Raw genomic sequence first — 57,671 nt, 5'->3', positions numbered from 1 at the left:
TTTTTAATACTTTAGGGCAGGACCAGACATTTTCGATTCACCTCGCTGATGTCGTTTAAAGTTTCCCCTATTCAGTTTTCCTGCTGTTGGATTCAGAATATCATGCTGTATAACGGGTAACAATTCATTTATGAGCAAAATTACATTTATGTGACAATTATCACGAAAATTTAGTAACATTATTATCGAAATAATCAACTTGACGGAAAGCAATATCTTTTGATATAAGAGATGGAAATCGGGTAGTTTCATCTAAGCATTATACGGCCATGTATGATTAGGTACGATTCGTAAAGGAGCGGATAAAGATGCTGGCACATGTCATCGTAAGTGGACGTGTTCAGGGAGTCGGTTTCCGATATACGGCACAGCAGCATGCTAACCAATATAATTTAAATGGGTGGGTCCAAAATAAATCAGATGGTACAGTTGAATTGGAATTGGAAGGTGACGACAGTCAGGTGCATACATTTTTGAGTGAACTGGAAAAAGGATTCAGTCCATTTATTCATGTACGGGATATGCAGGTGGATACTCAACGGGAAGAAAAAGGCTACAGCGATTTTTCGATTCGATAATAAACAGCCGCTACCATAAGATAGCGGCTGTCTGTCTAACTTTCTTCAAAAAACTTGCGGTTCATTTCGATATACTTTTCTTCCTGTTCAGGTACTTCATCTTCCATATAAATGGCTTCGACCGGGCAGACAGCTTCACACGCACCACAGTCGATACAGATATCCGGATCAATATAGAACATGTCTTTTCCTTCTTCTATACAGTCGACAGGACAAACTTCTACACATTCTCCTGATTTTTCATTTATGCAAGGTGATGTAATAACAAAAGCCAAGCGAACTCCTCCTTCAAAGAAATAAAGAAAAGACCAAATCATTTCTTATACATATATAGTACAGAATATAGCGGCCTGTTTCAAGCCAGGTAACACATAGACAGCGAAGATACATAGTATTAATTATCCTGTTATGCTCGAGGAGTGATGATGTATGGAAGTTACCACCCGCCCGAATGATTCAATCCGGTTTTATAGTGAATTATTTGATGTTCCACTGGTTCTGATTGAACAATCCAATACGGAAATAAACCTTAATCAGCTAACGATTGGTCAAACTGTGCAAATACCGGGTTATATGGGACGTCCTTACCAGATAACTGGAAGCGATACACTATGGCATATTGCAATCGAGCAAAATGTCCCGTTCGATATGCTGCAATTGGCAAATCCTTCCATTGAACCCGACAATATGCAAATCGGCCAGCAAATTGTCATCCCGGAACGTGTCAACAATCTCATCATATCGGATTTGGATCATTATACATTTGATCAAATGGTACGTGATATTGACCGGTTACGAACGGTTTTCCCATTTATTGTCCAGCAGGCGATCGGCAGTTCAGTCATGGGAAAAGATATCATTGAATTGAGAGTAGGCACTGGCGACAAACAAGTTCATGTGAATGGATCGTTTCATGCCAATGAGTGGATAACAACTTCTGTGATGATGCGTTTTATCAATGAATACGCGCGTTCATTGACAAATAAAAAGCCCATAAGAGATGTGAATGCACATTCCTGTTTTTTGGAGACAACTTTATCAATTGTACCGATGGTTAATCCGGATGGGGTTAATCTGGTACTTGATGGTGCATCTGCAGCGGGTCCTTACCAGGATAACGTATTGGCGCTTAATGATCAGAACCCGGATTTTTCGAACTGGAAAGCAAACATTGCAGGGGTTGATTTGAATAAGCAATATCCAGCATTTTGGGAAGTTGAAGCAGCACGAAAACCTGATTCCCCGGAACCGAGAGATTATCCCGGGCCATACCCGTTATCGGAACCGGAAGCAATCGCAATGGCTGACTTGACAAAAAAGCGAAACTTCCGTCGTGTCCATGCGCTCCATACACAGGGAGAAGAGATTTATTGGGGCTTCAATGGCATGGAACCATCAGTTGCACGAGATATTGTAAATATATACAGTTGTGTAAGCAACTACAGGTCTGTACAGCATCTAGACAACTATGCCGGCTATAAAGATTGGTTTATACAGGAATTCAGACGCCCCGGCTACACGGTTGAACTGGGAACCGGTATAAACCCGCTGCCATTCGGCCAGTTTGAGGAAATATATCAGGAAACGCTGGGGATTATGCTGGCAAACTTATATTTGCAGAAATAACAGGCTGTTCGCCTGTTATTTCACTTCTTTAAAATAATCTTTATAAAATCCGCCAATCCGATTGCTGTTGTCGATAATGAAATAGAACTCATCTGTTTCATTTTTGACTTCATACTGTTTACCTGGGGTTAATTTGCCGTGGACAATAAATTTATCGGCGTCAGCATGCACACATTCAATTTTTTTAATGGTTTCGGTCTCTTCCCAATTTAAGTGAATCACGTTTATCTCCCCCCCCTGTTTAGTTTACATAATAATATTATTGTTAATTTATTCAAAAAGGTGTAAGTAATTTTCGTAGCCCTGTTCTTTCATCTCTTCTTTTGGAATAAATTTCATGGCGGCTGAGTTCATGCAGTAGCGCAATCCGCCTTTATCTTTTGGTCCGTCATTGAATACATGCCCCAAGTGTGAATCGGCTTGTTTGCTTCTCACTTCGGTCCGGATCATGCCATGGCTTGTGTCGGTTTTCTCCTCAACTTGGTATGGATCGACCGGTTTTGTAAAGCTTGGCCAGCCGCAGCCCGCATCAAATTTATCCTGTGAGGAGAACAGTACATCACCCGAAATGAGATCAACATATATTCCTTCTTCTTCATTGTTCCAGTATTCATTATCAAAAGGACGTTCCGTGCCGTTTTCTTGTGTGACACTGTACTGGATTGGGGTGAGTTTTGCTTTTAACTCGGACTTATCGGGATTCTGCTTCCAGTTTTGATGAATAAAGTCTTCTCTTCCTGACCCCTTTTTGTACAGCCGATAATGAAAAGACTGCTTTTTATAGTAGTCCTGATGTTCCTCCTCTGCTCTGTAAAAAGTTTTCGCAGGGAGAATGGGTGTAACAATCGGCTTAGAAAACTTACCGCTCTCCTCCAGCTGTTGTTTGGATTGTTCTGCAATTTGACGCTGTTGTTCATTTTGATAGAAAATAGCTGTCTGGTAAGATTCCCCTCTATCATTAAATTGACCGCCGGCATCGGTCGGGTCAATTTGCTGCCAAAACGTATTGACAAGTTCTTCATAAGGCATGATGTCAGGATTAAATGTGATTTGGACTGCTTCCACATGGCCGGTTGTATCCGAACAAACCTGTTCGTATGTCGGGTTTTCGACGTGTCCGCCTGTATAACCTGAAACGACACTTTCGATCCCCGGACGTTCATCAAACGGCTCCACCATACACCAGAAGCATCCACCTGCAAATGTAGCCAATTCAGTCGTCATAGTATACCTCCATTCACGATTATCCTATCCTTATTTTTTCGTTTTTAACAGAAAAAATCAAATCGTCTGCTTGAATTGGACTTATTAATTTTGCAGGATTTTTTAAATAAATAATTTGGGAGTTGATTCACCCGGTTTTTCCGAATCAATCTCTGTTTCGGCAGATGGGACTTCTTGATATGCATCTGCTGCTTCTTCCTCACTCTCAAGCTTGTTTTCACTTTCCGCATTTTCATCAGCGTCATCTTCATTCAACGCTTTCATTAGTTTAAACAGCATTGGCAGGTTTTTTACCATTGGCCCGTATTGCTGTACAATCGGGGCCGCATGCTGAACCACATTTAATACTTGCTGCACATTCGTAAGTTTTTGTGAAAAACCACTGAGCCGTTCCGGTGATAACAGACTTTGTGAAGCTTGAGGTGATAAAAATTGCTGTAATCCCTTAGATGCCGGTTGTTGGGGCGGCCTTCCCGGAAAAAATTCCTGATGCGGCATTATGCCATTCATAGGACGCTGTTGCTGAATAGGCCATACCATTATGATCCTCTCCTTCCGCTAAATTTACATGCGGGATAAAGTCACTTAGGTTATTGTACGTGGTCAATATGCATTAGTGTAGGCACTTATCCGTGAATTCATTTAAAAATGGTATGATTTAGTATTAACAGCAGATGCATCACCTGAATGATAAAAAACAGGCTGTAAATCACGGTCACTTTTGCTGCAATCTAAAATCCAATAGGTCTCTACAGCACATGATCGGAAACCGTATATCCCATCTTTTATTATGTTGGTCAAAGGTTGTAAATATGCCGATTTCATAAAATGGTGGTTCCCCTCTCATAAGTGAATATTTCCCGGGCAACCGCACGAGTCAACATAATGCTACAATATTAACATGGAATTTTGCCGAAAAATCAGGAATACAGTAATTTTATTTGTGTTTGAATGCAAATGCTGAATATCTCCAGTTAAAAATTGATCAAACGTTTGTTTAATTTTTTTCGCATTGTTATGTCACCGGTCTTCACTGGGAATATTATATGGTGTGACTGCATTTTTAATGGAATACGAACATATGTTTTTATATAATGGTATTTGAGGTGAAGAAAATGCCAAGAGATCGTGGGAGTATCAAATGGTCATCATTAATGCTGCCGGAACATGTGGAGTTGTTAAAAGAAATGTGGCAACATGATGGAAAAACACTCAAACCAACTGTTGATGAGCAGCAGACAGCATTGTTGGATGATCAACTGCTGGAGGCGTTTGAACTGCAATCTCCTGTTTGCCTGCGTATTTATGAAAACGGTGGTATCACTGAGCGAACGGGAATGATAAAAAAGCTTGACAGTCAAACAAACAGCATTCTACTGAAGATATCCGATCAATCCAATAAACGAATCGCGTTTCACGATATATTATCACTCACATTTATATAAAAGGCTCCGGTCATTCCGGAGCCTAATCCATATTATTTAGTTTATAGGCTTCCCATAGCTGGTCAAAGGCAGCTAAAGCATTGGCGAACGGACTGTTCCATTCCAGGTAGCTGCTAATTTCATGATAGTCCGCAGAATGTTTCGGGAAATCATGATCATAAAATATCCAGTCAGCGAGACGGCTTTTATCATCTGGCTCTTTTTTCCCTCTATAAGTCAATGAATAATGATAAAATGAGCGCATGTCACAGAACACCTCACTACTCAGGCATGGTTATTTTCCATGAACTCCTCGTGCTTTTTCAGCTTTTTGCGATAGATGATTTGGGAAAGAAAGATACTGATTTCGTATAAAAGAACTAACGGTATCGCCACAACAATTTGTAAAACAAAATCAGGCGGTGTAATCAGTGCACCGACAATGACAAGTATCAGATAGGCATACTTGCGCATTTTCCGCATGAAGTGCGGTGTGATAATCCCAAGCCGGGTAAGAAACATCGCAATAATTGGTATTTCAAAAAATAAAGCAAACGGTATAACAATTCGGAATAATAATTTAAAATATCGGTCGTATGTAAATATTTCGTTGAACATGCCATCATTTAATGAAAGCAAAAACGGTATAACCAGTTCGACAAAAATCAAATAGCCAAAAACAATACCTGTAACGAACAGAATGAAGATAACCGGTACATACATTAATGTCACTTTCTGTTCTGGCCTGGTTAAACCAGGTTTTATGAATAGCCAGATTTGCAGACATAATATTGGTAACGTACCTGTTATAGCGATCACACCTGCCAGCGTCAAATAAACGGATATAAGATCAGTCAGACCAGTGACACTCAACTTGAATGGCAAATCAGCTTCAATGAAACCATAAATTTCTTCAATATACATAAATCCTGCTGCAAAAAATATAACAAAAACTACTGCTGTCACAATAAGCCGGTTTCTCAATTCAGATAAATGCCCTACCACATTCATCTCTTTTTCATTTTGAAATTGCTCCTCAGACATTTGTCCACGCTCCTATTCCCAGCACAAAAGAAGATGTAAGGTTATTCCCCTACACCTTGTGAATAGCTTATTTCTTTGATGATGGATCATTGCTGGCATCATCCGAACCGATTTCTTTTGTCGCATTCTTGAATTCCTTCAGTGAACTGCCGACAGCCTTACCGATTTCGGGTAATTTGGATGGACCGAAAACGATTAATGCAATGATCAGAATCAAAATTAGACCAGGAATGCCAATATTGCCTAATCCCATCTATTATCACTCCGCATGATTATTTATTTTGATCATCTTTTACGATATCTTTCGTTTCTTTAACCTCATTCGATACATCACCGGTTAAATCCTGTGCCGATTTCTTGAATTCACGCAACGTATTTCCAACAGCTTTTCCAATTTCCGGCAGTTTTTTGGGTCCGAAAATAATCAATGCAATCACTAAAATCAGGATAAGCCCCGGAAAACCAATATTAGCCATAGAAGCACCTTCTTTTTATGTACTTAGTATGATGTTTAATGCAACACTGCATACACATTATCTGTAACTAAAATGACAATCATCAAATTCTGAGAACAATTAATAAACTGTCATAAGTTTAACATGTTCCTCCCTGTTAGACAACTAAAAAATGGCTTTAGGCTACAACTATGTCAACCGTTTGGCTTCTTCGTACTGCTCCGGATCATTCATATTAAAAAAATGCTTGTCGACAATTGTATCCGGAATTCCTGGAAATTCTGTTACATAATTGACATGAATGTGCTCAAACAGCGTCCGGATTTTTCGCTGATTTCTATCCAGCAGTTTCCTGATGTGCGGCAGTACATTTTTCGTATATATGCCTGACAGAGGATGCATTCTTTCATGATACACCGGGATGACTGCATCGGCGTCATATAGTGACTGAAGCAGATACTGATAAACATCCCGATGAATAAATGGCATATCGCACGCAACAAAGAGATAAACATCTGCATCAATGTGCGAAAGCGCTGTTTCTATTCCGGCCAGCGGTCCCTTGTTTTGATATCTGTCCGGATATACTGCCAGTCCAAGAAAACGGTAAGTTTCTGGATCGTTCGCAATGACTGCTGCATGGTGGCTGCATTTTTTTAATTCATCAGCTATATGTGTAATAACAGGTTTTCCGTCCATTTCCAGTAATGATTTGGTTGTTCCCATCCGGGATGATTTGCCGCCCGAAAGAATGACACTACAGATATGCATGCGCATACACCCTATCGATCGTATTGCAGGAAATAATAGTCATAAGGATTTTTACTGTCCTTTTCCCCTTTTTCCTTAGCTGTTAACTGCCATTGACTTTCCGAAAAATCGGGGAAGTATGTATCCCCTCGAAAAACGTCATCAACCAAGGTGACATACATGCGATCTGCATATGGCAGGAATTGCTTGAAAATATCGCCACCGCCGATGACAAAAAATTCATCAGCCGGATGCTGTTTGTTCCATGTTAAAACGGTACTGATGTCATGGATCACGTCTACTCCGCCGGGAAACGGATTGTGCTGTTTTGAAATCACAACATTATTGCGGTTTGGCAACGGTCTCCCGATTGCTTCATACGTTTTCCGTCCCATAATAATCGTATTTTCAGTCGTTTTTTGTTTAAAAAACTTTAAATCATTTGGTAAGTGCCATGGCAAATCATTTCGGTAACCAATGACACGGTTGCGATCCATGGCCACAAGCAATGATATCATCTGGCATCGCCTCCCTTTATCCGTTTAGACTGCGATTGGTGCCTTAATTGAAGGATGCGGGTCATAATCAAGTAATTCAAAATCGGACAATTCGAAGTCGAAAATAGAATCCTTTTCCTCATGAATCTTTAGTGTCGGCAATGGCCTTGTATGACGGCCCAGTTGAGTTTTCACCTGCTCGGCATGATTCGTATAAATATGAGCATCACCTAAAGTATGAACAAATTCCCCTATTTCCAGATCACATTCATGAGCTATTAAGTATGTGAGCAGTGCATAACTTGCTATATTAAATGGAACACCTAAAAAGATGTCGGCACTGCGCTGGTATAGCTGACATGATAGTTTTCCGTCCGCAACATAAAATTGGAATAACGTATGGCAAGGCGGCAAGGCCATATTTGGCACGTCTTCCGGGTTCCATGCTGACACAATATGCCGGCGTGAATCCGGGTTGTGGCGGATTGAGTGAATGACTTCTTTTAACTGATCGATGGTTTCATTTTGCGAGGTCTTCCATGCCCGCCATTGTTTTCCGTATATGTTGCCTAGATAGCCGAACTTTGCCGAGAATGCGTTGTCATTCAAAATATTTCTCTTGAAGATATTCATTTGTTTACGGTAAATTTCAGCAAATTCGGGATCCCGCTGACTGCGATTTCCGAAGTCGCTCATATCTGGCCCATCATATTCATCGCTTTCGACCCATTGTTTGAAAGCCCATTCGTTCCAAATATTATTGTTGTGCTGCAGTAAATACCGGATATTTGTATCACCTTTCATAAACCAGAGCAATTCACTGGCAATTAACCTGAATGGAACTTTTTTAGTCGTTAATAGCGGAAAACCGTCACGTAAATTAAATCGCATTTGCTGACCGAATACGGAATAGGTGCCCGTATTGGTCCGGTCCGTCTTTTTTGTGCCATTTTTGAGTATGTATTGACATAAATTCAAGTAACCTTGTTCACCTGTCATCATATTTCTCACCTCATAGTGCAATCTTAATATAAATCCTTTTTTGTATCACTACAATTTAATCTATTGTAACACAATCGTAAACTGGCTAGCGCATAATCAGGCTAGAAAAGACATAAATCTTAAAAAGCAGTCATACATGAAAGGGGATATTTGCATGCTAAATGGTACTATCGAACATGTAGTGAAACAATCGGTTTTGTATAGCTACGTGTTAAGTCAGCCGTTTGCGGTCTATGTCGATGCATATCCTGTACTTCAAAATGAGCAGCTATTGGAAGCAGAGCAGCAATTACAATACGGACAACACGGGGAAACCGTTAGAATCCTACAGCAAAAGCTGAATAAATTATCGTATTTTGATGATAAAATTGATGGCGATTATGGTGTCCTGACAGAACATGCATTAAAAAAATTCCAGGCAAATCATGAATTGAAAATCACTGGTCAGGTAAATATGAAAACGTTAAATACGGTTATTGACGAAGAAAAGAGACAATACAAAGAACAGTTGGAAGACTTGTCCGGTTCAATCCATCCGGGCATGGAAAGCTCAGATGTTAAAATCGTCCAGCGTGCACTCGAATATTTTGGTTACTATAAAGGGGAAATAGACGGTATTTATGGACCGCTTACCCAGCAGGCTCTTGAAGCAGCCGAAGAGGAACATGACACGGAACTAATTGATCATGATGCACTGAAAGCATTATATGAGGATGATCAGTCTGAACAGCAAAATCAACAGCAAGATGAACAGGAAGGGAAACAGGATGAAAAACAAACAACAAAAGAGGAATCATCACATGAAGCAAAACAAGTTGAGGTAAAAAGCACAAATTATCCGCAGGCAATTGAAGCCGCTCGAAACCAGATCGGCACGCCATACGTATGGGGTGGTGAATCACCAAGCGGGTTTGATTGCAGCGGATTTATTCAGTACATTTTTCAGGTGGAGGGTATCTCCCTGCCACGCACGGTAAGTGATACATGGAATTTTACAACACAGGTTGAGAGCCCATCAGTAGGGGATCTGGTCTTTTTTGAAACATATAAACCGGGACCTTCTCATATGGGGATTTATATTGGTGATGGGCAATTTATACATGCAGGAGAATCCCGCGGTGTTGAAATCAGCAAAATGAATAATTCCTATTGGGAGAAACGGTATTTGGGCGCCGGAAGAGTTCAATAAACAATCACTGGAAGGCTCCGCCCAGGACGTGCCAGTGCAGGACATGAGTGATTGTCACCACATTCTTTGTCTTAGGGAGATGGTTGCACCGGGATAAATATTTCATCTTTTTTGAATAAAATCCGTCTTTGTCACAAAACCTATCCATATAACACGATAAAGGCGGGATATTAATGAGTGGATTAATCGTAAAATTAATCGTATGTCCAATTGCCGTATACATTGCTTCATGGATTTTCCCCAATGTCGACTTTGGATATTGGTACCAGCCGATCATACTTGGTGTTGTGTTAGCTTTTGTAGGTTATTTTATGGAAAGAGCGATGTTACGGGAAGAAACGAATTGGCTTAGTGTCGGCATGGATTTTATAGCCAGTACACTGATTGTCTATTTTGGCGCTATGTTATTTGCTGATACAGCCGTAACTTTTTTTGGAGCCATTTTGACTGGAGCCTTGTTGGCAGTAACGGAGATTTTCCAGCATAACTGGCTGTTGTCTCATGACAGGATTGAAAAAGAGGAAACTGTACGTGAGTAATTGGATCGGGCAGATGGTGTGACACCATCTGCCTGATGTTGTTTGCCACGTTATTGCCATTCCGCGAAGAATTGCTCTAAATACGCTTCCATGAATCGGTGCCGTTTATCAGCCACTTTTTTAGCGGCAGCCGTGTTCATCAAATCTTTAAGAAGTAATAATTTATCATAAAAATGTTGAATGGACGTGTTACGTTGGTTCCCCTCCTGATCATGCCAGAGCAACTGTCCATTGGCAGCACCATATGCAAAAGTCCGTGCAATGCCGATTGCCCCGATTGCATCCAGCCTGTCAGCATCCTGAACAATTTTTCCTTCTAATGTATCTGGAATCCGCCCTCCATTGAATGAGACATCTTGTACAGCTGTTTTGATGGCACTGATTTCTTTATTTGTACAAATGGATTGCAAGAAAGTATCCATTTTATGAATGGCCTGGTTCCTGACGGAGAATAATTTTCGGTCACCTATATCATGGAGCCATGCAGCCGCTTCACAGATGAATGGATCTGCCTGTTCGCGGATTGCTAAATTGTTTGCCATACGAGCGACACGTTCCATATGGAAAAAATCATGACCGGTTACATCGTCGTTAAATATGGTATATACATAATCCTGAATGGCATTTAATTGATCAGCTTGATTCATTAAAACAATCCTATTACCTTTCCGTCCTGATCAACATCCATATTGAGTGCAGCTGGTTTTTCGGGCAATCCCGGCATGGTCATCATGTTTCCGGTCAGCACAACAATAAAACCGGCTCCAATCGATGGTCGCAATTCCCTGATTGTCACCGTGAAATGTTTAGGTCTTCCCAGTAAAGCCGGATCATCCGATAGCGAATATTGTGTTTTCGCCATACAAACCGGCAGTTTCCCCCATCCTTGCTGTTCATAAAATGCAAGCTGTTTTTTTGCTGTTTGTGAGAGCTCAATATCGTCAGCACCATAGACTGCTTGTGCAATTTTCCTGATTTTTGACTCTAGTGAATCATTCAAATCGTATACATAATTCAAATGCCCTTCAGAGGCATCTGCCTTTTCAACAACTTTCTCGGCAAGTTCAGTTCCGCCTTTGCCACCATTTGCCCAAACATCCGTTAAGGCGACATCAATATTTTTCGACTCGCACCATGTCTTAATAAAGTCAGTTTCAGCCTTCGTATCAGTAGGAAATTGATTTATGGCAACGACAAATGGCAATCCGAACATTTCAATTGTTTCAATGTGTTTCTCCAAGTTTCCCATCCCTGATTTCAGCGCTTCCATATTTTCTGATTTGAGGTCATCACGTCCAGCACCCCCGTGCATCTTTAAGGCGCGGACAGTGGCGACGATCACGACTGCATCTGTGTCCACTTTCCCGGCACGTGATTTGATATCCAAAAACTTCTCAGCACCAAGATCAGCTCCAAATCCCGCTTCCGTTACGACATAATCGCTCAGTTTAGCAGCTGTTTTGGTTGCCATTAGACTGTTGCATCCGTGTGCAATATTGGCAAATGGCCCGCCATGAATAATGGCTGGCGTGTTTTCGGTAGTCTGAACCAAGTTTGGCTTCATCGCATCTTTCAACAGGAGTGTAAGTGCGCCTTCTACTTTTAAATCCTTTACTGTAACAGGTTTTTCATTGTATGTATAGCCAATCACAATGTCAGCGATTCTTGCTTTTAAATCCTCAAGACTTGTTGCCAGACATAAAATGGCCATTATTTCCGAAGCAACGGTGATATTAAAGCCGTCTTCTCTTGGTACACCGCGTAAAGGACCGCCCAATCCAACAACAATTTGTCTCAGTGCACGATCGTTTATATCCATCACCCGTTTCCACTCAATACGGCGCAGGTCAATGTTCAATGTATTTCCTCTATAGATATGATTGTCAATCATGGCAGAAAGTGCATTATTAGCAGTTGTGATCGCATGCAGGTCTCCTGTAAAATGAAGATTGATATCCTCCATTGGCAAAACTTGTGAGAATCCACCGCCTGCTGCGCCTCCCTTCATGCCCATAACCGGTCCTAATGATGGTTCACGCAAAGCGATTATTGCTTTCTTATCTATTCTGTGAAGTGCCTGTCCCAACCCGACCGTTACAGTTGATTTACCCTCGCCGGCGGGTGTTGGATTGATCGATGTCACTAAAATAACTTTGCCGTCGGGTTTATCATGAAGTTTGTTCAGTAACGCATCAGAGAGCTTTGCTTTCGTATGTCCATATGGCTCCCAGTCTTCCGATTCCAGATTCAATCTCTCTGCAATATCTGCAATTGGCTTCAGTTCAGTATTCTGTGCTATTTTGATGTCCGTTTTCATTTAAAAGCTCCCTCCCAATCAATTTACTTCCAGTGTAACGTAACAATTGTGTTTTTAACACACTTATTTAATATTTCGTGAAGTGGTTTCATATAATTCTGAAACTTATTGTTATATGCGAAAAAAAATCGAAATTCATAAAGGCATTTTCTTGACTGAAGGACTAAAATGAGCTATATTAGAACACAAGCAAAGAAGATGTATGGAATCATTAATGACAAGCGGCTTCTATGGAAGTGGATGCAATAGTGATCCAGCACTTCTATGAGATGCTGCTTTTTAAATTCTGTTTGTCTGCTTTGTATTAACACGTTTTACGTGAAAGTTTTTAGGAGGCTTATTTACAATGGAAAATGGCGTAGTAAAATGGTTTAATGCGGAAAAGGGCTATGGCTTCATTCAGGTTGAAGAAGGAAACGATGTATTTGTCCATTATTCTGCCATCCAGGAAGAAGGATTCAAAACGCTGGAAGAAGGTCAGAATGTTACTTTTGACATCGTAGAAGGCGAGCGCGGCCCGCAAGCTGCAAACGTTGTTAAACAATAAATTAAATCGAACCATATATACGAGCGGTAATCTGACATGGATTACCGCTTTTTTTGGTTTGGTTTTTCTTGTCTTTCAGGATGTGTCACCGTATAATGGTTTCTGTTATAACATCACCGCGGTTCGCAAACTCCCGCGTTATCAAAACTAAGGAGGTATCCAAAATGCCAAATGAACTTATTTGGGTTTTATTTGCACTTGTTAACTTTACGTTATTATTAATTTTTTATCGGATTTTTGGGAAAATGGGTCTGTATGTGTGGATCGGAATGGCCACTGTAGTTGCCAATATACAAGTCCTGAAAACCGTTGAGTTGTTTGGACTCACTGCAACGCTGGGAAATATTATTTATGGTACAGCATACCTTGCCACAGATATTATGAACGAAAAATATGGAAAGGGTGACGCTAAAAAGGCTGTATGGCTCGGTTTTTCAACGTTAATCGCCATGATTATCATGATGCAGATTGCCCTTCAGTTTCAGCCTGGTCCGGATGATTTTGCACATGAAGCACTCACAACATTGTTTGAAGTAATCCCACAAGTTGCTTTAGGCAGTTTAGCAGCGTATATCGTCAGTCAATATTTTGACGTATGGGTTTACAATCAATTCAGGAAAATATTCCCTTCAGATAAATTCCTATGGCTCCGCAATAATGGCAGTACAGCCATCAGTCAACTCCTGGATTCTGCTATCTTTTGTTCGGTCGCTTTTTTCGGTGAATACCCTTTTTCTGTCTGGCTGGAGATTTTCCTCACAACGTATATCATCAAGTTTATGGTTGCACTTATGGACACACCGTTTATGTACGCGGCAAAACACATGCATAAAAAATAAGATAGCTGCGGCTTGCAGCTATCCTCATGTTTTCTTTTCTAAGTTACTCTGGTTAAAGCTTTTTCCTCACGCGGAATTCTGATCCTTAATAACAGCAGATGAAAAATCGGAAATATAAATGCTGTCAGCTGTGCCCCTACAAGAAGGGGAATGACGAACAGCTCAATCGCTACAATTATATAATTAGGATGTTTGATATATTTGTATGGACCCTTCTTAATAAGTGCTACTCTCGGCAACACAATTACCTTTGTGTTCCAAAATCTCCCTAACGTATGAATACACCAGATTCTTCCTGCCTGTGTTGTCAAAAAAATCACCAGCAGTACATAATTCATGTCGTTGAACAGACGATCTTTGAATGCGGTTTCGACCATGATGGATATAAAAAAACTGCAGTGCAGCAGTATAAACCACTTGTAATGTTTCTCTCCCTTTTCAATGCCTCCGATATGCTTCATCCATTTTTCATTACGTTTAGCAATGAACAGTTCAACAACGCGCTGTAAGATGACGGCCATGATAAAAATCCACATCCAAGTAGTCATGTTTCATTCCACTCCAATAATATTAGTTCTGAGCTGAATCCCGGTCCCAAAGCTGATAAGACACTTAGTGCATTTTCGGTGATATCTTCCTGCATCCATTCATGCAATACGTATAAAACTGTTGCTGAAGAAATATTACCGTGATTTCGCAGCACGTTATGCGAATGTTTAAACTTTGGCTGCGAAACCTGTAAAACGTCTTCCATTGCTTCCAAGACTTTTTTGCCCCCAGGATGGGCGATATAGGAATGGACGGTCTGACTGTTGACATTTATCTTATCCAAAAATGTATCAATGTGCCGTTGCCAAAAGGTGTGCACAAGCGCTGGGATATTTCTGGAAAAGACTACCTCCATTCCGTTATTGGTCATATTCCATCCCATGATATGATTACTTCTTTTCTTCGTGGCAGAGCTGGTGTTTACAATACGCGGTTTCGTATGCTTGCTATATGACAAATATGCAGATTGATCGCCCATGAGAAATGCTGCACCAACGCCATCCCCAAACAGCGCCGTACCAACCAGATTGCTCTTCTGAAGATCATCCTTTTGGAACGTGAGACTGCACAATTCACAACAGACGATTAACACATTTTTATCAGGATGTGCTTTAATCCAATCGTAAGCACGCGAGAGACCGATAGCACCTCCTGCACAACCCAGTCCCCACAATGGCATTCGGGCTGTATCTTCTGTAAAGGGACGTTCATTCATGATGTATGTATCCAATGAAGGTGTTGATATGCCAGTACTGGAAACAAAAATAAACATATCGACTGCTTCGTATGGAATCGCTTTGTTTAAAAATTGTAGATTGGTTAAACAGGAATCGATGGCCTTTAATGCGTATTTGATTGCAAGTCTGTGATAAAGATCATTTTTTTCTTGGAATGTGTGATGTTTTTGGAACCAGTCTGCTTCTACTGCAAGTTGCCTTTTATCGATTTGGGCATGATCGAAAACAGGTAAAAGCCGTTCAATTATTGTTGATTCACGGCTGCCGAAGATTTCCCTGACTAAGGTTTTGACCTTTGTCTGGGATATTTCATATGGAGGAATGCCTAAGCCTACTGAGCTGATCAATCTCACATCCTCCCCTTTCTAAACCTAGACATGCTTCGGACTTTAGTTTGGATGGTTTCATAAAAAATATTCAGGTTTTTGAATCATAACTAAAATAAAAGGGCAATATCATGAATAAAAAAACCAGGGAATTGATCCTCTGGTTTACGACTTAACAAATCCTATTGTTTTCTACCATAATATTGATAATAATTGGTTTGAATGAACCCGTTGAACAGCTTTCGTTTCTTGGCAGCTTTTCGGCCGTAAGCCTGTTCAAATGGTTCAAACGCGGTCAGTATATAGACACTCCATGACGGGTGGTCTTTCATGATTTTTCCCAGTTCCTGATATATTCCCGCAACAGCTTCCCTATCACCGATACGCTGTCCATATGGCGGATTTCCTATTAAATACCCGTTCGTTTTCCTGATAAACAGATCCTTCGCCTGCATTTGCTTCCAGGAAATAAGATCGCCAAGTCCTGCTTCTATCGCATTCTCCTCAGAAATATCAACCATTTTATGGTCAATATCTGATCCGGTTATATCGAGTTTCTGATCATAATTGGCCTTGTCCTCGACTTCTTCAAACGCTTCTTTCCAGTAACGGCTTTTTACCCATTCCCAACCTTCAGAAGCGAATTCCCGATTAAATCCGGGTGCAATATTCTGACCAATTAATGCTGCTTCAATTGGGATTGTTCCGGATCCGCAAAAAGGATCAATGAACGGATAGTCAGGTTTCCAGTTGGTCAACAAGATTAATGCTGCTGCCATCGTTTCCTTTAATGGCGCCTCACCCTGTCCGGTACGATAGCCTCGTTTGTGCAGTCCAGTACCAGATGAATCAATGGTTAAAACCGCATCGTCTTTATGAATCGCCACTTCAACTTTATACAAGGCACCTGTTTCCGGCAGGTTACCCGCTACCCCGTATTTTAACTTTAATCGTTCGGCAATTGCTTTTTTCACGATTGCCTGGCAATCCGGGACACTGTGCAGGGTTGATTTTACGGATTTTCCCGAAACAGGAAATTTACCCTGTTCCGTAATAAAATGTTCCCATGGCAATGCTTTTGTTGCTTCAAATAACGCATCAAATGTAACGGCTTTAAATTGCCCCACCTGCAGTTTGACACGATCAGCACTTCGCAGCCATAAGTTGCAGCGCGGAATTGCTGATACTGGTGCATTGAACATGACTTTTCCGTTTTCAACTGTTACATCATAACCAAGCTGTTTAACTTCTGTCGCCACAACTGATTCAAGTCCCATTGCAGCTGTTGCGATTAACGTAATATCATCAGTCATATGTATTTCCTTTCGTTCTCCGATTTATAATCAGTACCAGTTTACCACACCAGCTGAGCAAATAAAAAACCTTTCTGACAGAATCAGAAAGGTTTCCGATAACAATTTTAAAGACCATTGAATACTTGATAAGCCATGTTCTGTTCCGCTGTACTTGCACGGTGGTCAGCCTTGTACATCGGTCGTAATCATCTATCTACAAGTATTTTCCGGTACTTGTCCCTTTTTCAGTTCATTTTCCCTAATCAAGGGTGCCCCTACCAATATTTGGGTTGCTCACTCGTGGGGTTTACCGCGTTCCATTCGGACTGTTTCCAATCCGACTGCGTCACTGTGGCACTTTCAAGTGTACTCATCCATGTCTTTCGAGTTAGGAATTTTCCACTGCCGTTAGCCATTAAGACTACCTTGACTTATGATTTCGTCAAGCACGAACACTACAGGCGTCACAGCCTGTGTGAGCATGGACTTTCCTCTGTATATGTGGCATATACAGCGATTACGCAAGCATCCAATCATTTTCTATCAACAATTATAGCATATTCAGCCATGATATTCACTGGTAAATTCAAACATCACTCAGAATCATCGTATTTCTTGCCGAATACTGCTTTCTCAAGATTAGATACCCGTTTTAATATATCATAATTGACCTGATGGTTTGGTGCCGATGACCGGCTCCTAGTTTGATCGGATTGTTTTCTGAGCCGTTCATTTTCCTGCCGCAGCTTCTCAATATCCTGCTGGAACGCCTCATAATCCTGAATCACCGTGTCAAGAAATTCATCGACTTCTTCCTGATTATAGCCACGCATTGCAGTTTTAAATTCTTTTTCCAGTATATCTTTTCCTGTCAGCTGAATCCGATTTGCATTCATGTTTCAGTCACCTCAGATTTTTCATTTTTAACCATTTCAAAACGATTCAAAAAGCATGTCCAATTATATCTTTATTTCTGTTCATATGTATATATGCATTTTATTATCTCTTATTTTATAGTATAACATGATTACAATTCATTGTCTTATGAATACGTGCATAAAAAAGAAGCTGATGTTTATCAGCTTCTATCACCCAAGTCATCCGGCTGGAAGGAAAATGGCAATAATTCTTCCATTGTTACCGTTTTGGTATGATGATCTACGTTTGTCAGGTGAATCTTCATGTCACTGTCAAAAAACTCACTCATCACCTGCCGGCAGGATCCGCATGGAGGAACAGGCCGCTCCGTATCAGCTGCAACTGCCATTTCGGTGAAAGCATATTCTCCATCAGCAATGGCTTTAAAGATGGCTACCCGCTCTGCACAGCAACTGACTGGATAGGCTGCGTTTTCTATATTGCAGCCTGTATAGATTTTTCCTGAATGGCTTAACAATGCTGCACCAACAGGGAATTCAGAATACGGTACATATGCTTTATGTTTGATGTCCGTTGCTTTATCGACTAATTCTATGTTGTTCACTCTTTTCCCCCTCGTCTTAAGTAAATGGAAGGAAATTATACTTGAAAGCGCTACTTTTGTAAAGCACTTTAGTTATTGTTGCAATTCAGACAGGAGCTGGTCAAATATATAATGAACGGAGTGGTTTAACTCCATATATCGTTTTCGTTTGACATCAACATAATAACTATTCAGTAAAAGTAACTCCATATTTTCCCGTGTTGATGTTACCTGCTGGGGATGAAGGTTCACTTTCCGTTCTTTGACAGACTGGAGTGTTTTCTCTTCCCATTCGGCCAGCATTGCATAAACCGGCTCTGTGCGTTCCTTGACCATTTGAAAAAATTGCTTATCTTTTTTACTTTCAGGAGGATTATTGTCTTCGTATATAAGCCTTAATTGTTCCAGATCCTGCTTAAGCTGTCTGGTTTGCTGTTCTAAGTTCATACCATATCCTGCTCTCTTCTATTTTTCCTGATAGACTTATTTTATCATTCAGCCGGTTAAAAAGCATCTGTTATGACAGCCTTTTTTTCGAATGATTATAAGTAAACCGACTGGGTACAAGTTTTTTGATCTTTATTTGTTGCTTTCGATGCAGTTTGTTTACTGTATATGTTATGTGATGAAGTTTCTGCTGCTGGGTTTCATAATGATCCTGTATGCGATTGTCAGTTATCATGGTGATTTTTTGTTCCATTAAACGCAGCTGATCAGCCATGTCCGATAATGCATTTGTAAATTCCCGCTTCTGATTTCCATCCACTTTTTGACCTAATGTTGTCACTTTTATCATGCTATACACCCTCACTATATTTATTAATCACTATTTCGGTATAAAATCTGACTTCCCTTCCCTTTCGACAAAACTAGAAGAATAATGGCAAAACTAGTGTAAATTCACTGCAGTTTAGCCAAACTAACCAGTGTAAGGAGGTATCATTATGGTCAAAAGAAAACCATCCGAGCAAAAGACTGCAAAACACCACCAGAAAAAAGAAAATCGAAGCCGAAGCAAGAAATTAGACGGTCCAAATCGTCCATCTACCTAAACATCAATAAAAAAGGATTTGTCTGTCACAAATCCTTTTTTACATAAATAGGTCTTTTATGTGGTAATAAACATACATTAATTTTCGTCTGTTATAAAATGATTGTTTAATGTGCGGATCAGGATTTTCGGGATTATACTTGGTCCAATGATGCTTGATACCCCCTTTTCTATACCAATCTTTTCGAATAATATCTTGATGGGTGATGACCGGATAAACCATACGCAAGAGAGGCGCCTTTTCCGTTTGTATATTGAGGAACTTTTCGTAATCCCATCGTGATCCTGTATGCTCAACAGATCGTGCAAATTTAAGTAATGGATCATATACTCGGGGATGAAACATGATGGATGCAATCTTCTTTCCTAACGCAATGCGTTTGTCAATGTTTGTAAAATCATGTACAAAAGCACCATATAGCCGATTTGATTTGGTTGGTATAATGATGGCATTTAATAATAAAATGTCCTGCAGAAGGTATGGTGGACGCCAAAAAACACGATACTTAAAATAATCCTGGTTAATGACAGGACGTTGGATGACGTTTTGTTCATTGATAATTAACGCAAGCAATAGGCGTTTTTTATCATGATGTTCCCAGAAAAGTTCCCATTCCTGCTGCATGTACCGGGATACGTTGAGTTCAGGAAATAAATGGAAAAGTGGTTTATTGAGATTTAAAGAAAGCTGATAGACCAGTAATTGCGGATAGGCATCTGAGAAAATGAGCCAGTTAGCACGTTCATATGTCATAAACAGTCGCTTCCGCTGGCTGTTGGAGAGCATTTTCCGGAGTGGTGAAAGCCATAAATCGGTCATATTCCAGCCCGCATTACGGGAAACCATACTTGCGACGAATGCCCACTTTATCTCGGGAAAAGCCATATAAAAGTTTTGATAAGCTTTTGTCCGGGAAATGTTATCTAAATTGTGCTCATTTGTTTCAAATATTATATAATGAAGATGGTCAGCTTTTCCCCGGGCAGCAACCATATTACGACCTCATTTCTTAAATAATATAGTCAATTTCCGCGATTTTTGGTATGATACGGTAATACCATTAGGGGGAGAATACTACATGCATTATCCAAACGGAAAGAAAAACAATGGGTTCCACCAGCCTTCCGCAACAAATCGCTCAATGGGGTTCAGTAACCGGGGGATGACGCTGGAGGAGGATATAAATGCGACAAACAAGTTTTACCGGGATACGAATAAAGCTGTTATTCATAAAAAACCGACGCCGGTACAGGTTGTTAACGTCCATTATCCCAAAAGAAGTGCTGCCGTCATAACAGAAGGATATTTTAAGCAGCCTTCCACAACGGACTATAATGGTGTGTATCGAAGCCGGCATATCGATTTCGAGGCAAAGGAAACCAAAAATAAAACCAGATTTCCGCTTGCCAATATACATGCACATCAGATTAATCACATGAAATCCATATTAAATCATGGAGGTATTTGTTTTTTAATTATTCGATTTTCCGTTTATAATGAAACATATTATATACCTGCTGAAACATTTTTCCCATTCTGGGATGGACAATTTAACGACGGGAAAAAATCGATACCGTATGAGACAATACAAAACAAGGGATACAAAATTCCCTTTCATCTTCAGGCAAGGGTTGACTATTTGGCTATGATTGACCAGCTTTATTTTTAGATTGGAGGAGAATGAGTTATGGCAACAAACGGCCAATCTCGTACAGCAAGAAGGAAGCAAAAAAAAGCTGCAAAAAAACCGCTATGGAAAAAAATACTAATGATAACCGGTATCGCCATACTGGCTATTGGAATCGGTGTTGGAGCACTGTTCACCTATTATATTGCCACAGCACCGGAAATTGATGCATCAAAATTGGATACACCGTATTCATCAAAAATATATGATAAGGATGGTGAGTTGTTTGCCGATCTGGGAGCTGGTGAACAACGAACCAAAGTAGAATATGAAGAACTGCCGCAAGTGCTGGTAGATGCTGTACTGTCAACTGAGGATTCGCGATTCTTTGACCATCCCGGCGTTGACATATGGCGGGTTGGTGGTGCTGTGGTTGCGAATGTAACGAATGGATTCGGTTCAGAGGGTGCCAGCACCATTACCCAGCAACTGGTTGAACAGTCCTTCCTGTCGCCGGAAAAGGAAATTAGTATCAAAGTTCAGGAAATGTGGCTTGCCTTAAAACTGGAAAGAGAGTATTCCAAAGAAGAAATACTGGAAATGTATTTAAATAAAATTTATTACGGAAACAGAGCATATGGCGTCGGAAAAGCGTCAGAGCTTTATTTTGGAAAGACTGATCTCGATGAACTGACGCTGCCTGAAGCTGCCATTCTTGCCGGCTTGCCGCAGCGTCCATCCGCATATAATCCGTTTGAAAATCCGGATTTAATGAAAGATCGGATGAACACCGTGCTGAATCTTATGGTAGAAAATGGAAAAATCTCAGAAGATGAAGCTGAAGAAGCCAGACAGGTGGATATCCCTTCCCTGCTGACCGATAATACACCTGATCCAACACCATATCAGGCATTTTTGCAGCAAGTGCGTAAAGAAGTTGAGGAAAAGGTTGATGGGGCCGATATCTATACAGACGGTCTGGAGATCCATACAACGATTGATAAGGATGCGCAGGAACATGTGGAATTTCTGCTGTCAGACGAAGAGGATAACCCGATTAATTATCCGGAACCTGTCACGGACGAGGATGGTAATGAACACGATATGGAGGCAGGTATGACAGTGCTTGATACGGAAACCGGAGCGATCCGTGCCATTGGAGGTGCCCGCGGAGGCGTGGAAAATGACGGGCTGAATTATGCAACAGATATAAGCCGGCAGCCCGGATCTACATTTAAACCGATTATGGACTATGGGCCTGCCATTGAAGATAACCAATGGTCAACGTATCATCAGCTGAATGATGACGGACCATACGACATCGCTGGAAGTGATCAACAGATTAATACGTGGGCCGGTCAATATTATGGATGGGTCTCAATGCGTTATGCACTGCAGCAGTCACTGAACGTGCCAGCTGTCAAAACGTATGAAGAAATCGGCTCCGATAGGGCCAAACAATTTGCAGAAAGTCTAGGCATTGATATCGGTAATACAGACATGATTTTTACTGATGCGATCGGCGGCGGGAAAGTTGGAACAAATCCGCTTGATCTTGCCGGTGCCTATCGAGCTTTTGCCAATGGTGGTATTTATAATGACCCTTATGCGGTTAAAGAAGTTAAATTCCCGGACAATGGCAGAACCGTTGATTTAAAACCGGAACCAGAGGCAGCCATGTCCGAGTCTACGGCATACATGATAACAGATATGCTTAAGACCGCTATTTCAGAAGGAACGGGGGCACAGGCGAATGTTCCCGGACTGCCGGATGCCGGCAAAACAGGTACGACCACACACGATGAAGTAGAAGGTTCTCCGGATTCCTGGTTCAGCGGTTACTCGACAAATTATACGATTTCGATTTGGACCGGTTATAATGATAATAATATAACATTGCCGGATACGAAGATTCCGCATGCCTTATATAAAAACACGATGTCAGAACTATCACAGGACATTGAAACAGAGAACTTTACAAAACCTGACTCTGTCGTGGAAGTGCCGGTAGAAAAAGGATCAAGACCTGCTAAATTACCAAGTGATTATACACCGGAATCCGAAATAGTTACAGAATTGTTCGTTAAGGGAACGGAACCAAATGAAACTTCAGAGCAATTTGATCAGCTGGATCCGGTAGAAGGGCTGGATGCATCATTTGATGAAGATTCAAGAGCGATTCAAGTTGAATGGGATTATGATTCAGAAGAAGATGTGTCCTTCGAAGTAAGCGCCAGTGTCGACGGTGATCAGATGCAAGGTCTATCTTCCACTGGGGATACGTCGATGGAAATTTCCAATGTTGAGCCAGGAACAACATACGAAATTCAAGTTGTTGCTGCTGATAATGATTCAGAAGCAAACACCAGCGAACCTGCGACAACAACCGTTCAGGTGCCTGAAGATGATGCGGAAGAGGAAGAAGAAAATGAGGATGAGAATGAGGATGAGAATGAGGATGAAAACGAAAGAGGCAATATTCCACAGGTTAGCGGCTTAAATGCCAGTCCTTCCGGTTCAAATATAGAGATTTCCTGGCAGTACAATGGTCCGCCGGCACAATTTGAAGTAGCTGTTTCACAAGGTGGCAGCCAAATCCAAACGCAAATGGTCGGTTCAGAGGGAATCGTAATTGAAGGTGAGGGTGTTCAACCAGGGCAAACCTATACGATAACTGTGACGCCTGTTGGCCAAAGAGGTGCTAATCAGGATGTCAGAGGGGAACAGGCAAGAACAGAAGTTACAATGCCTGGCGATGATGATTCGGATAGATCTGAAGATGGTGGTGAGCCTGGAGGAACGTAAAATTTAAAACAAATAAAATAAAGAGGCAGTATCACAGAAAGGATGATACTGCCTCTTTTTTCATATTATTTCTCAGCCATTTCCGCTTTTCTTATTCGTTTTTGTCCTTCCCGGCACAAATCCAGCAGCGGGCATTCCGGACATTGCGGATTACGCGCTTTACAATGATATCGGCCGAAGAAAATCATCCGATGATGTGTATCAGCCCACTCATCTTTCGGCACTTTTTTCATTAAGGTCTGTTCCACTTCCAAAACGGAATCCTTCCAGCGGCAGATTGCCAAACGCTTAGCCACACGCTCCACATGTGTATCAACCGCAATTGCTGGTTCCTTGAATGCGACTGATGCAACCACATTAGCAGTTTTCCGCCCTACTCCAGCAAGCTTCATGAGTTCAGCTTTTGTTTTTGGCACTTCCCCATTATAGTCATCGATCAGCATTTGACAGAGCTTGCGAATGTTTTTCGCTTTATTACGGTACAGACCGATTGATTTGATATCCTGCTGCAACTCTTCCAGCGGTACTGCCAAATAATCCTCTGGCGTTTTATATTTTTTAAATAATGAAGCCGTTACTTTATTGACCAAGTTATCCGTACATTGAGCGGATAATAATACTGCAATGACAAGTTCAAAAGGATTATCATGATTCAGTTCACATTGTGCTTCCGGATACATCTCCTTCATGACATCCAGACAGTGCTGAACCTGTGATTTGTTTAGCATCCCCTTATTCCTCCTCCAGCCAGTTATAATAAATCGACGTATCTCGTTTTTGGGCAGCAGGATCATGTTTAGCAGCCTGATGCTCATGGAAAGCCTTACTTGCGTCACGAGCCTGCTCAACGGAATGGATCCCTTTCTTTTTCCAATCCCTAAGAATTCGATCAATGTATTTAAAATTCAGTTTACTCATCAGTACAGACTCTCTTAAAGCCGCTTTTATAAGGGAAGTTGCAAGCCCATCTTCATCCAGCCATGTATTGATCATTTCAATCTCAAATGGCGAAAGCGGCCTGCCAAATTCCTGTTCAAACAGAATGAATATCGTGCCCTCATTTTGCGTATCTTCCTCTTCTTTTTCCGCAAAAAGTGTTTCCCACAATGGATTAAGTCTATATGCTTCAGTGATTTGATGATGTTCATTTTCCAATTGCTCAATGGATAAAAAGTTTTTCTGAATAAGTTTGCGTAAAATATTGGCACATTCTTTTTCACTGATTGTTAAGTGGCTTGCCAGCTCATTTGGCGTCGGAAAATCATTATTTTCCTGCAAAAAACGGAGCAGCTGTACAATAACCATAACTTCCTGTTCGTTAAGGCCTAACTTTACATATTGATCAAGTAATTGAACAGGAATTTGCACCTGATTTAATAATATATCCTGAAATGAAATGAATTTTGTCATATATGGTACACCTCATTTCTAAGTATAGCACGTTTATGCAGCCGCAGATATAAATGAAACATCCAACAGTGAAGCTTGCTGTTATTCTCACTATTGGAGCGGAACAAAGGCTAAAACCGCTACGTCGTGTTGCAATGCCTTTGTGACCTGCATCGTGCAGTCCCGAACAGAATCGGGCAATTACGCAGTTGCCCCTATCCAAACGGCTTTGTAAACGTGAATGTCGGAGTTGAGGGTCTTACTGCCCGTTAAATGCGGGATAAAAATCCCCTGCTGACCATGCAAGGGATTGTGATTAAAAACATTCAGCTATTAAGGATATAGACGGTTCAGCAACCTTGGGAATGGAATGGTTTCACGGACATGTTCCACACCTGCGATCCAGGCGACTGTTCGCTCCAGACCCAATCCAAAGCCTGAGTGTGGCACACTTCCATATTGCCGTAATTCCAAATACCATTTATAAGCAGGTCCGGTCAGTCCATGTTCTTCATATCGCTGTTCCATCAATTTCAGATCATCAATCCGCTGAGATCCGCCGATAATTTCTCCATATCCTTCCGGGGCAATCAGATCTGCACACAACACAACTTCTGGCCTTTCAGGATCGGGTTTCATATAAAATGCTTTTATATCAGCCGGATAATTAGTGATAAAGACCGGTTTTTCAAAGCTTTCAGCAATTGCTGTTTCATGCGGTGCACCGAAATCCTCTCCCCATTCGATATCGTCAAAACCTTTTTCCATCACCAATTCCATTGCATCATCATAGCTGATTCTTGGAAATGGTGCCTGAACAGCTTCAAGCTTTGATGTATCCCTGCCCAGTGTCTGCAGTTCAAGTTTACAATTTTCCAGAACGGATTGTACGACAAAACTGACGTATTGTTCCTGAATTTCCAGACTATCTTCATGATCGACAAATGCCATTTCCGGTTCGATCATCCAAAATTCAATCAAATGTCTTCTCGTTTTGGACTTTTCTGCACGGAAAGTCGGGCCGAACGAAAATACTTTACCAAACGCCATGGCTGCAGCTTCCATATACAGCTGACCGCTTTGTGACAGGTAGGCATCTTCATCAAAATATTTTGTATGGAAAAGTTCCGTCGTACCTTCCGCTGAAGATCCGGTTAATATTGGCGGATCAATTTTTACATAATCATGATCATTAAAGAACTGATACGTTGCTCTGATAATTTCATTACGGATTTTCATTACCGCATGCTGACGGCTGGAACGGAGCCACAAATGACGGTGATCCATTAAAAATTCAGTTCCATGTTCTTTTGGCGTTATCGGATAATCCACGGCATCCTGGATCAGCTTAATATCACTTACATGCATTTCATAACCAAATGGCGACCGTGAATCTTCGGCAATTGTACCGGTTATGTACATGGATGATTCCTGTGTCATATTTTTAGCTAGCTGAAAAACTTCATCTGTAACATCATTTTTTGCGACGACCCCCTGAATAAAGCCAGTGCCATCCCTCAATTGTAAAAAGGCAATTTTACCGCTTGATCTTTTATTGGCAAGCCAAGCGCCAATCGTTACTTCTTTTCCAGCATATTTCGGTACTTTTGATATCGTTGTTTTCAAAATACTCCCTCCAAGACTATGATTGATGATTCATAACAAATCGTTTTATTCGTTTTGCTGCTTCTTTTAATGCGTCAACTGATATAGCATATGATAATCGGACGTTTTCCGGAGCACCAAATCCGGTTCCTGGAACTAAAGCAACCTTTTCTTCCTCGAGCAGTGCTTTCGCCCATTCGTCAACAGAGTCAAAACCATTTTGTATGACGGCTTCTTGTACATTTGGGAACAAGTAAAATGCCCCTTTAGGTTTAACGCATGAAATCCCTTGTATATCAATTAATAAATCGTATAATATGTCGAGTCGTTCACTGAATATATGCCTCATTTCTTTGGTTGGCTCCTCGTTTGTGCTGTATGCGGCCAATGCTGCATATTGTGCAATCGATGTTGGATTGGAAGTTGAATGCGAAGCCAGACTGGTCATGGGTTTGATAATGTCGGATGGTCCGGCTGCATAACCAATTCTCCAGCCAGTCATGGCATGTGATTTGGAAACACCGTTAATTATAATCGTATGCTTTTTGAATGGTTCCGAAATTTCCGCGATTGATATATGTTTGTCATCGGTATAAATTAATTTTTCATAAATCTCATCCGATACAATTAAAACATTGTGTTCCAGGCAAATGTTCCCTAATTCCTGCAGCTCCTGACGGGTGTACATCATGCCAGTAGGGTTGCTTGGTGAATTAATGATGACTGCTTTTGTTCTGGGTGTAATGGCTGCTTTGAGCTGTTCCGGGGTTAGCTTAAAACCGTTTTGTTCCTTTGCTTCAAGGAATATCGGTTTTCCTTCAGCAAGCTTGACTTGTTCAGGATAACTTACCCAATAAGGTCTAGGCACAATGACCTCATCATCTTTGTTCAATAAAACTTGAAAAAGCGTATATAAAGCGTGCTTGGCACCAGTTGTAACTATGACTTCATCAGTTGTATATTCCAATCCATTATCACGTTTGAATTTATTGACAATTGCCTGTTTCAATTCGGGTATGCCACCGGCCGGTGTATATTTGGTGAATCCATTTCGCATAGCTTTTTCCGCTGCTTCCAGTATGTATTCAGGTGTATTGAAATCGGGCTCGCCGACACCCAGCCCGATTACATCATGACCTTGACTCTTTAGCTCTTTGGCTTTTGCTGTAATGGCCAATGTTGCAGAAGGTGTTAATGTCTTTACACGATTTGCCAGTTCCATTTAATCACGCTCCTCATTGTATAACCGATTAAAACGAAGTACTTCAATTCTTGAACCATCCGAAACAGATAAATATTCCAATACATATCGGCCTGTATTATCTTCATAAGTAAGCTCCCATGCTGGTCGTTCCTCATCCTCTGACATAATGGCTGGTGTTATGTCAATCAATGTACAGGATTGGCATTGACTGTTCCAATTGGCTCTGATCTTTTTTTTAGCTATCATTTCTGATTGATTCAGACTTATGATGTTGGATTGGTTTTGGTCGAACGGATAAAAAACAATTTTGGCTTCAGCATTATCCGTTTGTCCATAAACCGTATAATACGCCTTTTCACCGTGAAACCGTTCGATTTTGTTGATTGCAGTTAATTCGGTTTCCGCCAGCACCTGCTTCTCTATTTGTTCAAATGATCCAGTTCGGTTTTCCTGAACAGTGTAATACAAGTAAATTCCAAAAACCAGGAAAACAAGCAGCAGCAGACCGATTATTCCTAATATCCACTTCAACCAGCCAGGCATAGCGCTCCGTGAAATCTGATTATTCCTCATTGACATCATCCCAAATCAGGCAAAACCCTGATGTTCATATCCATTATTTGTCCTCCAGTAATAAATGCTGTATGTTTTATCATATTTTGTTACTCATAGTGCCTGTGGCGATGCGAACACTATAAGTAACGTTGAAAATAAATAAGCAAGATCATATTATATAGTATAACAAGCATGACGGTAAATTTGTTTCATTTTATTTATTTCAACAAAATTTTTTTCCTGCCCCATACCACTTGGAAACTGATGCAACTGCTGTTGCATCAGTTTTTTTGATTTCAATCCGGTATTCAGACTATTCGCCGATTTTTCTCAATCCCGTTTTTCTCAATAACAAAACAGACGCCGGATTATTAAAACCATTCCTCTGCTTTTTCTAAAATTCGTTGAGTCGAATCATGTGTGATCGGTACAGGGGGAATTGAGTCAGTGAAAAATTTACCATATTTTGCTTTCATGATACGTGCATCACAGACAAAAACAATCCCCCGATCGCTGCTCGAACGAATCAGTCTGCCAAATCCCTGTTTAAAGCGGATAACGGCATTTGGCAAAGCCATTTCAAAGAAAGCATTCTTTCCTTCATGTTTAAACTGATTTGATTTTGCCTCATAAACCGGGTGATCCGGCGGCTGGAACGGAAGCTTTACAATGACTAAACATGACAAGTCCTGTCCCGGAATATCGACACCTTCCCAAAAAGAGCTCGTTCCCAGCAATATGGACTGATCGAACATTTGAAAATTCTTTTTTAATCTGGATCTGCTTCCGCTTGAGATACCCTGGGCGATCAGCATATACTTATTGATATCAATTGTTTCTCTTAACAAGTAATAAGCCTTTCGCAACATATCATAAGACGTAAAAAGTACAAGCATTCGCCCGTCCGTAATTTGTGCCAGTGAAATGATGGCTTCACATGTGGCGTGAATGAAATCATCCGAGTTGCCATACCTGACATCCGGAAAATCGTCCGGAATCATTAATTGAACTTGTTCCTGATAAGGAAACGGTGAATTTATTTTGGCCGTAATCAGGTTTTCTGAAGGCAGACCGAGTCTTGTTTGACTAAATGAAAAAGAATTTCTGATCGATAATGTAGCACTCGTTAAAATAATACTTTCCTTTTGACTAAAAAAATCATTGGCCAGCATTGTTGATATATCTGTTGGTTCGCTGTACAGATATACGGCATTTTTAGCCCCATATGCTTCCAGTTCGATCCACTTTACCGAATCATCATCCATTAAAAATAGCTTCTCCAGGCGATCTATAATGGATTGGAGTGCTTCCATATGTGTCGTCAAATCTTCCAAATCGTAATGATCGGTATGATTAGCTTTTACGAACTGTTGTTTGAATGATGACAGCAAATGAATCAGATCACGTAAATAAAATGTTAGCCTGGTGACCATTTCTTGAATGACAGTCCATTGAGCAGGATCTTCCATGTTTTCGTCAAATCGGTATTGGATTCTGCCAATATCACTTAGAGATTTGCTTTTTTGTTTCTGTTCCACAACATATTGGAACAGTGTTCTGAATAGATCATCCACTTCATTTTTGGTTTTGCTGAAAACATCATTCCATTCTATTCCCGAAAAGGCACCTGTATCATGATTTCCCTGCAGAACATTCAGCAATTCCCCAAGCCATTCACCATCATTTGCTTCACCGATCAGGTTCAGTAAATTCTGTACATAAACATAATGCAGTGTTAAACCATAATGTTTGGACGCCGTCTCTTCCAAATGATGCGCCTCATCGATGATGGCTTTATCATAGGATGGGAGCAATTGAAAATCATTAAACATATCTGTGCATAACAAAGCATGATTGGTAATCAGAATATCTGCCTGTTGTGCTTTTCGGCGGGCCTTCTGGTAAAAGGATCGTGAAAACCAGGGTGACGAAGGGTCAATTGTCCTTTCTGTATCTGTTGAAATTTGCCTGTAAAACAAATATCCGCTCGAGGGAAGCTGGATCTCATCTATATCCCCTGTTTCGGTTTCTGTCAGCCAGACGAGAATCATCGCTTTCGTAAGTGTTATATCATAATTGTCCGTCTGTTCAGAAGCTAATGCCCGCTCAAATTTTTCAAGACTGATATAATGCTGTTTCCCCTTTAGCAAGGCAACCTTAAAAGGAAAAGACACGAGCTTGCGGATAAATGGAATCTCCTCGTCAAGCAGCTGTGATTGAAGCTGCGTTGTATACGTGCTGATCACAACTTTTTTATTCGCTGTTATCGCCTCATAAACGGCTGGGAGCAGATAAGCTAATGACTTCCCTGTCCCCGTTTCTGCCTCAATCAGCGCATGATTTTTCGACTGAAATGCATCAAATACTGTTTCAGACATTTCACGCTGTCCTGGACGTTTTTCATATTGGAACATATGCTTTTCCATCGTTCCATCCGCTTCATAGATGGCATCAAGGAAGTGGCCAAAGGATATCTCGGTGTGCTGTTTTTCAGGATTGTCTTCAGCTGTTTTTTTTACGGCCAAGCCCCTGTAATTGTCCATGTTTTCATGTTTGTCATTTGCAAATGCAAGTGACTGCTGCTGCTCATACAGTAACGCATATAGATCCGATTTCAGGCCCGTCTCCAAATTTAACAAGTGGGTAATGGTTTCATAAGGTAATGACCTGAGTTTTTTCATTAGCTTTAAAAATAATTTGGCAGTCATATGTGCATCCGTTAATGCACGATGTGGTTCATCATGCACAATGTTCAAATAATCCGCCAATTGCTCCAATTTAAAGCCGGGAGCTTGCGGGAAAAGAATACGGGCAAGCTCAACCGTATCCAGTACAGGATTGTGAAGTTCAGAAAAACCGGTTGCAGCAAGTTCTCCATTTAAAAACCCCAAGTCAAACGGCACATTATGGGCAACCAAATAACTGTTATCAAATAAGGCTGATATTTCGGCTGCTTTATCCTGGAAGACGGGCGCTTCATAGACATCCTGATCCGATATGCCTGTTAAATTTGTTATAAAAGGAGGAATTGGTCTATCTGGATTAAGATAAGTGGAAAATTCCCCGGAAATTTCATTATTCTCGATTATTATAATGCCAACTTCAATGATCTTATCCGGGTTTACCGGTGAATGCCCAGTCGTTTCCAAATCAATCACAACATACTTTTCATTCATATTGCCACCTTGCTCTCATTTCTTCGTGTTGCCATAAAACATTATAAAGACCTGGCAAGCCTCAATTTTCAATGAAACCACTCGATTTCTCCGGAGTATATTTTCTGTGTTCCTTCGCGATCCGTCTGTACAAGCAATGCCCCATCTTCGGCGACTCCCGTGCATGTTGCTTTAAGTTCATTGTGGTTTATCCGGATCTTGATGGATTCTCCCATCCTGTAACCATATGATTCCCATTTATTTTTTATATTGGGAAAACCGTTTTGAACGAACATATCGTAGGACCGTTCAAAATATAGCAGTATTTGCTGAATGAGTTGCACAATCTGCTGATCATGGCCGGTTTCTAGTTTAATGGAGGTTGCTTTGTCGTTTATCGTGTCGGGAAAGTCATCATCGGTTTGGTTCACATTCATACCGATCCCTGCAACAATGTATTGTATCTGATCCTGTTCAGCTTGCATTTCGGTCAAAATACCGGCTGCTTTTTTATCATTAATTAAGAGATCATTCGGCCATTTGATTTTTGGATCTGCTGTTGTCTGCTCAGCAATTACGTCAGCCAGGACAGTAGCTGTCAAAAGCGTCAGTTGTGGTGCAAAGGCCGGTGGTATTGAAGGTCGCAAAATAATACTCATCCAAATCCCCTTATGCTTGGATGAATGCCACCTTCGTTCCATTCTCCCTTTCCCTTCTGTTTGTTCGTCAGCAATGATGACAGTGCCGTGTTCGGCATTTTCGCGGGCAGCCTGATGGGCAATCTGCTGTGTCGATGCTGCAGTTGTCTTATGTATGATATTTTTCCCCAGCCAGTTTGTTTTCAGTCCCCAGTGTACAGTATTGCCGCTTACTTTATCGGGGGACTGGACAATCCGGTATCCTTTCCGGCTGATACCTTCGATGATATACCCATCTTTTTCCAATTCCTTCATATGCTTCCATATTGCACTGCGGGAAATATGCAGCTTGTCTGACAGAAACTGTCCTGACACATATTCGTGATTACTTGATTCCAAAAGTTCAATTAATCGGTAACGTGTGGATTCCATTTTATCCATTCCTTTAACACATATTTATTATTGCTCAACTCCCCTAAAACGACCTGTTTTTCAATATGATTCAATGTTTTCCCTATCCACGGTCCTGCATTTGTATCCGGGAAAAGACTATGCAGTTCAGCACCGTTTATCGCCAAATCTTTTTTGGAATGAATTGGAAGAGAGCCTTCAATCTTTTTGACCATATCATCTGATAAAGAACTTTCAAACAATATGTTCACTAATGTAACGAAATTACTATAACCATAAGGACGTAATCGGTAAACAAGCCAACGGTCCAGTTCATGCTGTTTATAGTGAAATAACGCCTCACTCAAGGCTGCAGCTTCATACTTCATTTTATTGGAACATTTCCATTGCCTTGTCCATTCATCAATGCTAATAGCCGGTTCAATAAAATGGAACATGGCGATAACTGCGCCAAACGAATGTAATGGTTTTATTCCCCGAGGCAGCTGTTCAATCATATGGGGATTTTCCCGCAAAATGGGCAGGTGCTCTGCTGCATGAATCAATTTAAAATAATACAAGCCCGTTTCTATATATGCGCCAGCAAAAAATTTGGCAGTTTCCTGAACAATCCGCTCCATGGCAATCGTCTCTATTTCACTTAATACAGATTTCGCTGCATTCAGAACATTTTCGTCAAGGGAAAAACCTAATTGACTGGAAAACCTGAGCGCACGCATGATACGTAAAGGGTCTTCTTTAAATCGCTCATGTCCATTCCCTACCGTCCGAATAACCCCTTTTCTTATATCGTTTTGGCCATCAAACAAATCGATCATTACCCCGTTTTTATCCATTGCCAGGGCATTTATTGTAAAATCACGCCGTTCCAAATCCTGATTAATCGTTTGAATAAATTGGACCGAATCTGGATGGCGCTGGTCTGAATAATCACCGTCCACCCGAAATGTTGTCACTTCATATGATTGATGACGATGTCGCACAATGACGGTTCCGTGTTCCACACCTACTGGAATGACTTTTTCAAAAATCTGCCTGATGATGTCTGGTGATGCAGATGTGGCAATATCAATATCACCAATTTTTCGTCCAAGTAATAAATCTCGGACACATCCTCCTACAAAATACGCATCATAGCCGTATGTTTCAATTTGTTCTAATACCTCAATTGCTTGTCTGAACTGTCCGGTTAATACCACCAGCATCACCATTTTCAGTGTTCATTAATAAGTTCATCATATAAATCAATATACTGCTTGACGATATCCTGTGAATAAAACAGGTTTCTCACGTGCGTTAATGCATTTTCAGAAAACTGCTGTAACAATTGTTCATTTTGCAGTAATTCAACTGCATACGCTGCAGCCTGCTCAGTATCACCCAAGTCGACAATAAACCCGGATTCATGATGTTTGATCACTTCAGGAATACCGCCTATATTTGTCCCGATACACGGAACTTCACAAGACATTGCCTCAAGAAGTACTAGTCCGAAGCTTTCCTTTTCAGACATTAATAATTTCAAATCTGAGATGGATAACAGATCAGTGACATTCTTTTGTTTTCCTAAAAATAATACACTATCCGCAAGTCCTAGCTTTGATACAAGCTGATACATTTCCGAATATTCAGGGCCATCACCGACTAACAGAAGCTTTGCACTGATTTCCTCACGAATTTGCTGAAACGTTGAAATAACATCCTGCACGCACTTTACTTTGCGAAAGTTTGATATATGAATGATGACTTTTTCATCTGGTGTGATACCATATTGTTCCCGGATGGAATGAGCATATTTTTTTGTATATTCTGCTTCATTCACAAAATTATATATAACATGAATAGCTTTATCAACACCAACCATTTCCTTTGTTTGTTCCACAAGACTATAGGAAACCGCTGTAACGGCATCTGATTGTTCGATACCGTGTCTGATCATTTTCTTCAGGGAATGGTCGATCCCGAGAACAGTAATATCGGTGCCATGTAAGGTTGTAACAATTTTCACATCATGTTTGGCAATATCTTTAGCCAGTATAGCACAAATTGCGTGCGGCATGGCATAATGAACATGAAGGATGTCGAGTTTTTCCTGATCGATTACTTCCGCCATCTTATTGGCCAGTGCTAGATCAAATGGTGGATACTGAAAAACCGGATAATGATTGAGTTCCACCTCGTGATAGTAAATATTGGAGTGAACCCGATTTAAACGAAATGGCAGACTGGAGGTTATAAAATGAATTTCATATCCCTTCTCTGCCATCATCATGCCAAGTTCTGTCGCGATGATGCCTGAACCGCCAACCGTCGGGTAGCATGTAATACCAATTTTTTTCATATTTGTTTACCTTCTTGTCCATGCTTTGCATTGTTGCGCCATTCAAAGTCACCTCTTGCCAGTGCTTGAACCATAATCTCAGCTGCCGCAGGATTAGTTGCCAAGGGAATCACGTGAACATCGCATAACCGCATTAGTGCACTGACATCGGGTTCGTGAGGTTGTGCCGTTAAAGGGTCCCTGAAAAAAATAACGGCATCCATTTCATTATTGGCGATCTTAGCGCCGATTTGCTGATCACCGCCAATGGGACCCGACTGAAACCGGTGAATCGGCAGTCCGGTCCCATCCGCGATATTTTTCCCGGTTGTCCCTGTTGCAAATAAATGATGTTCTTTCAGTACATGTTTGTAGGCCATTGTAAAATGAATGATATCTTGCTTCTTTTTATCATGCGCAATCAACGCGATATTCATCGTATCCCCGCCTATTCAAGTATGTTTTCCAATCCATAGACCAGTTTGTTTAGCCCCATCACCTTGTGAACGGAAAGTTTAATTCCCTCCATAAAAGATGCACGGTTATAGGAATCATGGCTGATCGTTAATGTTTGACCGGGACCGCCGAAAAGTATTTCCTGATGCGCGACAAGTCCAGGAAGCCGCACACTGTGAATGTGGATGCCATCTGCTTCAGCCCCCCGTGCACCATCCAGGAGTTCCTTTTCGTTTGGATTTCCTTGCTGTTTGCTTTCCCTGGATTCCTGTATCATGTTTGCTGTCTTTACGGCTGTACCAGAAGGCGCGTCCAGTTTTTGATCATGATGTTTTTCAATGATTTCAACATCGGGCAAATATTTTGCTGCCGTTTTGGCGAATTGCATCATCAGTACAGCGCCGACAGCAAAATTAGGTGCTATGATACATCCGGTACCGTGTGTGATCGACAAATCTTCCAGTGCATCAATTTGTTCTTGTGAGAAGCCTGATGTACCAACAACAGGACGTATATCATACAAAAGAGCCAGCTTTGAGTGATCAAATCCGGCATCAGGTATGGTTAAATCAATTATTACATCTGCATCTGTCTCCTGAAAGCATTGCTCAGGATCGTCAAATACCGGAACATCTAAATCCGGAAGCTGTTCAACATCTTTTAATGTTCTGCCGCCATTTTGCCTGTCAATACATGCAACAAGGTCGAATGAATCTTCATGATTTACCATCTGAACCGCCTCAGATCCCATTTTACCACGCGGACCTGCTATAATGATTTTGATTTGCATGGTTTATCCTCCTGTTACGTTTATTGGTTCGTCATTTCTAATCCCTATGTGTCCAGCGATCTTTGTCACGAGTTTCTATCTTGCTGATAGACGTATGGAATGCTTCTGATAGATCAATATTAAGCGAGTTGGCAAAACAGGTCAAAACAAAGAGGATATCACCGAGTTCCTCTTCTACAGTATTCGATTTTTCAGAAGCTTTTTTTGGCTTTTCACCATAGTAATGGTTGACTTCACGGGCTAACTCACCCGTTTCTTCACTGAGCCTGGCCATTAAGCTTAATGGTGAAAAATAGCCTTCCTTAAACTGGGAAATATAGTTGTCAACTCTTTTCTGAATGTCGTTCGTACTATAATTTGGTTGATCTGCAGTCATATGAATCGCCTCTTTACTATATATCTAATCTCTTTTTATGTTAGCTAAAAGGGATCATTTTGACAAATTATTGGACTTTTTGGCTTTATCCCGCATATAACGGGCAGTAATCCCCCGACAAACGGGGTTTAACTCCCCGTAAATGTCCGATTCTGTTCAACTAACATTCAGTGGTCACTGAATGAAGTTTCACTTTATCCCGCATATAACGGGCAGTAATCCCCCGACAAACGGGGTTTAACTCCCCGTAAATGTCCGATTCTGTTCAACTAACATTCAGTGGTCACTGAATGAAGTTTCATTTTATTGTCCTTTGCAGGCAAATTGTCTATAATAAAAGGTATCTAATTGGGTGGAACGGAGGTTTATTGATGATTTTCGGATTAAAACTGAAAAATATCTTTTTTATATTAGTTGGTTCTGCTATTTTTTCATTTGGCATTGTTCATTTTAATATGCAGAATAACCTTGGCGAAGGTGGTTTTACTGGTATAACATTGCTTTTATATTTTTTATGGCAGTGGGACCCGGCCGTTTCCAATATCGTCCTCAATGTTCCGGTGTTTTTTATCGGATGGAAGTTCCTTGGCCGTAATACCTTCATCTATACAATTATTGGAACGATGGCTGTCTCTTTGTTTCTGGCTATTTTTCAAATCAAGCCATTCCCTATTGACCTTCAGTCTGATATGACGCTTGCAGCTTTGTTTGCTGGTGTGTTTATTGGTGTTGGGCTAGGCATGATTTTCCGCTACGGCGGTACAACAGGCGGTGTGGACATTATTGCAAGGCTTGTCAATAAATACGCCGGATGGAGCATGGGAAAAACTATGTTCCTGTTTGATTTCATTGTGATTGCAACATCCATTGCGGCATATTTGGACATGGTACAAGGGATGTATACCCTGCTGGCTGTATATATAGGCGCACGAGTCATTGACTTCATCCAGGAAGGTGCTTATGCAGCACGTGGGGCAACCATCATATCCGGTCAAAGCGATCGTATTGCAAAAACAATCATTACAGAGATGGATCGGGGTGTTACGGTGTTAGATGGCCGGGGCAGCTTCACCGGCGAAAAACGGGATGTGCTTTATTGTATTGTTGGAAGAAATGAAATTGTCCGGTTAAAAAATATGATTCATAAGATTGACCCTCATGCATTTGTGGCCATGAGTTCAGTTCATGACGTCGCTGGAGAAGGGTTTACCCTGGATGAAAATAAAAACCCGATAGACTGACCGAAATACAATTGAGCTCATTGTACATACACCTATTTGTATAACTACAATCGAATGCCGGAAGCAAAAGTGGCATCATGAATTTTAAAAATATGCCACTTTTCCCTGGCTCTATTTGATTGTAACAGTCAGTAGAGCCCAAATATAAAAGGGATGACATTTGTATTGTCATCCCCTGCGTTTATAATCTCACGTTACATTCCTATTTTAATCACTGCTTGCTGCATAAATCAGGATAAACCGGACCAATTCAGCAACAGCCACCAATGCAGCAGCAACATATGTGAGGGCGGCTGCGTTCAATACCTTCTTCGTTTCCCGTTCTTCGTTATTCCGGATAACGCCTGTTGAAACCAGTTGAGCCATTGCTCTGTTTGAAGCGTCAAATTCAACCGGCAATGTCACTAACTGGAACAACACAGCTGCCGACATGAAAATGATTCCAAGCAAAAGCATTTGGCTCATACCAAAAATAATCCCGGCAAATATGAGGAAGAACGAGAAGTTGGAACCGGTATTGGCGATTGGCACCAATGCATGTCTAAACCGTAAGAACGCGTAATCCTGCGCATCCTGAATCGCGTGCCCCACCTCATGTGCAGCGATAGCAGATGATGCCATAGATTGCCCGTGGAAATTATCCCTTGAAAGATTTACTGTCTTTTTTCTTGGGTTATAATGATCGGACAGCGTTCCTTTAGTTTCCTGAACCTGTACATCATAGATGCCATTATCATTAAGAATTTTTCGTGCCACTTCAGCACCTGTCATTCCTGATGATGTTGCTTTCTTGGAAAATTTATGATACGTTTTTTTCACCTTGGATTGTGCCCATAAGGGAATAATCAACAAAAGCGCAATATAGATTAAATAACCGCCAAGACCACCTAGCATGTTCATTCCTCCATCACTTTTTATATACATTTCTTATCGTCAATTTTAGTCAAAAACGCTTTTATAGTCAATTATTTGAATCGTCCTCCGTCTGTTTCTTTTTTTCTCCTCTGTATTTTCTCCAGCTGACATATGTTAATGTAATGGCTATCGAACCACCAACAATTCCGACCATCCAATAAAAGGGGGTCATATTCACGTTGGCGCTGGATGTTGCTGCAATTGGCAAATACTGCTGAGCTGAGGCGATGATAGGTGCTGACAATTGAAAGGATATGTATACCCCGATGACGGCAATCAGCATATGTTTTGTGCATTTCATGGTGATCACCTCACATAACATCTTCATCACTAAATGTATGTGCGGAATACTTAATATATAACAAGTTAAGTGACTGATTTTTTTTGCTTTATGGTCAGTATATATCCTATCCATATCGATACGATGCTCAGCCAAAACGTAAAATAGCCAATTTCATTCATATGTACTGTTAAAGATGAATATACGGGCATTTGTTCAAATACGTAATCAATCACATCGTTGTGCAGCGTCCAGATGGCAGCGAATACAATATGCCGTAGTTTAATCGCATAAAATGGTGCATACAATAATCCTTGGATTGCCATTGCACCATGGGAAAACATAAGCATGTAACCGGTCCAGTCCAAAGATCCTTCAATCAATAATGTCAGCAGATTCATGACAACTGCCCAAGTACCGTACTTAAATAACGTGATGATGGCAAGTGCTTCAATGTAAGGAACGCTCTTTTTGAGTAGGAAAAACAATAAAAAAACCGTAAAAAATAAACTAGCTGTCGGGCTGTCAGGAACAAACAGCAGGAATATATCAGGTGTACTGGATAGTTGATGCCGGTACCAGTAAAAACCGTAAATCGTGCCTAATAGGTTAATGAGAAACAATAAAACTAAGAACCGTTTATCCAGGAGTATGTATCTGATCATTGCAAAAGTCCCTTCTCATACAATCGTATTAAAAACACCTTTACCAATTTTGTTTGGCAAAGGTGTTTTGAACGACATGATCATTTGAATTATTCTTGTTCATTCACCGAAACAATAAATTCAGCGAGCTGATCCAATTCATCGTCAGAGCCTGTAAACTGATCCGGCGGCATTGAACCAATACCATTCTGGGCAATGTCTTTAATTTCTTCCGCAGAACGGTCGATACCGATTAACGGCGGTCCGGCGGCTCCTCCTTGAAGGTCTTCGCCATGACAGCTCATACAATTATTTTCAAATATGGCATATCCTTCAGATTCCGTATCAATATCCGCTTGTTCTGATGGCGGAACTGGTTTATTAGCTTCTGCACGCTGTTCCCAGTCTACATGTGATGCAGATTCATATGTCAGCCAAACAACAGAAACTAAAGCAATCAGCATCATTCCGACTGCAACCGGACGCTGATGAGGACGTCTTCCTGGTCCCTTGTCAAGAAAAGGTGCCAGCAGCAATCCGCCGAATGCCAAACCAGGGATGATCAGGATACCAAATAAAATATATGGTCCACTGGCAAAATCATATTTTAGCAGCTCATATAAGAATAAGAAGTACCAGTCCGGCAAAGGTATATAACCGGCATCGGTCGGATCAGCCATTCCTTCAAGCGGAGATGGATGGGCAAGTGTCAGGCAAAGAAAGCCTACTAAAAACACAGATCCTGCGAGCCACTCTTTTAATAAGAAATTGGGCCAAAATGCTTCTGTCCTGCCGGGATATTCTGAGTAATCCTTTGGTATGTTCGGTTTGCGTTCTGCGGAGATTCGCGAATCCCCGACAAACTTCATTCCCTTACCCTTATGCACAGCTTAACCTCCTCTTTATTATAATGGTCCGGATATTCCTTGTTTACGAATTAATATAAAGTGTACGCCCAGTAAAGCAAACAATGCAGCAGGCAGGAAGAAAACATGGATTGCAAAGAATCTGGCCAATGTCTGGGCACCGACAATTTCTTCATCACCAGCCAGTAATGTTTTGATATCCTCTCCAATGATTGGAACATCCTCTGCAATGTTCAAACCAACTTCTGTTGCAAAGTATGCTTTATTGTCCCAAGGCAGCAAATAACCTGTGAAACCCAGACCGAGAATGGTGAAAAATAATAGTACACCAACCATCCAGTTGAGCTCACGCGGTTTTTTATATGCGCCCTGAAAAAATACACGTAAAGTATGTAGCAATAGCATTACAATCACGACACTGGCTCCCCAGTGGTGCATACCGCGCACTATCTGACCATGCGCAACTTCAGTCTGCAAATAATAAACAGAACGCCATGCATTTTCAATATCCGGAACATAATACATCGTCAAAAACATACCTGACAGTATTTGAATGACTACCACGAAAAATGTCAATCCGCCAAAACAATAAACAAATGCGGAAAAATGATGGGCCGGATTAACATGTTCAGGAACTTCGTGATCTGCAATATCGCGCCATAAAGGTGTAATATCTACACGCTCGTCAATCCAGTCATAAATTTTTTGCAGCATTACTTGTTACGCCTCCTCTCTCGGTTGTGCTTTACCAAGGAACAACATTCCGTTTTCAATTTTGTGCTCATAAATATCCAGTCCTGCTGTAGGCGGTGTTCCCGGAACATTCTCGCCGTCTTTATAATACAACCCGTCATGGCACGGGCAGTAAAAACGTTCCGGATGTTCTTCGCTGCCTTCCCATGAAACAACACAGCCCAGGTGCTTGCAAATCGGGGAAAGTGCAACGATCTCACCATTGTCATCTTTATAAACCCATGCGGTTTGACTAACGGTGGATTCATACCAGCCATCCTCTTGATCAACTTCCCAGTCTACACGCTGTGGTTCATTTGTAATATCTTCTTCAGCAAGCTGCACATTGGTGAAATCACCTTCAGCTGAATCTTGCTGCAGCACAGGATCAATCGCCATTCTTAACGGTGAAACCATTAAGCCGGCTGCCATAAATCCTCCTACACCGGTAAGTGTATAATTCAAAAATTGTCGACGGGATACTGGTTGTTTGTCTTCACTCATGATTTTCCCCCCTCTATACATTTTTTCACGGACAAGCTTATAAAATCAGATTACTAGGACAATACCATGATAGCGCAATCTGTTGAGCGGGTCAATATAAATCCATTTGCACCTTCCAAGTGCTATCAAGTTGTATCAAAAAAACAATTGTCATTGAAAAAAGTACATGTATATTTTATTTAACCTTTCCAATAGGTCCGTATAAGCTCACTCACTTGTTGTACCTGATTGCGGATAATGGGCTGGATTTCTGTCGGCTGCATTGAATCTGCCGTTGCTGCCGGAAGCCAGATCAGGGTTCCCTTTAATCCTTGTTCAACCTTTTTCCAGCCGGAGTCGGATGACACGAAAAATATATGCTGGAATGGCTGTGATTGTATATCATCGATCCATGCATTCATTCGATTTATTTCTGTTTCTTTATCAACTGATGCTAAATAGTGATAATCCGGCGACAGTAATATACGGCCGCTTAATTCCTTTTCAAGATCACGGGTGAATAAAGATAACACCTCTCGTTGAAAGGCATTTTTCTCAAGGCTCGCATCATTCGATAACTGAAAAGGTATTAAAGGTACAATAATGGTGTCCACATATTCTTTTGCCTGAATATACTGCTGCAAATCCTGTTTTACCCATTTCATAGTATACTACCTGCCTTTTTGTCTATTCTTCACGAAAAGAAAAATTTCATATCAGCTTCCATGTTATCCCAACAGCACAAAAAAAATCAACCTGTTACGTTTATCAGAAAGGTTGATTTGAATTTATGCTATTCAATTTATGCAGTCTTCCGGTTAATTCAATGAAGGATTCCTGATCCCGTTCATCCAGAGCCTGGTCTATTTTTTTACGGATTGATGTTCGCTGATAATCGTAAATGGTCTTCTCTAATAACCATTTTGCCCAATCCTGATCTTTCTTGGTTATGAAATAATCATTGGGAAGGAATGGATTTTCTACGAGTACTGCCGCATAAAAAATATTTCGGTATGATTTTTGAAAATTTAATTGAATATATAATGGGTCGTGCTGGTTCATGCGGATTTCATGAAAAGCCTTTTCAGCATCTGTTGTTACAAGCTGTTTTTTATAGAAGCGGAACGGTACTTCATCTGAACAGTGACTGGTCATGATTAAACCTCTGGGGCAAAATTTAGCTTCCCGGACAAAATGCACATTATCCAGCAATCTTTGGTGGTTAACAATATAATTGAGAATCCATACGCTTTCCCGCTTTTTTAATTGATAGTGATTTAAGAACCATTGAATAAAACTTTTTTTATCTTTGGCAGAAACAGGCGTTTGCATTTTTACAACGAACCTCCCCAAAAATAGTTCGTATGTGCTATATTTCTCTTGAATGCTTTAACCGCTCTACATATTCCTCGATATCCGCATCCAGCGGCTGTATCCTCAAATATGCTTCAAATATTTGAATAGCTGAATCGACCCTCCCCTCTTCTGTCAGAAAATAGCCGTATTCTTTCAGGAAATCACTGTCCTGGTTTAAGCTATTATATGCTTCCTGGTAATGTTTTAATGCATTATTAAGCGATTCTATTTCGTTATACGCGCGGGCTAGCTCCCATTCATAAAGGGGATCACTGGCTCCCATATTTTGAATATCGGCAATCAGATCGATAATATGATCCTGTTTATCCTGCTGTTTAAATAATTCAATCAAAAATAATACAGCTTCTTTATAATCGGGGTCAAGTGTGACTGCTTCCCTCACCCACTTTTCACTTTCATCCTCTTTGCCTAGCTGGTGAGCCATTGATCCTGCAAAAAAGTAAAGTTCTTTATTGAATTCATCCACTTGAATACCCTGTTTGGCCGTATCGTAAGCCTCGTTCATCATGTCTTCATCCTCATAGGCTTTTGCCAATTGATAATACGCTGTATGATAATACATATCTTGCTCAATTACATGCTTCCAGGCTTGGATGGCTATATCTCGGCGGCCTGCATGCATGGCTGTAAAACCATATTTGAACAGGGTGTCCGGATCTTCACTGTCAATGTCCTGATATGTTTCGAGTGCTGTTTCATATTCCCCGGATGCTGCATATGCCTCAGCCAGCCGGTCGTTAATTGATACATTCGCTATTTCTTTTGCAACAGCGAGTATTTTTTCATAGTATGTGATGGCCTCACGGTAGTCCCCATTCGAAAACAGCAGTTCTCCCAGTGCAAAATTGATAATGGGTTCATTTGGCTCATAATGTTTGGCGGCCAATAATTTTTGTTCCGCTACTTCAAATAACCCTTGTACCTGATAAAGATCTGCCAGCTGCATGAGTGCTTGTACATAATCGGGGTCTTCTTCTCCGATTTCATTCAATAAATTAATGGCTTCTTCATCATTGTCCTGTTCAATATACACATCTGCGAGCATAATTTTTATTTCACTTTCATTTGGAAACCGATGTATCAATTCCTGTAAAATATCAGCTGCCTCAGCTAAGAAACCCCATTGAATGAATAATTCTGCAATGGTGAATTTTTCCTCATCATCTGCTTTTGGCAAATAATCTTCAAGCAGTGATATTGCCTTGTCGGATTGCTTTGATTCCATTAGGTGAACAGCTTCCATTATCGTGGTGTCCATGAAGAACATCCTTTCTTAATCTCGAACTATCCCAATCCATTTCATCATACAGAAAACATTTTCTATATTCAAACAGAAAAGAATCTGCCTGAAACAGATTCTTTACCGTTTACTGGATATAGTCTGCAAATCCCGAAAAAACTCAGGATACGAAATGGCAATTGAGGAAATATCGTCAATGATAACGTCTTGTTTTGTAATCAATGATGCTATGGAAAGCATCATGGCTATGCGGTGATCATTATACGCCGCTGTTTTTCCTCCTGTCAACGCAGCGTCACCTTTTATAATCATGCCGTCTTCTGTTGGTTTGATCTGTGCCCCAAGACGGGTTAAGCCATCTGCTGTTGCTTTAATGCGATCTGTTTCCTTCAGTCGCAGTTCTGCTGCATCACGGATAACGGTCTCACCTTCAGCTTGTGTGGCTGCCAGAGCAATAATCGGCAGTTCATCAATCAACCTTGGAATGATGTCACCTTCAATGACAGCTCCTTTAAGCTTCTGGTATGTAACGGTAACATCTCCAAACGTTTCTCCGCCAATCGTCTGTTTGTTTGAAACGTCTACCGATGCCCCCATTTCCGCAAGTACATCCATGATTCCGGTACGAGTATGGTTCAGCCCGACATTTGACAAGGTCAGTTTGCTCCCGGGAACAATTGCCGCAGCTGTCATAAAAAATGCCGCCGATGAAATATCACCAGGAACGTGTACATCAGCAGCCGTGAGAGGCTTTTGACTAGTAATGCGGATACGGTGGTTTGTTTCAGCTATATCTGCTCCGAATGCTCGCAGCATATTTTCGGAATGATTTCTTGAAGGAGATTTTTCGATCACTTCCGTAGGTCCTTCAGCAAATAAGCCGCCAAACAGGATCGCTGATTTGACTTGTGCACTTTTGACAGGCAATATATAGTGGATACCTTTAAGATTTCCTCCTCTCACCGCCAGTGGCAGATAGGTTCCGTCAGAACGTCCGTCAAACCTTGCTCCCATTTTTTTCAGCGGGGTGACCACGCGGTCCATTGGGCGTGATGCCAAGGAAGGATCACCGTATACGGAAGTGAAAAACGGTAATCCGGCCAGTACGCCAACCATTAGTCTGGCAGTCGTTCCTGAATTGCCGTAATATAGCGGTTCTGCAGGTTCTTTAAAGTCATCCGGTCCATTGCTGTTTATTTTTACCGAAGTGTCATTCTGTTCAATTGAAACACCGAACTGTCTGAATGCACCTATTGTCCGCATGCAGTCTTCACCGGTTAAAAAATTGGTGATGTTTGTAGTTCCTCGTGCAAGAGAACCCAATATGACAGCACGATGTGATATTGATTTATCACCGGGCACTTGCAGATTTCCAGTTAACGGACCTGATGCAGGTGTCAATGTGACTTCATTCAACTGGATTCACTTCCTTTCTATTCTTCCAGCATTAATTCATAACCGTTACGCTGTAAAACTTGATAGCTTTTGAATTGTTCGTTTTTTGTGGAAACACTTAACCGCAAAACACCTGTAATGCCTTCACGTATCTCCAGTATTCTTATGTTGGTAATGCTGATTCCTTCTTCTGCCAGCAGATTGGCCACCGAAGCAATGGCGCCGGTCTGATCGCGAATATCGACATATAGATCATAAAAAGCCGGAATGGCTCCTTTGTCTTTGACACCCAACCCGTCACGGTAATCTTTTGCCTCCTTCAAATAGGCTGTCAATTCACTCTTGCTGTCATGCTCTAGCATTTGTTTTAATGATGCCATTTCATCAATCCAATCATCGATCATTTGCACCATTTTCTGCTTATTGTGATAAAAAATATCCTGCCATAATTCTGGATTGCTTGATGCTATTCGTGTTACATCACGAAAACCCCCTGCAGCAAGTTGTGGAATGAATGCATGTGTACCCTCCCATTTTTTCGCCTGCTGGACAAGAGCTGAAGCGATCAGATGGGGAAAATGTGATATAACCCCGGTCATCTCATCATGTTCTTCAGCCTTTAATTTAATCATGCGGCTTTTTGTTCCCTTTAATAGTTTTTCAAGGTTGTTCAGCGCTGCATTCGTACAATTAGAGGATGGAGATAACACATAAATCGCATTCTCAAACAGATGTCCTTTGGCTGCTTTAATCCCCCTTTTATGAGAGCCTGCCATGGGATGGCCGCCAACGAATTGAATGTGCTCATTCTTTAATGTGTTTGCAGTATCAATTACCGGTTTTTTGACAGATGACACATCCGAAACAATCACATCATGGTCGAATGCAATTTGTTCCAATTGATGAAGAAATTCAATTGTTTCAGTGATTGGTGTTCCCAAAATAATGACATCGGCTTTTTGGGCGGCTTCTGTTACATTTGCGCAGGATTCATCGATCATGCTGTTCATCAGTGCAAATTCAAGTGTCTTTTGATCGATATCATAGCCAATAATATGATTTTCTTCTGGTTCACGGAGACTTTTTGCCAAAGAACCGCCGATCAGTCCAAGTCCGATCATTAAAATTGTTTTTTTCACGCTCATGATCCCTCATTTATGTTGTGGTGTAATTGATACAATACTTCCTGCAGCTGCTGCATATCCGTCTCATTGCCAATGGTCACCCGAATTGATTCAGGAACGCCAAGTCCTTCACCCGGGCGAACAATGAATCCTTTCTCAAGCAAATGCTGGAATACTTGTTCACCGCTGATTGGCGTGGAAACGAGCAAAAAGTTTGTATGGGAATCGAAATAGTGCCATCCGATCGAATCCAAAAATTGTTCGAATGACTTTTTAATCATGCTATTCCTGGAAACTGTATCTTCAATAAATTCATCATCCTCCAGTGCGAGCAATGCTGCATGCTGAGCAATTGATGACGTATTAAATGGCCCCCTGACAACATCCATTGCAGTTATTAATTCATGATTTGCTATACCATAGCCAACTCTTAAGCCTGCCAATCCATACGCCTTGGAGAACGTCCGCAGAACCACTAAATTATTGTACTGATTCAAATGTTTCAATACATCCGGGTGCAGTTCACCGTTAATATACTCAAAATAAGCTTCATCCAAAACAACCAGGATATCTTCCGGGCATTTTTCCATAAACGCATAGAGTTGATCACGGGGAATCAGACATCCAGTTGGATTATTCGGAGAACAGAGCCAGACAACGTTTGTTTTGTCGTCAATTGCCTCCAGCATTCCGGTAAGATCGTGATACCCGTTAACCGTGGGCACTTCTTTAACTTCAGCACCTTCGACGAGTGCATTGTGCTTATACTGCGGAAATGTCGGGGCTGCCATGACGGTATTAATCCCCGGGTATAAAAAGGCACGCCCAATGATTTGCACAATCTCATCCGTCCCGCTTCCGAAAATCAGCTGGTTTTCCGAGACATCCAGCTTTGCTGCCAGAGCATGCCTTAAGTCAGTTGTATAGCCATCAGGATAGATGTTCAGAGCTGATGGCTGTCTGGAAAAATGATCAGCCACTTTTCCGGAATAGCCAAATGGATTTTCGTTTGATGCCAGTTTGACAATCCGATTCAATCCATATTCCTTTTTAACTTGTTCGATTCGTTGACCGGGCTGATAAGGTGTCATTTCCTTTAATATATTTTTGCTCTTCATGCCGTATCCCGTCCCATCTATTCGCTTCTTTGTTTCATTTCTATCTGAAAATCGTATAAATAATTCAGTAATTTCTTGTCGCTTATCTCCATTAAAGCCGGTCGGGCAATATCCTGTAAAAGCACCATCTGAATCGTGGTGTTTAATGTTTTCTTATCTTTTTTCATTTTTGCCAATATTTCAGCCGGGTCGATATATGGCAATTGCAGCGGATAATCGTTGTCTTTGAGCCAAGTATATAACTGTTCATACGGAAGCTGAATCGCATAAGTTTTTTCACTTACTCTGATGGCAAATAATAATCCGATAGCAACCAGTTCTCCGTGTGTCCAGGAACCGTATCCGAGGATGGTTTCCAAGGCATGCCCCAATGTATGTCCAAGATTAAGATATTTTCGTACGCCTGATTCGTGTTCATCGATCTCCACAATTTCCGCTTTGATATCAATTCCTCTTGTTAACTGCTCAATTAGTTTGTCACTGGTCAGAAATGAAAGATCTGTTATGATTAATGAATGATACAATTCCTTATCTGCAAGTAAAGATTCTTTTAATAATTCGGCATAACCGGATCTTAGTTCATGGTCATTCAGTGTATGAAGTGTCTGTACATCATAGATGACAGAAGCCGGGGCATAAAAATTGCCGATCAGGTTTTTTCCCTGTGCATGGTTTATGGCTACCTTTCCGCCTACGCTGCTGTCATGTGCAAGAATCGTCGTCGGCATTTGAATAAAATCAATCCCACGCATGAATGTAGCTGCAACAAAACCTGCTACATCACCGACAACACCTCCGCCGAGTGCAATAATAAGCGATTGTCTGTCAAGTCCATATTCGATTGCTTTTGTATGCAGATGGTAAAATGTATCAATATTTTTGGATTGTTCCCCTGCCGGAATTGTACAGGAAAAAATCGTTTCATTTGCCAAACTTTTTTGAACATCCTGTAAATAATGGGCAGCTACTGTCTCGTCAGTGATGATAAAAATGGATGAAAAAGATTTAGGCAAATATTGGTCAGTTTGGTAACGGAGATTTTCACCGATATAAACAGGATATGTGTGTGTCTTAGCCTTTACTCTTGACTCGTTCACTAGAAACACCTGATTTCTTCACGATAGTCATCGATTGCTTGCTTAAGTTTTGGAAATTGATCACTCGGAAATTGGTCGGTAATGGCCTTGGCTAGTTCAAATGCCACAACATGCTCCATTACGACTGATGCTGCAGGAACCGCACAGGAATCTGAGCGTTCAATGCTTGCATTGAACGGTTCTTTCGTTTCAATATCAACACTTTTGAGCGGTTTATAAAGGGTTGGGATAGGCTTCATGACGCCTTTGACAACGATTGGCATGCCGGTTGACATGCCTCCTTCAAAGCCGCCGAGTCGGTTTGTCTTCCGGTGATAACCATTCTTTTCATCCCAGGCAATTTCATCGTGGACTTCACTGCCGTTTTTTCGTGCCGCTTCAAAACCAAGTCCGAATTCGACCCCTTTAAAAGCATTGATACTGACAACACTGCCTGCTATTCTGCTGTCCAGTTTACGATCATACTGTACATAAGAACCTGTACCGGCAGGCATTCCTTCCACATAAACCTCAGCAATACCGCCAATCGAATCACCGTCTTTTTTGGCCTGATCAATCGCATCCATCATGTCCTGTTCCACAGTTTTATCCAACGTACGAACAGGTGATGCCTCGGATATATGCTGCCGTTCATTTATTGTAAGAGATGGATTCTCTTCAGCGACAATACCGGCTATTTCTCTGACATACCCGGACACTTCAATCCCAAGCTGTTTCAGCATTGTTTTGGCAACAGCACCAGCAGCCACCCGAGCGGCTGTCTCTCTTGCAGATGAACGTTCTAGCACATTACGCATGTCACGGTGGCCATATTTTAACGCGCCATTCAGATCGGCATGACCTGGTCTTGGACGTGATACAGTTCGTCTTAATTTTTTGTCCTGTTCGATGGGGTCTTCTCCCATAATGTCAATCCAATGCTTAAAATCATCATTATGTATGACAAGTGAAATAGGCGACCCCAATGTATAACCGTGCCGCACACCGCTTGTGATTTCCGCCGTATCTTTTTCAATTTGCATCCGTTTGCCGCGGCCATGCCCTTTTTGCCTGCGCTGCAATGATTGATTAATATCATCCTGAAGCAATGGCATGTTAGCAGGGACACCTTCAATAATCGTTGTTAATTGCTTGCCGTGTGATTCTCCTGCTGTCAAATAACGCATGGGAGATCCTCCTTCGTGTGAATTTTTTATTACTATATCACAAATTATATATTTTTTGTTAAAATTCCTAAAAACTTGGGCTAATAAAAATACGTTTGTTATCTGAACAAACGTATAACTAATCTTTATAATGCTGATAAAAAAATGTATCCATTAAAGTGAAGCCATATTGCTCAGGACTGAAAATCTGCTCTGTACTCCCGACAAATAATACACCTTTCTGTTTCAAAGATCGGGTAAATTTTTTGTAGATGACTGCTTTTGCTTTATCAGTCAAGTAGATCAGTACATTCCTGCATATGATTAAATCAATATTTGCAGGATATTCATCAACCAATAAATCATGTTTTTTAAACTGAACGTGCTGTTTAATTGCGTCATGAACAGAATAACCATTGTGTTCTTGTTTAAAGTATTTTTGTTTTAAACCTGCCGGCAGTTCTTTTAATGATTGTTCCGGATATACCGCACGTTTCGCTTTTTCAAGCACGCGACTGTCAATATCTGTTGCCAGTACGTAAAAATCAGTGCCTGGAAAATTTTCCTTCAGCATGATTGCGATACTGTACGGCTCTTCCCCGGTTGAACAGGCAGCACTCCATATGTTCAATTTTTGTTTCCTTTTCACCATTTGAGGGAGAATAAATGATTTCAACACTTCCCATCTTTTTGGATTTCTGTAAAATTCGGAAACATTTATCGTGATTCGATCCAGAAATTCTTCCAGGAGTGATTCGTCCTGATAGATTGCAGCTAAATAATGATGAAAGCTCTGGTAGCCGTTTTTATCGCGCAGTGAAGTGAGCCGGCGCTTCATTTGTGCTTCTTTATATAAAGTCAAATCGATACCTAACTTGTTTTTAACATTTGAGACGAATTCCATATAGTCTTCTGTCATCTATGAGTGCCTCACTTTAATCAATCTTATAAACTGGGTATATCTGTAAAAACCTCCGCTCAACAAAACGGAGGTTTTTGTTACTAGTAGATCCATTCACTATCCTGCTTTGTATAAGCGAATACTTCATGATCATTGAAAAACAGATTGATTTCTTTTTCTGCGCTTTCTGGTGAGTCTGACCCGTGAATGATGTTTTTGCCCACTGTCATGCCAAAATCACCACGAATGGTTCCGGGAGCTGCTTCCAGCGGATTCGTTTTCCCCATCATATCCCGTGCTGCTGTAATAACATTTTCACCTTCCCATATCATCGCAAAAACTGGTCCGGATGTGATAAAATCGACCAATTCACCAAAAAACGGCTTGTCCTTATGTTCTCCATAATGTGTTTTGGCCAATTCATCAGATATTTGCATCAATTTAGCACCGACCAATTTGAATCCTTTGCGTTCAAACCGATTAACAATTTCTCCTGTTAAATTTCGTTGAACCCCGTCTGGTTTGACCATTAAAAAAGTTTGTTCCATCTCCAGCACCTCTTTTTGTATGTATTTGTAGCAACAACCGTTAAAATTTTAACAAACTTTGGTTGGAATAACAATCACGCTATGACCGTCTTTTGCCAATATACCTGGCAATACTTTGCAGTGTATGTCTGGCTTTATGATTTGGCATGCCTTCCAATTGCTTTAGGGCTTTTTGAAGATAATGATCACTGACCCGATACGATTGCTGAATGGCGTCTGTTTCTTTCAATCTCACAAGTAATGGACTGATGTCATTTGCGGTTACTTGTTTTGGCTCGGAAAATGTTTCTTTTAATTGTTCATAAAATATTTTATCTTTCATAGCAAATAACACAGGCAATGTCACATTCCCTTGAAGAAGGTCATTTCCTGCCGGCTTGCCCAGCTCAGCTTCAGATGCCGTGAAATCAAGGATATCGTCAATGATTTGATAAGACATTCCGATGTAATAGCCATAACGAAATAGTTTTTCCGAATAATCCACAGGAGCATCCGATGCAATTGCCCCCAATTTACAGCTCGTCGCAATTAATAAAGCAGTTTTTCGTTTGATTCTCCGCAAATAGTCGCGCAGACTCTGTTCCCAATTATATTTATCTCTGATTTGTTCAATTTCACCTGCCGACAGCTGAACCATGGTTTTGGAAAGTACTCGGTGTGCTGCAGGTTGTGAGAGAGTTGTCATATGTTCCAGTGCCCGGGCTAAAATAAAATCACCGGTATACATGGCAACACGATTACCGTATAACTGCTTGATAGTGGGCTTCCCGCGGCGCAATGATGCATCGTCTATCACGTCATCATGCACCAGTGAGGCCATATGTATTAACTCGAGCGATACAGCAACTGTTTTAATTCGGTCAATATCAAAATTTCCGAAATGCCCGCATAACAACACAAAAACAGGGCGGATCCGTTTTCCCCCTGCCTGAAGCAATTTTGTGGAAGACTCATGCAGAACACCATGATCGGCCTGGATGGCATCTGTTAAAGCATGTTCAATTAATTCAAGTTCTTTTTTTAAATGTCCGTATGTTTTCGTCAATTTCATGCATGTCACCTTTTGTCCGTCGGAACTCCTCATTGAATGAAGTTTCACTAAATTATCACTTTCATTCTTTTGTACCCATATGCATGGCGGCAACTCCGCCAGTGTACTGCTTTATATTCACATGTGAAAAACCCGCTGAATGAAACATTTGCTTCAGCATTTGTTTATCCGGAAAATTTTTAGCCGATTCATGCAACCAGGCATATTCTTTGTAGCTTTTTGCAAAAATTTTTCCTAATAAAGGCATGATATAACGGAAATACAGGTAGTATCCCTGGCGAAACCCAATCATCGTTGGTTGTGACGTCTCGAGGCATACTGCTTTACCGCCTGGTTTTACGACACGATACATCTCTTTTAGCACCGTCATATAGTCGGGAACATTACGCAAACCGAAACCGATTGTAACATAGTCAAACGCATCGTTTGCATACGGAAGTTCCATTGCGTTCCCCTGAATAAACGAAAGTTGCCTGTACTGTAAAGATTTATTTTTATCCTCGGCAACCGATAACATATTATGACTGAAATCAAGGCCGACTACCTCTCCGGTACTGCCTGCAGATTCAGCAAGGGAAATAGCCCAGTCTCCGGTTCCGCAGCATACATCAAGCGCCTTTGCACCTTTTTCAACATTCATACGCTTCATGACATCTTTCCGCCATGCTTTATGACGCTTGAAAGAAATAATGGAATTCATAGAGTCATATTGGTCATATATGTTTTCGAATACATGATGTACCCGTTCTTCTTTGGTTTGTTGCTGCATTGCTCACCCTTCTTCCGCTAATGAACTTTTATTGGACGGGGCTGTTTCTATAGTACCTTTTATATAGGATTTGATGGCTGAAAGATGTGCCGGAAAATGTGGCAGTCGCTTTTCAATCAATAAAGTTTCTTTACGGATGAATGTGTTCATCGCATATAGGGCATCATGATGGTCACTTACAGGAATTTGTTCAGACCAGGAACCAAAGACCTTATCAAATCCGGATTGTGTGATACGGTTTTTAGCTGCTTCTAACCTTCTCGTCATTAGCCATTCCGGTGTAATACCACTGATCGTTTTTTCACCAACAAATGCAGCAATCCTGGTTATTAAAAGTGATTCCAACTTTTTAAAAACTTGGATAAATGTATCAAATGAATCGAAATCTTTATAATATAATTGCATTTTATACTCATTAATATCTGTAATGGCAGTTGCCAGAACCTGGGTCATTTTTACTTCTTCTATTTCTGACAGAATCAGATAATATAATCCGCTATAGTAGTCTCCGGCAAGTACAGATAACTGTTTTGACTTTTCATCATGATCGGTATGCACAAAATCATTTGAATTCGGTACTAAATCATGTGTGTCCAGTGCCATTTGAACAAGCATTGCTGTAACAATGTAATGTTCCTTTTTGGATTCCGGTAAAGCAGTATTATTTAAGATAGAAGTTAATATATATAGTTTATCATCGTCTAACTGAGGTGTTTGTACGTATTGTTCGATATAGGCATAATACATTTTTTGGTTTATTAAAGCTTTTAGATGACTTATCTCCATACTGGATGTCTGCAAAACAACCACCTGTACCCTTTCATCCATTCCACAAATCATACTGTCATTATAGCATATTATGCGTATGTTCCATAACTAAAATTAATAAGGCGTATGAAAATAAGCATGAGAATGATATGTTATTCGTTACTGACTTCACCGTGACTTGTCTGGATCAATGCCTTCCCTCTCACTTTTACAGCAGAGGTATGTTCTGTAAATTGAGCAATCATCACTTCATTTTCATCCAATTTTTCCGAATGATGAAACCGGGTAACCGATCCCCTCGTCAAACCGATAACGTTTACGCCGTCCTCCAGAGCTTTTATGACAAAAAAGTCTTCCATAGCATCCACTCCCATAATGCTTAAATTCTAAGCTCCCGCGTTAAGTGTCATAACAAGTTTGCATAAAGTGAAAAAAAGAGCACGCAATAACGTGCCCTTTTTTTCGGCCCTATGTAAGAAACAGTTATTTAACGCTTTCTTTAAGGGCTTTTCCTGGTTTAAATGCAGGAACTTTACTTGCAGGAATTTTAATTTCTTCTCCGGTTTGTGGATTACGTCCTTTACGCTCGGAACGCTCACGTACCTCAAAGTTCCCGAATCCGATTAACTGTACTTTTTCACCTTTTTTAAGTGAATCCATGACAGATTCAAAAACTGCATCTACAGCTTTCGTAGCATCTTTCTTGGAAAGTTCGCTTTTTTCTGCAACGGCATTAACCAAGTCTGTTTTATTCATGACATTCACCTCCTCCCAAAATTGTTCATAGACATTGGAACAAACTGTAAATATATCATCATTTGTTTCCAATTTGTCTTTTTTTATACTTAATGTCACCAAAATCATTGATGACAAGGCTTATATTAACCGAGATTGGAACAAAATTCAACAATAAGTGCCTAATTTATCGGTATTAATTTTATTTTTTTGCTATCATTTCCTATAATTTTGGAAAAATGACCATCAGCTGCACCTGCTATCCTGCCTGATATAGAGTCTTTTATAATGATATACGACATAAAAGGAAAATCTCCTGCTTTTTTAAAGAAAAAAATGAAGAATTCGAACAAAAAAATAGCAACTATGTATAGCTGCTATAAAATAATGGCTATTAATCCGCCGGAACCTTCGTTGATAATCCGTTCCAGTGTATCTTTTAATTTATACCTCGCATTTTCCGGCATGAGTGAAATTTTCGCCTGAATGCCTTCTCTGACAATCGAGCTTAATGATCTGCCAAAAATGTCCGATTCCCAGATGGATAATGGATCTTCCTCAAAATCCTGCATCAGGTATCTTACGAGTTCCTCACTTTGTTTTTCGGTGCCGATAATTGGGGCGAATTCAGATTCAACTTCAACCTTTACCATATGGATGGATGGTGCTATTGCCTTTAGGCGGACACCAAATCTGGAACCCTGACGAATAATCTCCGGTTCATCCAGTTTCATATCCTCCAATGTTGGTGCAGCAATGCCATAACCAGTCTGCTTTACCATTTGCAATGCACCTGCTACTTGATCGTATTCCCGTTTGGCATGGGCAAAATCCTGCATGAGTTCAAGCAAATGGTCTTTTCCACGTATCTCTTCACCGACTATTTCCTTCAGCACTTCATCATATAAATGATCCGGAGCATGCAGGTCAATTTCTGCTATACCGTCACCCATTTCCATACCGGCAAGATTTGCTCTGTCGATGTAGTCATAGTCAGCAAAATTGCCTATAATGTGATCGACATCACGTAACCTTCTGATATTTTTGACAGTTGACTGGATGGCATCCTGGTAATTTCGCTGCAGCCAATGTTCTTCGTTAAGAACCATGACCCAGCTTGGCAGATTCACATTCACTTCCAGCACAGGGAATTCATATAATGCCTCCCGCATGACATTATAGACATCATGTTCAGTCATCGTCTCTACATTCATGGCCAGTACAGGTATGTCATATTTATCGATAAGATCCTGGCGCAGCAGTTCCGTTTCCTGACTGGTCGGCCGTGCCGAATTGACAACCATAATAAACGGTTTGCCGACTTCTTTCATTTCTTCCACAATTTTTTCCTCTGGTTCCTGATAGTCAGTGCGTGCTATTTCCCCGAATGTTCCATCAGTTGTGACTACAACACCGATCGTTGAATGTTCCTGAATGACTTTTCTTGTTCCGATTTCTGCTGCATCATGGAATGGTATCGGATCTTCATACCAAGGTGTGTTAATCATCCTGGGTCCATTTTCGTCCTCAAATCCTTTGGCCCCATCAACAGCGTAACCTACACAATCCACCAGACGGACATTTACATCGAGACCTTCATCAACGTGCACTGATACTGCCTGATTCGGAATAAACTTTGGTTCGGTTGTCATAATGGTTTTTCCGGCAGCACTTTGCGGTAATTCATCATGGGCCCTGCCACGTTCACTTTCATCCGAAATATTCGGTAAAACGCCCAGTTCCATAAAATGTTTAATAAAAGTTGATTTTCCGGTCCGGACAGCACCTACAATCCCAAGGTAAATATCTCCATTCGTCCGCTTTGAAATATCTTTGAAAATATCAACTCTCTCCAAACGATCCCCTCCCGATCTCCTTTTCCAAAAATCAAAAACTACTTGCGAATGATTGACATTACAAGTCTATGATGTTGTCCTATCGGATTATGACTTAATTAGGCTTAAAAAGAGGCAAAAAAAGATTTTTATTTGTTAACCATAAAATCCCCTGCAACACAATATATGTCACAAGGGATTGATTATGCTTATTTATTTTGCTTATCCGTCAAGTTGAAAGCAGGTTCACCGTCACGAATTGTATATGGAAAGGAATATACGGGTACGAATGGTGTCTTTTCAGCCAATAGGTATCGGATGTCGTCTCCTTCTTCAAAATTATGTTCATATTCTTCAAGTGCGTTCGTTAAATCAATCCGATAATCAACATACAAGTTACCTTCCGTGTCCATCACAATTGGCAAATTTTCCTGCGAGTAAGGACTGACTACATATGGCCGGGATTCAAGACCCAGTTCTTCATGATCTACCTGGAAAATACCCTCAGCAACCTCTTTGCCAAATGGTGGATAAAGGTGTTCGTTCCGATATATATCCAGTTTTACAGCCACTTCCCTGATTGTATCCGAAATACGTAAATCAATCAGTTTCACTTGCGGATTT

The 57,671-nt window shown here is 40.9% G+C and carries 66 protein-coding genes and 1 other RNA gene (1 of these 67 running past the window's edge); 10 read left to right on the top strand and 57 right to left on the bottom strand.

The genetic code is table 11. The features are described from left to right. Positions 1-308 precede the first annotated feature (308 nt). Positions 309-578, top strand: coding sequence for an acylphosphatase (locus tag BM195_RS01860; protein ID WP_090232718.1), 270 nt, complete (start codon positions 309-311; stop codon positions 576-578). A 35-nt stretch (positions 579-613) separates the two neighbouring features. On the opposite strand, the gene BM195_RS01855 is transcribed toward BM195_RS01860, so the two are convergent. After that, on the bottom strand, positions 614-853 hold the full coding sequence (locus BM195_RS01855) for a ferredoxin family protein (protein ID WP_090232715.1): 240 nt from the start codon (positions 851-853) through the stop codon (positions 614-616). 154 nt (positions 854-1,007) lie between these two features. Between BM195_RS01855 and BM195_RS01850 the strand changes: the two genes are divergently transcribed. Next, positions 1,008-2,204, top strand: a complete 1,197-nt coding sequence (locus BM195_RS01850) for a M14 family metallopeptidase (RefSeq protein WP_090232712.1) — start codon at positions 1,008-1,010, stop codon at positions 2,202-2,204. Positions 2,205-2,219: 15 nt separating this feature from the next. Here the strand turns inward: BM195_RS01850 and BM195_RS01845 are convergent, their stop codons facing one another. From BM195_RS01845 to vrrA, 3 genes are all read right to left on the bottom strand, one after another. Then, positions 2,220-2,426, bottom strand: a complete 207-nt coding sequence (locus BM195_RS01845; protein ID WP_090232709.1) for a DUF6501 family protein — start codon at positions 2,424-2,426, stop codon at positions 2,220-2,222. 48 nt (positions 2,427-2,474) lie between these two features. Next, positions 2,475-3,428 (bottom strand): peptide-methionine (R)-S-oxide reductase MsrB, encoded by a 954-nt coding sequence (gene msrB / locus BM195_RS01840; protein WP_090232707.1) that lies wholly within the window; start codon positions 3,426-3,428, stop codon positions 2,475-2,477. A 102-nt stretch (positions 3,429-3,530) separates the two neighbouring features. Then, complete coding sequence (gene vrrA / locus BM195_RS01835; RefSeq protein WP_090232704.1) at positions 3,531-3,968, bottom strand: VrrA/YqfQ family protein; 438 nt, start codon at positions 3,966-3,968, stop codon at positions 3,531-3,533. A gap of 575 nt (positions 3,969-4,543) precedes the next feature. Between vrrA and BM195_RS01825 the strand changes: the two genes are divergently transcribed. Next, entirely contained in the window at positions 4,544-4,873 is a 330-nt protein-coding gene (locus tag BM195_RS01825; RefSeq protein WP_090232695.1) for a YolD-like family protein, read from the top strand. A gap of 22 nt (positions 4,874-4,895) precedes the next feature. Here BM195_RS01825 and BM195_RS01820 read toward each other — a convergent pair whose 3' ends face one another. From BM195_RS01820 to BM195_RS01790, 7 genes are all read right to left on the bottom strand, one after another. Then, positions 4,896-5,117 carry a YozE family protein gene (locus BM195_RS01820; protein ID WP_090232693.1) on the bottom strand — a complete coding sequence of 74 codons (222 nt, stop codon included), beginning with the start codon at positions 5,115-5,117 and terminating at the stop codon, positions 4,896-4,898. Between the two features lie 20 nt (positions 5,118-5,137). After that, positions 5,138-5,896 carry a twin-arginine translocase subunit TatC gene (gene tatC, locus BM195_RS01815; RefSeq protein ID WP_090232691.1) on the bottom strand — a complete coding sequence of 253 codons (759 nt, stop codon included), beginning with the start codon at positions 5,894-5,896 and terminating at the stop codon, positions 5,138-5,140. Between the two features lie 67 nt (positions 5,897-5,963). Further along, the gene (tatA, locus tag BM195_RS01810; protein ID WP_090232688.1) at positions 5,964-6,149 is read right to left on the bottom strand and encodes a twin-arginine translocase TatA/TatE family subunit; all 186 of its coding nucleotides are present in this window, start codon (positions 6,147-6,149) and stop codon (positions 5,964-5,966) included. A gap of 19 nt (positions 6,150-6,168) precedes the next feature. Beyond that, a complete protein-coding gene (gene tatA / locus BM195_RS01805; RefSeq protein ID WP_090232686.1) occupies positions 6,169-6,372 on the bottom strand; it encodes a twin-arginine translocase TatA/TatE family subunit in 204 nt (67 codons plus the stop codon). A gap of 168 nt (positions 6,373-6,540) precedes the next feature. Then, positions 6,541-7,122 carry a molybdenum cofactor guanylyltransferase gene (gene mobA / locus BM195_RS01800; RefSeq protein ID WP_090232683.1) on the bottom strand — a complete coding sequence of 194 codons (582 nt, stop codon included), beginning with the start codon at positions 7,120-7,122 and terminating at the stop codon, positions 6,541-6,543. Between the two features lie 11 nt (positions 7,123-7,133). Beyond that, entirely contained in the window at positions 7,134-7,619 is a 486-nt protein-coding gene (locus tag BM195_RS01795; protein WP_090232680.1) for a dihydrofolate reductase, read from the bottom strand. A 24-nt stretch (positions 7,620-7,643) separates the two neighbouring features. Continuing rightward, on the bottom strand, positions 7,644-8,600 hold the full coding sequence (locus BM195_RS01790) for a thymidylate synthase (protein WP_090232677.1): 957 nt from the start codon (positions 8,598-8,600) through the stop codon (positions 7,644-7,646). A 154-nt stretch (positions 8,601-8,754) separates the two neighbouring features. Between BM195_RS01790 and BM195_RS18765 the strand changes: the two genes are divergently transcribed. Together BM195_RS18765 and BM195_RS01780 are read left to right on the top strand one after the other, a co-directional pair. After that, positions 8,755-9,789, top strand: coding sequence for a C40 family peptidase (locus tag BM195_RS18765; protein ID WP_090232674.1), 1,035 nt, complete (start codon positions 8,755-8,757; stop codon positions 9,787-9,789). A 173-nt stretch (positions 9,790-9,962) separates the two neighbouring features. After that, a complete protein-coding gene (locus tag BM195_RS01780; RefSeq protein ID WP_090232669.1) occupies positions 9,963-10,328 on the top strand; it encodes a DUF2512 family protein in 366 nt (121 codons plus the stop codon). Between the two features lie 50 nt (positions 10,329-10,378). On the opposite strand, the gene BM195_RS01775 is transcribed toward BM195_RS01780, so the two are convergent. Together BM195_RS01775 and BM195_RS01770 are read right to left on the bottom strand one after the other, a co-directional pair. After that, positions 10,379-10,975, bottom strand: a complete 597-nt coding sequence (locus tag BM195_RS01775; RefSeq protein ID WP_090232666.1) for an HD domain-containing protein — start codon at positions 10,973-10,975, stop codon at positions 10,379-10,381. Further along, positions 10,975-12,645: a formate--tetrahydrofolate ligase gene (locus BM195_RS01770; RefSeq protein ID WP_090232664.1), complete on the bottom strand. Its 1,671-nt coding sequence runs from the start codon at positions 12,643-12,645 to the stop codon at positions 10,975-10,977. Before BM195_RS01770 ends, BM195_RS01775 begins: the two co-directional genes overlap by 1 nt. 346 nt (positions 12,646-12,991) lie before the next feature. On the opposite strand from BM195_RS01770, the gene BM195_RS01765 reads away from it, so the two are divergent. Next, a complete protein-coding gene (locus BM195_RS01765; protein ID WP_010530780.1) occupies positions 12,992-13,192 on the top strand; it encodes a cold-shock protein in 201 nt (66 codons plus the stop codon). Between the two features lie 164 nt (positions 13,193-13,356). After that, positions 13,357-14,031: a queuosine precursor transporter gene (locus tag BM195_RS01760; protein WP_090232662.1), complete on the top strand. Its 675-nt coding sequence runs from the start codon at positions 13,357-13,359 to the stop codon at positions 14,029-14,031. A 38-nt stretch (positions 14,032-14,069) separates the two neighbouring features. Here BM195_RS01760 and BM195_RS01755 read toward each other — a convergent pair whose 3' ends face one another. The 9 genes from BM195_RS01755 to BM195_RS01715 form a co-directional block, all read right to left on the bottom strand. Beyond that, positions 14,070-14,579 carry an isoprenylcysteine carboxyl methyltransferase family protein gene (locus BM195_RS01755; protein WP_090232660.1) on the bottom strand — a complete coding sequence of 170 codons (510 nt, stop codon included), beginning with the start codon at positions 14,577-14,579 and terminating at the stop codon, positions 14,070-14,072. Continuing rightward, positions 14,576-15,670: a type III polyketide synthase gene (locus BM195_RS01750; RefSeq protein WP_090232658.1), complete on the bottom strand. Its 1,095-nt coding sequence runs from the start codon at positions 15,668-15,670 to the stop codon at positions 14,576-14,578. Before BM195_RS01750 ends, BM195_RS01755 begins: the two co-directional genes overlap by 4 nt. 155 nt (positions 15,671-15,825) lie before the next feature. Beyond that, complete coding sequence (locus BM195_RS01745) at positions 15,826-16,956, bottom strand: THUMP domain-containing class I SAM-dependent RNA methyltransferase (RefSeq protein WP_090232656.1); 1,131 nt, start codon at positions 16,954-16,956, stop codon at positions 15,826-15,828. Between the two features lie 124 nt (positions 16,957-17,080). After that, an RNA gene (gene rnpB / locus BM195_RS01740) (RNase P RNA component class B) lies at positions 17,081-17,467 on the bottom strand. Between the two features lie 64 nt (positions 17,468-17,531). Continuing rightward, the gene (gpsB, locus tag BM195_RS01735; RefSeq protein ID WP_090232653.1) at positions 17,532-17,834 is read right to left on the bottom strand and encodes a cell division regulator GpsB; all 303 of its coding nucleotides are present in this window, start codon (positions 17,832-17,834) and stop codon (positions 17,532-17,534) included. 182 nt (positions 17,835-18,016) lie between these two features. Next, positions 18,017-18,421, bottom strand: a complete 405-nt coding sequence (locus BM195_RS01730) for a cytidine deaminase (RefSeq protein ID WP_090232651.1) — start codon at positions 18,419-18,421, stop codon at positions 18,017-18,019. 72 nt (positions 18,422-18,493) lie between these two features. After that, positions 18,494-18,847 carry a DUF1798 family protein gene (locus BM195_RS01725; RefSeq protein WP_090232649.1) on the bottom strand — a complete coding sequence of 118 codons (354 nt, stop codon included), beginning with the start codon at positions 18,845-18,847 and terminating at the stop codon, positions 18,494-18,496. Positions 18,848-18,917: 70 nt separating this feature from the next. After that, entirely contained in the window at positions 18,918-19,196 is a 279-nt protein-coding gene (locus tag BM195_RS01720) for a hypothetical protein (protein WP_090232645.1), read from the bottom strand. Positions 19,197-19,491: 295 nt separating this feature from the next. Beyond that, positions 19,492-20,445, bottom strand: coding sequence for a DUF2515 family protein (locus BM195_RS01715; RefSeq protein WP_090232643.1), 954 nt, complete (start codon positions 20,443-20,445; stop codon positions 19,492-19,494). 85 nt (positions 20,446-20,530) lie between these two features. Between BM195_RS01715 and recU the strand changes: the two genes are divergently transcribed. Then, positions 20,531-21,121, top strand: a complete 591-nt coding sequence (gene recU, locus BM195_RS01710) for a Holliday junction resolvase RecU (RefSeq protein WP_090232640.1) — start codon at positions 20,531-20,533, stop codon at positions 21,119-21,121. A gap of 18 nt (positions 21,122-21,139) precedes the next feature. After that, positions 21,140-23,884 carry a penicillin-binding protein 1A gene (locus tag BM195_RS01705; protein WP_090232638.1) on the top strand — a complete coding sequence of 915 codons (2,745 nt, stop codon included), beginning with the start codon at positions 21,140-21,142 and terminating at the stop codon, positions 23,882-23,884. Positions 23,885-23,949: 65 nt separating this feature from the next. Here BM195_RS01705 and nth read toward each other — a convergent pair whose 3' ends face one another. The 12 genes from nth to BM195_RS01645 all read right to left on the bottom strand — a co-directional run bounded on the left by nth (position 23,950) and on the right by BM195_RS01645 (position 36,783). Continuing rightward, positions 23,950-24,612, bottom strand: a complete 663-nt coding sequence (gene nth / locus BM195_RS01700) for an endonuclease III (RefSeq protein WP_090232635.1) — start codon at positions 24,610-24,612, stop codon at positions 23,950-23,952. Between the two features lie 4 nt (positions 24,613-24,616). Then, complete coding sequence (locus BM195_RS01695) at positions 24,617-25,294, bottom strand: DnaD domain-containing protein (protein ID WP_090232633.1); 678 nt, start codon at positions 25,292-25,294, stop codon at positions 24,617-24,619. Between the two features lie 312 nt (positions 25,295-25,606). Continuing rightward, positions 25,607-26,899, bottom strand: a complete 1,293-nt coding sequence (gene asnS / locus BM195_RS01690) for an asparagine--tRNA ligase (protein WP_090232630.1) — start codon at positions 26,897-26,899, stop codon at positions 25,607-25,609. 16 nt (positions 26,900-26,915) lie between these two features. Continuing rightward, positions 26,916-28,100 (bottom strand): pyridoxal phosphate-dependent aminotransferase, encoded by a 1,185-nt coding sequence (locus BM195_RS01685; RefSeq protein WP_090232627.1) that lies wholly within the window; start codon positions 28,098-28,100, stop codon positions 26,916-26,918. After that, positions 28,101-28,655: a cell wall elongation regulator TseB-like domain-containing protein gene (locus tag BM195_RS01680; RefSeq protein ID WP_090232623.1), complete on the bottom strand. Its 555-nt coding sequence runs from the start codon at positions 28,653-28,655 to the stop codon at positions 28,101-28,103. Positions 28,656-29,008: 353 nt separating this feature from the next. Beyond that, positions 29,009-31,813 carry an ATP-dependent DNA helicase DinG gene (gene dinG / locus BM195_RS01675; RefSeq protein WP_090232620.1) on the bottom strand — a complete coding sequence of 935 codons (2,805 nt, stop codon included), beginning with the start codon at positions 31,811-31,813 and terminating at the stop codon, positions 29,009-29,011. A 68-nt stretch (positions 31,814-31,881) separates the two neighbouring features. Continuing rightward, positions 31,882-32,862, bottom strand: coding sequence for a biotin--[acetyl-CoA-carboxylase] ligase (locus tag BM195_RS01670; RefSeq protein WP_170848116.1), 981 nt, complete (start codon positions 32,860-32,862; stop codon positions 31,882-31,884). Further along, positions 32,838-34,052, bottom strand: a complete 1,215-nt coding sequence (locus tag BM195_RS01665) for a CCA tRNA nucleotidyltransferase (RefSeq protein ID WP_244535639.1) — start codon at positions 34,050-34,052, stop codon at positions 32,838-32,840. Before BM195_RS01665 ends, BM195_RS01670 begins: the two co-directional genes overlap by 25 nt. A gap of 2 nt (positions 34,053-34,054) precedes the next feature. Then, a complete protein-coding gene (gene bshA, locus BM195_RS01660; protein ID WP_090232615.1) occupies positions 34,055-35,182 on the bottom strand; it encodes an N-acetyl-alpha-D-glucosaminyl L-malate synthase BshA in 1,128 nt (375 codons plus the stop codon). Beyond that, positions 35,179-35,598, bottom strand: coding sequence for a methylglyoxal synthase (locus tag BM195_RS01655; RefSeq protein WP_090232612.1), 420 nt, complete (start codon positions 35,596-35,598; stop codon positions 35,179-35,181). The genes bshA and BM195_RS01655 overlap by 4 nt, the downstream gene beginning before the upstream one ends. A gap of 11 nt (positions 35,599-35,609) precedes the next feature. Then, complete coding sequence (dapB, locus tag BM195_RS01650) at positions 35,610-36,407, bottom strand: 4-hydroxy-tetrahydrodipicolinate reductase (protein ID WP_090232610.1); 798 nt, start codon at positions 36,405-36,407, stop codon at positions 35,610-35,612. Between the two features lie 37 nt (positions 36,408-36,444). Further along, positions 36,445-36,783: a nucleotide pyrophosphohydrolase gene (locus BM195_RS01645; protein ID WP_090232608.1), complete on the bottom strand. Its 339-nt coding sequence runs from the start codon at positions 36,781-36,783 to the stop codon at positions 36,445-36,447. Positions 36,784-37,154: 371 nt separating this feature from the next. Between BM195_RS01645 and BM195_RS01640 the strand changes: the two genes are divergently transcribed. Then, complete coding sequence (locus BM195_RS01640) at positions 37,155-38,024, top strand: YitT family protein (protein ID WP_090232606.1); 870 nt, start codon at positions 37,155-37,157, stop codon at positions 38,022-38,024. A gap of 207 nt (positions 38,025-38,231) precedes the next feature. Here BM195_RS01640 and BM195_RS01635 read toward each other — a convergent pair whose 3' ends face one another. From BM195_RS01635 to BM195_RS01525, 23 genes are all read right to left on the bottom strand, one after another. Beyond that, positions 38,232-38,918 (bottom strand): zinc metallopeptidase, encoded by a 687-nt coding sequence (locus BM195_RS01635; RefSeq protein ID WP_090232602.1) that lies wholly within the window; start codon positions 38,916-38,918, stop codon positions 38,232-38,234. A 67-nt stretch (positions 38,919-38,985) separates the two neighbouring features. Then, positions 38,986-39,240 (bottom strand): sporulation protein YpjB, encoded by a 255-nt coding sequence (locus BM195_RS01630; protein ID WP_170848115.1) that lies wholly within the window; start codon positions 39,238-39,240, stop codon positions 38,986-38,988. A gap of 65 nt (positions 39,241-39,305) precedes the next feature. Then, positions 39,306-39,884, bottom strand: a complete 579-nt coding sequence (gene lhaT / locus BM195_RS01625; protein WP_090232599.1) for a lipoprotein heptaprenylglyceryl N-acetyltransferase LhaT — start codon at positions 39,882-39,884, stop codon at positions 39,306-39,308. An 89-nt stretch (positions 39,885-39,973) separates the two neighbouring features. Beyond that, complete coding sequence (locus tag BM195_RS01620) at positions 39,974-40,750, bottom strand: menaquinol-cytochrome c reductase cytochrome b/c subunit (protein ID WP_090232597.1); 777 nt, start codon at positions 40,748-40,750, stop codon at positions 39,974-39,976. A gap of 18 nt (positions 40,751-40,768) precedes the next feature. Beyond that, the gene (qcrB, locus tag BM195_RS01615; RefSeq protein WP_090232594.1) at positions 40,769-41,443 is read right to left on the bottom strand and encodes a menaquinol-cytochrome c reductase cytochrome b subunit; all 675 of its coding nucleotides are present in this window, start codon (positions 41,441-41,443) and stop codon (positions 40,769-40,771) included. Between the two features lie 6 nt (positions 41,444-41,449). Continuing rightward, the gene (locus BM195_RS01610) at positions 41,450-41,965 is read right to left on the bottom strand and encodes a QcrA and Rieske domain-containing protein (protein ID WP_090232591.1); all 516 of its coding nucleotides are present in this window, start codon (positions 41,963-41,965) and stop codon (positions 41,450-41,452) included. Positions 41,966-42,144: 179 nt separating this feature from the next. Continuing rightward, a complete protein-coding gene (locus BM195_RS01605) occupies positions 42,145-42,609 on the bottom strand; it encodes a DUF2487 family protein (RefSeq protein ID WP_090232589.1) in 465 nt (154 codons plus the stop codon). A gap of 103 nt (positions 42,610-42,712) precedes the next feature. Further along, the gene (locus tag BM195_RS01600) at positions 42,713-43,276 is read right to left on the bottom strand and encodes a ReoY family proteolytic degradation factor (RefSeq protein ID WP_090232586.1); all 564 of its coding nucleotides are present in this window, start codon (positions 43,274-43,276) and stop codon (positions 42,713-42,715) included. A gap of 37 nt (positions 43,277-43,313) precedes the next feature. Then, entirely contained in the window at positions 43,314-44,579 is a 1,266-nt protein-coding gene (locus tag BM195_RS01595; RefSeq protein WP_090232583.1) for a tetratricopeptide repeat protein, read from the bottom strand. Positions 44,580-44,681: 102 nt separating this feature from the next. After that, positions 44,682-45,977, bottom strand: coding sequence for a 3-phosphoshikimate 1-carboxyvinyltransferase (gene aroA, locus BM195_RS01590; protein WP_090232580.1), 1,296 nt, complete (start codon positions 45,975-45,977; stop codon positions 44,682-44,684). A gap of 17 nt (positions 45,978-45,994) precedes the next feature. Beyond that, positions 45,995-47,095, bottom strand: coding sequence for a prephenate dehydrogenase (locus BM195_RS01585; RefSeq protein ID WP_170848114.1), 1,101 nt, complete (start codon positions 47,093-47,095; stop codon positions 45,995-45,997). A 2-nt stretch (positions 47,096-47,097) separates the two neighbouring features. Next, positions 47,098-48,198, bottom strand: coding sequence for a histidinol-phosphate transaminase (gene hisC / locus BM195_RS01580; RefSeq protein ID WP_090232574.1), 1,101 nt, complete (start codon positions 48,196-48,198; stop codon positions 47,098-47,100). A 17-nt stretch (positions 48,199-48,215) separates the two neighbouring features. Continuing rightward, positions 48,216-49,295 carry a 3-dehydroquinate synthase gene (aroB, locus tag BM195_RS01575; RefSeq protein WP_244535638.1) on the bottom strand — a complete coding sequence of 360 codons (1,080 nt, stop codon included), beginning with the start codon at positions 49,293-49,295 and terminating at the stop codon, positions 48,216-48,218. After that, the gene (gene aroC / locus BM195_RS01570; protein WP_090232569.1) at positions 49,295-50,461 is read right to left on the bottom strand and encodes a chorismate synthase; all 1,167 of its coding nucleotides are present in this window, start codon (positions 50,459-50,461) and stop codon (positions 49,295-49,297) included. The genes aroB and aroC overlap by 1 nt, the downstream gene beginning before the upstream one ends. Positions 50,462-50,579: 118 nt before the next feature. Continuing rightward, complete coding sequence (locus tag BM195_RS01565) at positions 50,580-51,359, bottom strand: CheR family methyltransferase (RefSeq protein ID WP_090232567.1); 780 nt, start codon at positions 51,357-51,359, stop codon at positions 50,580-50,582. An 83-nt stretch (positions 51,360-51,442) separates the two neighbouring features. Continuing rightward, positions 51,443-51,889: a nucleoside-diphosphate kinase gene (ndk, locus tag BM195_RS01560; RefSeq protein ID WP_090232566.1), complete on the bottom strand. Its 447-nt coding sequence runs from the start codon at positions 51,887-51,889 to the stop codon at positions 51,443-51,445. 79 nt (positions 51,890-51,968) lie between these two features. Further along, complete coding sequence (gene hepT, locus BM195_RS01555; protein WP_090232565.1) at positions 51,969-52,940, bottom strand: heptaprenyl diphosphate synthase component II; 972 nt, start codon at positions 52,938-52,940, stop codon at positions 51,969-51,971. 61 nt (positions 52,941-53,001) lie between these two features. After that, entirely contained in the window at positions 53,002-53,709 is a 708-nt protein-coding gene (locus tag BM195_RS01550; protein ID WP_090232564.1) for a demethylmenaquinone methyltransferase, read from the bottom strand. Between the two features lie 3 nt (positions 53,710-53,712). Next, positions 53,713-54,537 (bottom strand): heptaprenyl diphosphate synthase component 1, encoded by an 825-nt coding sequence (locus BM195_RS01545; RefSeq protein ID WP_170848113.1) that lies wholly within the window; start codon positions 54,535-54,537, stop codon positions 53,713-53,715. 92 nt (positions 54,538-54,629) lie between these two features. Continuing rightward, positions 54,630-54,836, bottom strand: a complete 207-nt coding sequence (gene mtrB / locus BM195_RS01540) for a trp RNA-binding attenuation protein MtrB (RefSeq protein ID WP_090232562.1) — start codon at positions 54,834-54,836, stop codon at positions 54,630-54,632. Between the two features lie 124 nt (positions 54,837-54,960). After that, positions 54,961-55,233 carry an HU family DNA-binding protein gene (locus tag BM195_RS01535; protein WP_090232559.1) on the bottom strand — a complete coding sequence of 91 codons (273 nt, stop codon included), beginning with the start codon at positions 55,231-55,233 and terminating at the stop codon, positions 54,961-54,963. A 356-nt stretch (positions 55,234-55,589) separates the two neighbouring features. Next, positions 55,590-57,068 carry a stage IV sporulation protein A gene (gene spoIVA / locus BM195_RS01530; protein ID WP_090232556.1) on the bottom strand — a complete coding sequence of 493 codons (1,479 nt, stop codon included), beginning with the start codon at positions 57,066-57,068 and terminating at the stop codon, positions 55,590-55,592. Positions 57,069-57,256: 188 nt separating this feature from the next. Then, positions 57,257-57,671: the 3' portion of a hypothetical protein gene (locus tag BM195_RS01525; protein WP_090232553.1), read on the bottom strand. Its footprint extends 323 nt past the window's final position; the window shows 415 of its 738 coding nt (coding positions 324-738); its start codon lies off the right edge, out of view — the gene reads right to left on this strand; it ends in the stop codon at positions 57,257-57,259.

The sequence above is a fragment of the Lentibacillus halodurans genome (assembly GCF_900112045.1).
Classification (GTDB): Bacteria; Bacillota; Bacilli; order Bacillales; family Amphibacillaceae; genus Lentibacillus; species Lentibacillus halodurans.
Note: the sequence above shows the minus strand (reverse complement) of the source record. Positions and strands in the feature narration are given on the sequence as shown.

Coding starts and splice junctions, on each gene's coding strand:
- hepT (WP_090232565.1), bottom strand. CDS start 52,940: ATGAAATTGACGAAAACATACGGACATTTAAAAAAAGAACTTGAATTA.
- BM195_RS01665 (WP_244535639.1), bottom strand. CDS start 34,052: ATGGTGATGCTGGTGGTATTAACCGGACAGTTCAGACAAGCAATTGAG.
- BM195_RS01820 (WP_090232693.1), bottom strand. CDS start 5,117: ATGCGCTCATTTTATCATTATTCATTGACTTATAGAGGGAAAAAAGAG.
- BM195_RS01600 (WP_090232586.1), bottom strand. CDS start 43,276: ATGCAAACGCCTGTTTCTGCCAAAGATAAAAAAAGTTTTATTCAATGG.
- BM195_RS01770 (WP_090232664.1), bottom strand. CDS start 12,645: ATGAAAACGGACATCAAAATAGCACAGAATACTGAACTGAAGCCAATT.
- BM195_RS18765 (WP_090232674.1), top strand. CDS start 8,755: ATGCTAAATGGTACTATCGAACATGTAGTGAAACAATCGGTTTTGTAT.
- dinG (WP_090232620.1), bottom strand. CDS start 31,813: ATGAATGAAAAGTATGTTGTGATTGATTTGGAAACGACTGGGCATTCA.
- BM195_RS01860 (WP_090232718.1), top strand. CDS start 309: ATGCTGGCACATGTCATCGTAAGTGGACGTGTTCAGGGAGTCGGTTTC.
- nth (WP_090232635.1), bottom strand. CDS start 24,612: ATGCTAAACAAATCACAGGTTCAGCACTGTCTGGATGTCATGAAGGAG.
- BM195_RS01720 (WP_090232645.1), bottom strand. CDS start 19,196: ATGATAAAAGTGACAACATTAGGTCAAAAAGTGGATGGAAATCAGAAG.
- BM195_RS01760 (WP_090232662.1), top strand. CDS start 13,357: ATGCCAAATGAACTTATTTGGGTTTTATTTGCACTTGTTAACTTTACG.
- gpsB (WP_090232653.1), bottom strand. CDS start 17,834: ATGAATGCAAATCGGATTCAGCTGACAGGAAAAGATATACTGGAAAAA.
- BM195_RS01630 (WP_170848115.1), bottom strand. CDS start 39,240: ATGAAATGCACAAAACATATGCTGATTGCCGTCATCGGGGTATACATA.
- BM195_RS01725 (WP_090232649.1), bottom strand. CDS start 18,847: ATGAACTTAGAACAGCAAACCAGACAGCTTAAGCAGGATCTGGAACAA.
- BM195_RS01685 (WP_090232627.1), bottom strand. CDS start 28,100: ATGGAACTGGCAAATCGTGTAAAGACATTAACACCTTCTGCAACATTG.
- mobA (WP_090232683.1), bottom strand. CDS start 7,122: ATGCATATCTGTAGTGTCATTCTTTCGGGCGGCAAATCATCCCGGATG.
- BM195_RS01775 (WP_090232666.1), bottom strand. CDS start 10,975: ATGAATCAAGCTGATCAATTAAATGCCATTCAGGATTATGTATATACC.
- ndk (WP_090232566.1), bottom strand. CDS start 51,889: ATGGAACAAACTTTTTTAATGGTCAAACCAGACGGGGTTCAACGAAAT.
- BM195_RS01565 (WP_090232567.1), bottom strand. CDS start 51,359: ATGACAGAAGACTATATGGAATTCGTCTCAAATGTTAAAAACAAGTTA.
- qcrB (WP_090232594.1), bottom strand. CDS start 41,443: ATGCTGCAAAAAATTTATGACTGGATTGACGAGCGTGTAGATATTACA.
- BM195_RS01550 (WP_090232564.1), bottom strand. CDS start 53,709: ATGCAGCAACAAACCAAAGAAGAACGGGTACATCATGTATTCGAAAAC.
- BM195_RS01680 (WP_090232623.1), bottom strand. CDS start 28,655: ATGAGGAATAATCAGATTTCACGGAGCGCTATGCCTGGCTGGTTGAAG.
- BM195_RS01765 (WP_010530780.1), top strand. CDS start 12,992: ATGGAAAATGGCGTAGTAAAATGGTTTAATGCGGAAAAGGGCTATGGC.
- BM195_RS01610 (WP_090232591.1), bottom strand. CDS start 41,965: ATGAGTGAAGACAAACAACCAGTATCCCGTCGACAATTTTTGAATTAT.
- msrB (WP_090232707.1), bottom strand. CDS start 3,428: ATGACGACTGAATTGGCTACATTTGCAGGTGGATGCTTCTGGTGTATG.
- BM195_RS01640 (WP_090232606.1), top strand. CDS start 37,155: ATGATTTTCGGATTAAAACTGAAAAATATCTTTTTTATATTAGTTGGT.
- BM195_RS01850 (WP_090232712.1), top strand. CDS start 1,008: ATGGAAGTTACCACCCGCCCGAATGATTCAATCCGGTTTTATAGTGAA.
- BM195_RS01745 (WP_090232656.1), bottom strand. CDS start 16,956: ATGACTGATGATATTACGTTAATCGCAACAGCTGCAATGGGACTTGAA.
- recU (WP_090232640.1), top strand. CDS start 20,531: ATGCATTATCCAAACGGAAAGAAAAACAATGGGTTCCACCAGCCTTCC.
- BM195_RS01790 (WP_090232677.1), bottom strand. CDS start 8,600: ATGATGACAGGTGAACAAGGTTACTTGAATTTATGTCAATACATACTC.
- BM195_RS01780 (WP_090232669.1), top strand. CDS start 9,963: ATGAGTGGATTAATCGTAAAATTAATCGTATGTCCAATTGCCGTATAC.
- BM195_RS01655 (WP_090232612.1), bottom strand. CDS start 35,598: ATGAATATCGCGTTGATTGCGCATGATAAAAAGAAGCAAGATATCATT.
- BM195_RS01545 (WP_170848113.1), bottom strand. CDS start 54,537: ATGGATGAAAGGGTACAGGTGGTTGTTTTGCAGACATCCAGTATGGAG.
- BM195_RS01670 (WP_170848116.1), bottom strand. CDS start 32,862: ATGGAATCCACACGTTACCGATTAATTGAACTTTTGGAATCAAGTAAT.
- BM195_RS01695 (WP_090232633.1), bottom strand. CDS start 25,294: ATGACAAAATTCATTTCATTTCAGGATATATTATTAAATCAGGTGCAA.
- dapB (WP_090232610.1), bottom strand. CDS start 36,407: ATGCAAATCAAAATCATTATAGCAGGTCCGCGTGGTAAAATGGGATCT.
- BM195_RS01755 (WP_090232660.1), bottom strand. CDS start 14,579: ATGACTACTTGGATGTGGATTTTTATCATGGCCGTCATCTTACAGCGC.
- vrrA (WP_090232704.1), bottom strand. CDS start 3,968: ATGGTATGGCCTATTCAGCAACAGCGTCCTATGAATGGCATAATGCCG.
- tatA (WP_090232688.1), bottom strand. CDS start 6,149: ATGGGATTAGGCAATATTGGCATTCCTGGTCTAATTTTGATTCTGATC.
- tatA (WP_090232686.1), bottom strand. CDS start 6,372: ATGGCTAATATTGGTTTTCCGGGGCTTATCCTGATTTTAGTGATTGCA.
- BM195_RS01705 (WP_090232638.1), top strand. CDS start 21,140: ATGGCAACAAACGGCCAATCTCGTACAGCAAGAAGGAAGCAAAAAAAA.
- lhaT (WP_090232599.1), bottom strand. CDS start 39,884: ATGATCAGATACATACTCCTGGATAAACGGTTCTTAGTTTTATTGTTT.
- BM195_RS01635 (WP_090232602.1), bottom strand. CDS start 38,918: ATGCTAGGTGGTCTTGGCGGTTATTTAATCTATATTGCGCTTTTGTTG.
- bshA (WP_090232615.1), bottom strand. CDS start 35,182: ATGAAAAAAATTGGTATTACATGCTACCCGACGGTTGGCGGTTCAGGC.
- aroC (WP_090232569.1), bottom strand. CDS start 50,461: ATGCGTTATTTGACAGCAGGAGAATCACACGGCAAGCAATTAACAACG.
- mtrB (WP_090232562.1), bottom strand. CDS start 54,836: ATGGAAGACTTTTTTGTCATAAAAGCTCTGGAGGACGGCGTAAACGTT.
- BM195_RS01605 (WP_090232589.1), bottom strand. CDS start 42,609: ATGAAATGGGTAAAACAGGATTTGCAGCAGTATATTCAGGCAAAAGAA.
- BM195_RS01795 (WP_090232680.1), bottom strand. CDS start 7,619: ATGATATCATTGCTTGTGGCCATGGATCGCAACCGTGTCATTGGTTAC.
- BM195_RS01645 (WP_090232608.1), bottom strand. CDS start 36,783: ATGACTGCAGATCAACCAAATTATAGTACGAACGACATTCAGAAAAGA.
- tatC (WP_090232691.1), bottom strand. CDS start 5,896: ATGTCTGAGGAGCAATTTCAAAATGAAAAAGAGATGAATGTGGTAGGG.
- BM195_RS01535 (WP_090232559.1), bottom strand. CDS start 55,233: ATGAATAAAACAGACTTGGTTAATGCCGTTGCAGAAAAAAGCGAACTT.
- hisC (WP_090232574.1), bottom strand. CDS start 48,198: ATGAAGAGCAAAAATATATTAAAGGAAATGACACCTTATCAGCCCGGT.
- BM195_RS01825 (WP_090232695.1), top strand. CDS start 4,544: ATGCCAAGAGATCGTGGGAGTATCAAATGGTCATCATTAATGCTGCCG.
- BM195_RS01715 (WP_090232643.1), bottom strand. CDS start 20,445: ATGGTTGCTGCCCGGGGAAAAGCTGACCATCTTCATTATATAATATTT.
- BM195_RS01595 (WP_090232583.1), bottom strand. CDS start 44,579: ATGGACACCACGATAATGGAAGCTGTTCACCTAATGGAATCAAAGCAA.